This window comes from Psychrobacter sp. CX97, from assembly GCF_057396285.1.
This window is the reverse complement of the sequence record NZ_JBXYJE010000007.1, coordinates 57,672-115,342: the sequence shown is the minus strand read 5'-3', so window position 1 is coordinate 115,342 and position 57,671 is coordinate 57,672. Positions and strand designations below refer to the sequence as shown.

Below are 57,671 nucleotides of genomic sequence, written 5' to 3'. Positions count from 1 at the left end.
ATTTCGTCTTAATACACACACCGTATATAAATCGTTTATAAAAACGAGATATACGGTAATAATAGTTTATACGCGACGCTTTTTAGGCGGACGACAACCATTGTGTGGGATTGGGGTAACATCAGATATGCTGTTAATTTTATAACCTAATGCACCTAAGGCTCTTACCGCAGACTCACGACCCGGTCCTGGTCCTTTGACCAAAACATCGACATTTTTTACACCATATTCTTGAGCTGCTTTACCAGCAACTTCAGCTGCAACCTGAGCGGCAAATGGTGTAGATTTACGTGAACCACGGAAGCCTTGTCCACCAGAAGTGGCCCAAGCCAATGCATTACCTTGACGATCGGTAATCGTTACAATGGTGTTATTAAAAGACGCATGAATGTGGGCTACGCCCTCGGATACCGAACGACGTGCCGTTTTTTTACGACCACGGGTGTCTTTTGCCATCTTTTAGCTTCCTAAGTTAATTATCTTTTAATTGAACGAATCGGACCCTTGCGAGTACGAGCATTATTTTTAGTGTTTTGGCCTCTTACAGGCAAATTACGACGATGGCGAATACCACGGTAACACCCTAAGTCAACCAAACGCTTAATATTCATTGAAACGTCACGACGAAGGTCACCTTCTGTCATGTAGTTCCCAACTTGTGCACGGATAGCATCAAGCTGCGTGTCATCTAATTGACTGATTTTTGTCGTTGGTGCGATACCAACCGCTTCTAAGATCTGCTTAGCGGTTGTGCGACCAATACCAAAAATATAAGTCAACGAAATCACTGCATGCTTGTTATCCGGGATATTTACGCCGGCAATACGAGCCATTGATTTCTCTCCAGTTGTGAAAATGAGCATACAATCAATGTAATGCTTATGTTTCAGATTTTTGTCGTTCAGACATTTATCTAACAAATCGTATTTAAATACCACATAAAACGTCTATTAAATTTGTCGCAAACGACGGCAAGTGGCGGATGATAACTCATCCGCCATAATTATTCAAGTTTATTCTATAAATGTATTCGTAATAGAGCTGAATACATAAATGCAATTAACCTTGACGCTGCTTGTGGCGTGGTTCAGCTTTGCAGATAACGTGTACTTTACCTTTACGGCGAACAACTTTACAGCTACCACAGATCTTTTTTACAGATGCTTGAACTTTCATAATTTTCTCCTAGTGAACAAACACTTAGCATAAAACGATAGTAATGACATTTTACTTAATTAGTGTTTGATCATGATATTGGTGTGTCATTAAGTGAGCCTGTAGCTGAGATATAAAGTCCATCACTACGACTACCATAATTAAAAGCGAGGTACCACCAAGACCGAATGGAACGCCAAATGAAGACTGTATCAACATAGGCATTAAACATATAACAGTCATATAAATCGCCCCAATAAAGGTTAAACGATTTAAAACATGATCAAGATAACGTTGGGTTTGCAACCCTGGTCTTATTCCTGGTATGTATGCGCCACTACGTTTCAAATTTTCTGCAACTTCACGAGGGCTAAAAACTAAAGCCGTATAGAAGTAACAGAAGAAAATAATCATAGCGCCAAATAACATTAAATACAAAGGTTGACCTGGTGCTAATTGCAACGACATAGTTTGTAAGAATTGCTGCCATAAGCTAGGATCAGAAGAATTACCTACCCATTGACCTAAGCTTGCTGGAAACATTAACAAAGCACTTGCAAAAATTGCTGGAATAACACCTGCCATGTTAATTTTTAACGGCAAATGCGATTGCTGATCTGTATATATTTTTCGACCTTGTTGCTGCTTTTGCGCATAGTTAACAGGAATACGGCGTTGTGCCCGTTCAATATATACGATCCCAGCTGTAACTGCGATTCCTAATACAGCAAAAACAAGCAATATAATCAAACTCTGTGAATCATTCTTGACCATATCAAAAGACTGACCAATCATACTTGGCACACTGGCTACAATGCTTGCAAAGATAAGCATCGAGATCCCATTCCCTACCCCTCTTTCCGTAATTTGCTCACCTAGCCACATTAAGAACATGGCCCCAGCTACTAATGAACTTACGGCGGGAATAAAGAATGCAAGACCAGTCGTTAGCGTAAGGTTTTGACTGATAAGGCCTGTACTCATAAAAACGGCTTGAAGAAAAGCTAAACCAAGTGTACCTTGACGGGTATACTTATTTAGTTTTCTTCTACCAGCTTCACCCTCTTTTTTAAGAGCTTCAAGAGAGGGTAGAACAGCTGACATCATCTGCACTATAATTGAGGCTGATATATAGGGCATGATACCTAGAGCCATGATAGACATTCTCTCTAATGCACCACCGGAAAACATATTGAACATGCTTAAGATAGTGCCTTCATTTCGAGAAAATAAATCAGCTAAGCGCTCTGGGTTAATACCAGGAACTGGGATGTGTGAACCTAAACGGTAGACAACCAGAGCCCCTATTAAGAACAATAAGCGATTCCATAGCTCGTCATACTTTTTAATAAACACGAGTGGGTTCATCGGTATTGCAGAGGTCGGCACTGATTGCTTAGCCATTAAGATTACTCCTCAGTGTCCTCAATTGTGCCGCCAGCTGCCTCAATAGCAACACGGGCACCTTTAGTCACTTTAACACCTTTAAATGTATAAGCTTTAGTAACCTCGCCAGATAAAATGATACGCGCACGTCTCATATCATGACGGATAATGTTGGCTTCTTTCAAACTCTCAACACTTACTACATCGCCCTCAATCTTATTGAGTTCAGACAGACGAACTTCAGCAGTTGTAAAGGCCATTTGACTCGTAAAACCAAATTTAGGTACACGGCGGAATAAAGGCATTTGTCCACCTTCAAATCCACGACGAATACCAGATCCTGAACGTGACTTTTGACCTTTCACACCACGTCCACCAGTTTTACCTAGACCTGAACCAATACCACGGCCTTTGCGGTGTGCTGTTTTTTTAGAACCGGGGGCAGGTGCTAGTTCGTTTAATTTAAGTCCCATTACGCTTCCTCCACTTTAACCATGTAATTGATGCGATTCACCATTCCACGGGTTGAAGGCGTGTCTTCAACTTCTACGGTTTGACCGATACGGCGTAAACCTAAACCCATAAGACAAGCTTTGTGGCTCTTAAGGCGATGGGCACCAGATTTAATTTGAGTAACTTTCATTGTTTTCATCGTAACTCACCTATTTATATATATCTAAAAAATGGTTAGCCCAAAATTTCGTCTACAGATTTACCACGTTTCGCTGCCGCCTTTTCAGGTGATGACATGTCACGTAATCCATTAAAGGTTGCACGTACTACGTTAGTTGGGTTTGTTGAACCATAACATTTAGTTAATACGTCTTCTACACCAGCAGATTCAAGTACAGCACGTACAGCACCACCGGCGATAACACCAGTACCTTCGTTAGCTGGTTGCATATATACTTTACTTGCACCATGACGGGCAACAATTGGGTGTTGTAATGTAACGCCATCAAGATCAACTGTGATCATGTTACGTTTGGCAGCTTCAAGAGCTTTTTGGATCGCCGCTGGAACTTCACGAGCTTTACCACGACCAAAACCAACACGACCATTACCATCACCAACAACAGTGAGCGCAGTGAATGAGAAAATACGGCCACCCTTAACTACTTTCGAGACACGATCCACTGATACTAACTTCTCAACAAGACCGTCTGTTTGTTCTACTTTAGACATAATTAAAACTCCAATCCATTTTCACGAGCGGCTTCAGCCAAGGCTTTAACACGACCATGGTATTTGAAACCACTACGGTCAAAGGCGACTTTTGTAATACCTAGAGATTTACCACGCTCAGCGATAAGTTTACCTACAGATGTAGCAGCTTCAACATTACCCGTTGCACCAGAGCGTAACGAATCATCAAGTGTAGATGCTTGAGCAATAACTTCTCCGCCGGTTGGAGAAATGATCTGAGCATAAATATGTCGTGGAGTACGGTTAACAGTTAACCGATGCACACCCAAATGGCGGATGTGAGCACGTGTTTTTTTAGCTCGACGTAAGCGAGCAGCTTTTTTATCCAACATGTCATTTCACCTTATTTTTTCTTAGCTTCTTTACGAACCACATGCTCGTCACTATAACGGATACCTTTACCTTTATAAGGTTCGGGTGGACGATAACTACGGATGTTCGCAGCAGCTTGGCCTAGTTTCTGTTTGTCGCTTGATTTGAGGACAATTTCAGTTTGGCTTGGTGTTTCTGCACTTACACCTTCAGGTAGCATATATTCAACTGGATGAGAATAACCAACATTCAAGGTTAGTTTATTTCCAGCAACTTGAGCTTTATAACCAACACCAATTAGCTGTAAACGTTTTTCAAAACCCTCAGAAACACCTTGTACAAAATTGTTCAAAAGAGAACGTGCCGTACCAGTATGCATCCAAGCTTCTTTCGTTTCAGAAACAGGTAATAAGATGATTTGATCATCTTCTTGTTTAAGCTCGACCAAATCGTGCAGGTGTAAAGACATTGTGCCTTGCTTGCCTTTAACTTCAACCTGCCGACCGTTCAAAGTAACACTAGTGCCTTTAGGCAGTGCTACTGGGGCTTTAGCCACACGAGACATAGGAATATCCTTAATAACAGATAAATAACAAATGACTATGAAAAAATTAACAGGCCTAAAGCCTGTTATTTTTTTATAATCAGCTCTATATCACCCAAACACTTTCTATAAATATATTGCTAAATTTTGTTAAGTGCTTAGTTGAGGGCACATATTATAGCGTAATAATATTTTTTTAGAAGTATTAAATGATATGATTCTTAGTTTAGGCTACAAATGCAATTATTTCGCCGCCAATACCAGCTGCGCGTGCAGCACGATCACTCATGATGCCTTGGCTAGTAGAAACGATTGCAACACCTAAACCTTTTTGAACTGTTGGAATTGCGTCTTTACCACGGTACTGACGCAAACCAGGACGACTATAGCGTTTAATTATTTCAATAACTGGCTTGCCTTCAAAGTATTTTAACTCAATACTTAGAGTTGCTTTGCCGTTACCATGATCTTCTACGGATGCCGAAGCCACATAGCCTTCATTAACTAATAAATCTGCAATAGATTTACGTAGCTTTGAATTTGGCATATCAACAGAAACTTTTTTTGCCATTTGTGCGTTACGAATACGGGTTAGCATATCTGCAACTGTATCTTGCATACTCATATTATTACTCCCTTACCAACTAGCTTTACGTACGCCCGGAACATCACCTTGCATAACGCGTCGGCGCAATACATTACGTGATAAACCAAACTTACGGAAGTAACCATGAGGACGCCCAGTAACGCCACAACGGTTGCGTAATCTAACAGGTGATGAATTACGTGGTAGAGATTGAAGCTCTAAAATCGCCTCCATTCTCTCTTCATCACTTGCATTTGAGTCACTAATAATAGCTTTTAGCTTAGCACGCTTATCAGCATACTTAGCAACCATTTTCTCGCGCTTTAATTCGCGATTAATCATGCTTTTCTTTGCCATAATGCTTAAATCCTATTTAAATGGGAAGCCGAATGCTTTAAGCAGTGCCCGACCCTGCTCATCATCTTGAGCAGTTGTCGTGATAGTGATATCAAGCCCACGAAGGCGATCAATTTTATCATAATCAACTTCTGGGAAAACTATTTGCTCTTTGATGCCTAATGAGTAGTTACCACGACCATCAAAAGCTTTTGGAGAAAAGCCTCGAAAATCACGGATACGTGGTATAGCAATAGCAATGAGACGATCTAAAAACTCATACATTTGCTCGCCACGAAGAGTTACTTTGCAACCAATTGGCCATTCTTCACGGATTTTAAAGGCAGCAACAGATTTGCGAGCTTTAGTAATAACTGGCTTTTGACCTGCAATTGCCGTCATATCAGCTACAGCACCTTCCAAGAGCTTTTTATCTTGTGAAGCACCACCAACCCCCATATTAAGAGTAATTTTGGTAATTTTTGGTACTTGCATGACGTTTTCTAAGCCTAAAGCTTCTTTAATCTGTTGCTTATATTCGTCATTGTATAATGATTTTAATCTTGACATTGCTAATACACCCTTAGTGTTTATGCAGTCGCCACTACTTCACCGTTTGAACGATAAACGCGTTGTTTTTTGCCTTCGTCGTCAAACTGATAAGTAATACGATCAGCTTTTTGGGTTTGCGCATTGAAAATTGCGACGTTTGAAATATGTAAAAAAGCTTCTTGCTTAACAATACCACCTTCAGCACCAGTAGCCTGATTTGGCTTTTGATGCTTGGTTACAATGTTGATGCCTTCAACTTTAATACGGTCATTTTTTACCGCTAGCACAGTGCCTTGTTTGCCTTTATCTTTACCAGCAATAACAATGACATTGTCGCCTTTACGTAATTTAGCCATGGGTTACCTCACAGTACTTCTGGTGCTAGTGATACAATTTTCATAAATTGATCACCACGTAATTCACGAGTTACCGGCCCAAAGATACGAGTGGCAATCGGGGCTTGGTTCTGGTTAAGCAAAACAGCAGCATTGTCATCAAAACGAAGTACTGAACCATCAGGGCGACGTACACCTTTTTTAGTACGTACGACCACAGCGTTCATAACATCGCCTTTTTTGACACGGCCACGTGGGATTGCTTCTTTTACAGATACTTTAATAATGTCACCGACGGATGCATAACGACGATGAGAACCGCCGAGCACCTTAATACACTGAACACGTCGTGCACCGCTATTATCTGCAACTTCCAGAATTGTTTCAGTCTGAATCATCGCGCTACTCCATTGATCAGATGCATAAGGCAATTAAATTATTAAATTACCTAAGCAATCATTGAAAACGATGATCACAGAAGTAATTCAAGTATTCTGGTATGTCACCGCAAGGGGGCGTATTCTACCAGAATTTTATGCCAAATGCAATTTGCTTATATTTTTTCCGCTGTTTCCACAACGTCAAATAATTTCCAAGACTTAGTCTTAGAGATTGGGCGTGTTTCAACGATACGAACCACATCCCCTTCTTTACAGACATTATTCTCGTCGTGGGCTTTAATTTTTGTAGAACGACGGAGTTGTTTACCATACAGTGGATGGCGAACTTTGCGCTCAACCAATACTGTTATGGATTTATCCATCTTGTTACTGACAACCTTACCAGTAACAATACCTACAGATGTGCCCGCATTTTCGGCTTGTTGAATATCGTCACTCATGAGGCGCCTCTTTGTTTCTCATTAATCAAAGTCTTGATCTGAGCGATCGCACGGCGATTAGCTCGGACTTCGTGGGTGCTACCAAGTTGACCGGTGGCTTTTGCCATACGAAGACGAAATGCATCAAGTTGCTTCTCATCTAGTAATCCAGCCAGCTCTTCTACTGATTTGTCTCGTAATTCACTGATCTTCATTACATTATCGTCCGCTTAACAATGGTAGTTTTGAAGGGAAGCTTAGCCGCTGCAAGCGTAAATGCTTCACGTGCTAATTCTTCTGAAACCCCTTCTATTTCATAAAGCATTTTACCGGGTTTAATTTCGCATACCCAGTATTCAACAGGACCTTTACCTTTACCCATACGAACTTCTAATGGTTTTTCAGTAATTGGTTTATCTGGAAAAACACGAATCCAGATTTTCCCACCGCGTTTAACTTTACGAGTAATGGTTCGACGGGCAGCCTCAATTTGACGAGCCGTCATACGGCCCCGACCAACTGATTTAAGGCCAAACTGACCAAAAGCCACGGTATTACCACGATGTGCTAATCCGGTGTTACGCCCTTTGAACATTTTGCGAAATTTGGTACGTTTTGGTTGTAACATAGCTTAACCTCTATCTGTGTTTGCTCTGTCGGAATTGCGACGGTTTCCACGGCCGCGGCGTTTTGGCGCACGAGACTTGTCTTCTTTAGGTGGATTATAAACACTATCCATACCATCAAGAATTTCACCACGGAAAATCCATACCTTCACACCGATGGTTCCGTATGTAGTCTCTGCACGAACTGATGCATAATCTATATCAGCACGGAGTGTGTGTAGAGGTACTCGACCTTCACGATACCATTCAGTACGTGCGATTTCAGCACCACCTAAACGTCCTGATAATTCAACTTTAATACCTTGAGCACCTGAACGCATACTGTTTTGTACTGCGCGCTTCATGGCACGGCGGAACATAACACGGCGCTCAAGCTGACTTGAGATACCTTCAGCAACAAGTCGGGCATCTAAATCTGGAGAGGTAATTTCTTCAATATTAACCTGAGCTGGTACGCCCATCATTTTGGTTAACTCTTTCTGTAACTTCTCAATATCTTCGCCTTTCTTACCAATAACGATACCAGGACGAGCCGTTGATATTGTGATTTTAGCGGCACCAGTAGGGCGCTCAATCATAATGTGGCTTACCATTGCGTTATCGAGTTTTTTACGAAGATAATCGCGAACTTGAATATCATTAAGTAGATATTTAGAGTACTGTTTAGGGTCCGCATACCAGTTGGCATTATGCTTCTTAACGACACCTAGACGAATACCGATTGGATGTACTTTTTGTCCCATGAGTTATTCTCCTACCTTAACAGTGATGTGACAAGTACGCTTACTGATACGATCAGCGCGACCCTTTGCACGTGGTAGGATACGCTTTAGCGTTATGCCTTCATCCACATAGATAGTTGATACTTTTAAGGTATCAATATCTAAACTGTGGTTGTGTTCAGCATTAGCAATGGCAGACTCAAGACATTTCTTGACAAATACCGCGCCTTTTTTGTTACTGAACGCAAGGATATCCAAAGCACGCTCGATAGACTTACCACGAATCTCGTCTGCGACAAGTCGAACTTTCTGTGCCGAAATGGCGGCACCGCGTAATTTAGCAGTTACTTCCATAGTGAGCACCTTATTTTTTCATTTTCTTGTCAATGCCATGACCGCGATACGTGCGAGTCGGGGCAAATTCACCTAGTTTATGGCCAACCATTTGTTCGCTAATGATAACCGGTACGTGAGTACGACCATTATGAACAGAAAGAGTTAGACCAACCATTTGTGGCAGAATCATCGAGCGACGTGACCAAGTTTTGATAGGCTTACGTGAGTTAGACTCAATTGCTTTCTCAACTTTGGCAAACAAATGCGCATCAATGAATGGACCTTTTTTCAATGAACGAGGCATGAAATTATTCCTTATTTCTTCTTGGCGCGACGGCGGATGATCATACTGTCAGTACGCTTGTTACTACGCGTTTTAAGACCTTTAGTCTTCTGACCCCATGGGCTTGTTGGATGTTTACCCATATTTCGACCTTCACCACCACCATGTGGGTGATCGACTGGGTTCATCGCAGTACCACGCACCGTTGGACGAATACCACGCCAGCGTGATGCACCGGCTTTACCGAGTGATTTCAGGTTATTTTCAGAGTTCGAAACTTCACCAATAACTGCTCGACAGTTTACGTGTACACGACGTGTTTCGCCTGAACGCAAACGTAAAATTGCATAGATGCCATCCTTACCCAATAATTGAACTGAAGCACCAGCAGAACGAGCCAACTGCGCACCTTTTCCGATTTTAAGTTCAACATTACTAATAACCGTACCCACTGGAATATTCTTTAGTGGAATACAGTTTCCTGGACGGATTGGCGAGGCTTCACCTGATAATACGGTATCACCAACTTTAAGCTTCTTAGGTGCGATAATGTAACGGCGCTCACCGTCGGCATATTTTAATAATGCAATATGTGCAGTACGGTTAGGATCGTATTCAATACGCTCAACCGTGGATGGAATATTGTCTTTAGTTCGCTTGAAGTCAATAATACGATAGTGCTGTTTATGACCACCACCAATATGGCGTGTTGTTATACGCCCGTTATTATTACGACCACCAGACTTGCTTCTAGCTTCAAGTAATGGCGCATGCGGACGACCTTTGTAAAGATGTGGGTGTACCACTTTTTCAACAAAACGGCGACCTGCTGATGTTGGCTTTGCTTTTACGATAGGCATGAGTTGTATCCTTATTCGTTGTTCGCTGTTTCGCTAGTTGAAGGTGCTTTATCAGCAACATCTTCACCAGCATCAGCCATTTGTACATCTTGACCAGCTTTTAAGGTAACATAGGCTTTTTTAAAGTCATTACGACGGCCGATGCTTTTACCAAAACGCTTTGTCTTACCTTTAACATTTAAGGTGTTGACCTTAGTCACTTCCACACCTTCAAACATTAACTCGACTGCTTTTTTGATTTCACGCTTAGTGGCATTACCATCTACTTTAAATACTTGCACACCTAGCGAGTCACCTAACAGCTGAGATTTCTCTGAGAACACAGGCCCTTTTAAGACCTGATAAAGTCTTGCGTTGTTCATGCTAGTGCTTCCTCAAATTGTTTCGCTGCGTCAACAGACATGATGACTTTATCAAACGCAATCAAGCTAACAGGATCAACTTCGTTAGTACCTAATACATTCACATAAGGAATGTTTCGAGCCGCTAAATATAAGTTTTCGTCAACTTCATTGGTCACGATTAATGCTCTTGGAGCATCAAGTTCTGCTAATTTACTAACCAATTCTTTTGTTTTAGGAGTAGGCATTTTAATATCTTCTACTAAAACCAATCGATCTTGGCGAACAAGTTCAGCTAAAATACATTGCATTGCACCACGGTACATCTTACGATTCACTTTTTGTGACCAATCTTGTGGTTTAGCAGCAAATGCACGACCACCCCCACGCCAGATAGGACCACGAATTGAACCAGCACGAGCACGGCCTGTACCTTTTTGACGCCATGGCTTTTTACCGCCGCCAGAAACTTCAGCACGAGTTTTCTGTGCACGGCTACCCTGGCGTGCGCCTGCTAAATATGCAGTGACGACCTGATGAACGAGGGCTTCGTTGAATTCACGACCAAATGCCGTGTCAGACAGCTCAACCGCTGCGCCTGTAACAGTTTTTAAATTCACGTTAATCCCCTTGCTTAGGCTTTGATTGACGGACGTACGATGACATCGCCACCATTGGCACCTGGAATGGCACCTTTAATGACGAGAAGACCTTTTTCAGCGTCAACTGAAATTACTTCTAGTCCTTGAACCGTCACTCGTTTATTACCCATTTGGCCAGCCATTTTCTTACCCTTAAATACTTTACCAGGGCTTTGGTTCTGACCAGTAGAACCATGGGCACGATGCGATACTGAGTTACCATGAGTAGCGTCTTGCATGCTAAAGTTATGACGCTTTACGCCACCTTGAAAGCCTTTACCTTTGCTTTGACCTGTAACATCAACCAGTTGCCCAGCTTCAAACAAGTCTGCTGCAATTTGGTTTCCAGCTTCACGTCCCTCTAATTCTTCTTCAGTAACACGAAATTCCCATACACCACGACCAGCTTTAACGCCAGCTTTAGCGAAGTGACCTTTTTGCGCCGCAGTTACGCGACTGTCACGACGTTCACCTGTGGTAATTTGAATGGCTTGATAGCCGTCAGTGTCATTCGTTTTTACTTGAGTAATGCGGTTTGCATCGACCTCAACAACTGTCACAGGGATAGAAGCACCTGCTTCAGTGAAGACACGGGTCATGCCGCATTTTTTACCGACTAAACCGATCGCCATGTTAAACCTCTTTATATCTTCAATTAATAATTTGGGTAATTTGAGTCTCTCTATATTAATCAGTACGCATTAAATAGATGACGTACTATTGATTAACCCAATGCGATTTGAACGTCTACACCAGCAGCCAAGTCCAATTTCATCAACGCATCAACTGTTTTATCAGTTGGCTGTACGATGTCAAGCATACGCTTGTGAGTACGGATTTCGTACTGATCACGTGCATCTTTATTGACGTGTGGTGATGTAAGGACGTTGAAACGCTCTATGCGAGTAGGCAACGGTACAGGACCACAAACTTGCGCACCAGTGCGCTTTGCGGTATCGACAATCTCTTGTGCCGACTGATCGATTAATCTATGATCAAAAGATTTCAGTCGGATACGGATTCTCTGGTTAGCCATGCCAGCAAGCTCCTAATAAATGGGTTTATCTCTATTTAACGCCTTAATGGCATTAGTTTGATGATAAATAGCCGTTATATAAATGATTCACTTCCTGATCGTTTAAAGTTGAAATTAATCATCTTAATCTCAAAAAACAAATCAAAAAACAAAATAAATTTATTCCTTGCCCACCATTTCCACATTGGAAGGTAGCAAAGAAATATGAAGTTAGTACCAGAAACGATGCTCCGGCTGTAGGACGCTATTACTCAAGTTCTCCACAATTCTCATAAGATGCTATGATCTAGCAGGTTATTAAGCGATGAAAACCTGAAACGTCTATATAAATTCAGTGGATGGTATTATACAGATTATTTTGTTGTTTGCAAGTAGTGTTGTAGACAAATTTATAGAGTTACCTATAGAACTATCAATGATACATTTTATTTTTTGTTGAGCAATCAAGAGAAAAACATCAATATCCTTCAATCAAATAGTGCTTAGATTGAATGGCATTTAAAGTTAACAATACTCTCAATTAATGGCATTCTCGATTCTGTATGTACAAAAGGCTGTAATAAACCTATTATCTCAAACATCAACTAATCTAAAACAATATCGTACTGCTCCTGTGTGTAAAGGTTTTCCACTTCAAATGTAATTACTTTACCTACTAAATATTCAAGGTCAGCCACTGTGTCAGCTTCTGAGGATAGTAATAAATCAATGACTGCTGCATGGGCAACAACCGTGAACTTTTTAGGCGTGTTATACGTTCGAGCACAGCGCATAAGCTCTCTAAAAATCTCAAAGCAAACAGTCTCTGCTGTTTTGACAAACCCTTTGCCTTGGCAAGTTTTGCAAGGCTCGCAAAGTTGTTGTTCTAAAGACTCTCGAGTTCGTTTACGCGTCATCTCAATTAGGCCAAGTTCGCTTACTTGGGTAATTTTCGTCTTAGCATAATCCTGAGCCAGTTGAGCTTGCAAATTTTCAAGCACATCATCTTTATGCTCTTGCTCAAGCATATCAATAAAATCTAGTATGATGATGCCACCTAAATTACGTAATCTTAATTGATGCGCAATCGCATGCGTGGCTTCTAAATTTGTTTTGTATACGGTATCTTCAAGAGAGCGACCACCAACAAAAGAACCCGTGTTGACATCTATGGTTGTCATGGCCTCTGTTTGATCAATGATCAGATAACCGCCAGATTTTAAATCTACCCGACGTTTTAAGGCGTCTTTAAGATCTTCTTCAACGCGATGAACATCAAATAGCGGTTGATCACCAGTATAGGGGATAATGCGTGTGTGAATAAACGGCACAAACTCTTTAGCAAAACGACGTACTTCATTGTACATCCCTTCATGATCGACAATGACTTTTTCGGTGTCTGGGTGGACTAAGTCCCGTATGGATCTAAGCGGTAAGGATAATTCTTGATAGATAAGGACAGAGGCTTGTCCACTACCAATCGACTCTTCTTTACGTGCTTGAATAGTGCGCCACAGTTGCACCAAATAATAAATATCCTCTTCTAATTTCGGCACTGGTACTCGCTCAGCTGCTGTACGTGCAATAAGCCCCCCTTGCAAATTAACCGCCTGCATTAAATGCGCCAATTCAGTTTTTAATCTATGTCGCTCTTCTTCATTATCTATACGTTGAGAGATGCCAATGTGCTCGCTAGAGGGTAAATATACGAGATAGCGAGAAGGCAAGGAGATATTGGTGGTTAAGCGTGCGCCTTTCGTGCCTAGTTGGTCTTTAGTTACTTGTACTAATACTTTTTGACCTTCCTGTAACCGGTACTGAATTAATTCATGACGAGGTGGCTCACTGACCTGTCTTTCATGTAGCGGATTATTCTCTACTTGTGTAATGGCGTTACCCACTATATCCGGGCGATCATTTTCCAAAATATCAGTATCTAAATTATCAGCCTCATTCGCAAGTGCTGATTGTTTCTCGCGCATACCATTGGTTTCAATATCTGACTTCATGACGTTATTTACAAACGGTTCTAAACTTTTATTATCGCTAATCTGGCTAGCATCGGTAACAGTATCTGTATCCCTTTCAACAAGAAGATTAAAATGAGATGGGCTTGGCTCAGTTTCTAGAGTTTTGGTTTGGCTGTGCAGGTTTGAGCTGGACAAATAATCTGGATTATCCACATTCATACTGGTCAATATGGTCGGTTGCTGAGGTTTTGGCTTACGACGCATTTCTGGAGTACCCGTAAATGTGGGCGCTGCTCTCGGTATGCGGCGCATATCGTTAACATGTAAAAAAGCGGTGCGTGACTGTCCAATCTCGACAAATGCTGCTTGCATACCAGGCAATACACGCACCACAGTTCCCAAATATATATTGCCTACTAAACCTAACTTATTATGCCGCTCAATATATACCTCACTAACAACGCCATTATTTAATACAGCGACACGGGATTCCATTGGACTGACATTGATGAGTAACTCTTCTGACATAGCAAACCTATTTGATATTTTTAGATGATTTATTATAGTGAATTTAGGGACTGTATAGAATTCATATATAGCCGCTTAGCCGCTGCTTATTTATGACTTCGATATAAGGCAATCGAGTTTAGGGGATAAGGGTGTGACTAAAACAGAATGTTTGGACATAGTTTAGCGTATGGATAGCAACGCTGAGTAGTTAGACTTGATCTGAGTATACACCCATTGTGTGCTGATTGGCTTTGTGTTTAATGGAGTCGATTGCCATTAACGTCTGCGCCAGGGGTAAACCCACAACATTTGTGTAACTGCCGTTGATACGGCTAACCCAGGCAGCGCCTTTGCCTTGAATAGCATACCCCCCTGCTTTGTCCTGTGGCTCGCCACTTGACCAATAGGTCTCCATTTGGCGACTTGTTAACCGAACAAATTCCACTGTTGTTCTTTCTAATATTATTTGAGTATGGATTATGTTACCAGAGGCGTTTACTAAGCTAAGCTGCACCGCTGTCCATACTGAGTGACTTTTACCTGACATTTTCGTCCACATTCTAATAGCATCTGCTTTATCTATTGGCTTTACCAAAATAGAAACGCCATCTGGTAATACGCCAATGGTATCAGCAGTAATAACTAACTTTGGGTAACCCGAGGCGACTAATTGATCTTTAATCAGCTGATTGCACGCTGCAATAGCTTTACATTGAACCATTCGCTGAATATAGTCTTGCGGAGACTCATGTTGACCTACGCTCTCATCAATATCCACACTCATCGCTTCAAAATCGACATCAGCAGAGGCTAAAAGTTTCTTTCGCCTTGGCGAAGTAGACGCCAAAATAATGGGTAGAGGTTCGCCATCGAGGCTTTCATCATGCTTGTTTTTTGGATTAATGTCTACAATGTTTGTCATAGTTAATATAATTAATTTGGCAGATTTTAAATTTTAGAAGATTTTTAGGTTTTAAAATATAGTACTTAACAAATAAGTATTTATAAGAAACGTCTTAATAAGGTTTTAAGGAGCTATTTAATAAGGAGCTATTTAATAAGAAGCCATTTGAAATAGTTTCGAAGTAAACGAGAGTGTATAGCTTTATAAAGAAGATTTTAAAGCTGTATAAAAAGAGGTCATTACCATTCACAATAAAATCTCTAGATATATGGCGTCAATACATATGAGCTCTAATTTTCTGCTTTTTTGCTACCTACTTAGATACTCGTATTAGCGCAAAATAGACGATTGGCCAAGTTATAATGCTTATTACCAAACCTAAAATACTATGACTAATAAAAATGTTTTGTGTAATGTACTGAACTACCCATAAAGTTAGTTGGAAAATAACTAAAGCACTGCTTGCAACCAGCCAAGCAATTGGCAAGCTTAAATCACGTAAGTAAATACAAATAAATCGTATTGAAAACGCCATAATTACGGCGGCACAACCCTGTTGACCCAATCGTGTATCTAATAATAAGTCAGCAATGATACCCACAGTAAAGGCCACCCCCACACCAACGTTTCTAGGTTTATGTATCAACCAAAAGACAAGCACCATTATAAGTGCCATTGGACGCAAGCTAGAAGCACCTAAGCTCATGGGATAAATATTAAAAATAGAGGCTATAACAAAGCTTGTTACTACAACGAAAAGACTGGCTGCTGGACTTAACGGGGTATCAATCATACTACCTATAGATCCGGTTGCGAAAAATGGAGAAAATACTGCAAGAGTAATTTGGGAATAAATGACAGGATTATTGACTAGGGGTAGTAGAAATCTTTGGCAATGCCGTAAATTGTAATGACTTAGTGTAGCTGTCATCAGTATATTGTGGCGCATCTTCTTTATCTTGCATTAACAATACATATGAGCTATCAATAAAATTAGCTGCTGGCACTACCTCAATATTCATGAAGTTGTCTTTTTGTACAGGGTTAATGTAGGATACTCGCCCTACTCGATATCCAGCTGGGAAGCGACCACCCAAACCAGACGATATAAGCTCATCGCCAATTCGGATATCGGATGTTTTAAATATATGGTCCAGTCTTAGCGATTTGTTCGAGCCTTGTCCAGATACAATCGCTCGCTGGCCTGTGCGCTTAACAATAACCGAGACTGATTGCAATTCATCAGTAATCAATAATAAACGGCTAGTGTTTGGATATACGTTTATAATTTGACCTAAAATACCATTTTCATCAATGGCGGCCTGCCCTACCTGAACCCCGTCATCCCTACCTTTATTGATAACAACGATTTGTTTTAAAGGGTTGGTATCAGTACCAATAACTTGCGCCAAGTTTAAATCAAACTGGTCAGGCTTGGTGGTTGACAAAATGCCCTGCAAACGAGCATTTTGAGCTAAGATATAGTCTTGTTGCTGTAGCTTGGCTTGAGCGTGTAACAGTTGGGCATGTAGCTGCACATTTTCACGACGCAACGCCTCCTTGCTTACCATCGTACCATCTGACCAATGACTAACAAAGCTTGGTAATATAGAAAACTGGTAAATAGGTTGCATGGCAGCATGACCTGCATCACGAACCGGCATAAACCAGTCTGGATTCTTGCTGTCTAAAAGCATAAGAACCATGGCAACCAGTAATACAGCTACCGTTTTGCGTAGTGATAAACTTTGTTGGGCAAAAATGCTTATAGACATATTAAATACACTGACTTAATCTTAACGCCTAAACAAAAATCATATTTAGGCTTTTATTATTTATAAATGCCAAAGCTGCACCACCACCACGGCTGACACACGTTAAAGGATCTTCTGCCACGGTCACAGGTAATCCCGTCTCTTTTGACAAAAGCTTATCTAAATTACGTAATAATGCGCCACCACCAGTCAACACAATGCCTCGCTCTGCAATGTCCGATGATAACTCTGGAGGCGTTTGTTCAAGTGCTGTCTTAACAGCGCTGACAATGCCACTTAGAGGATCACTTAATGCCTTTTGAACTTCTTCCGAGGTCACGGTTAGGGTTTTGGGCACCCCTTCCGCCATACTACGACCCCGAACTTCAACTTCAAGCTTGGCATCTTCATCAATAGCAGAACCGACATGCTGTTTAATACGCTCAGCGGTAGTCTCACCAATCACGCATCCATGATTGCGGCGTACATGAGTAATAATTGCCTCATCAAAGATATCACCGCCGATACGGATAGAGTCTGCATAGACACATCCAGACAGTGAGATTACGGCAATTTCAGTGGTGCCACCCCCTATATCAACGACCATTGAGCCACTCGCTTCGTGTACAGGCAAGCCCGCACCAATCGCTGCTGCCATCGGCTCTTCTAATAAATAAACTTTATTAGCGCCAGCCGAGGATACTGCTTCACGGATAGCTCTGCGTTCAACAAGCGTAGATTTACAGGGTACGCCAACCACAATATTAGGCTGCGCTAAAAAACGCTTGGCGTTCACTTTAGCAATAAAGTGCTTAAGCATCTTTTGAGTCACTTCAAAATCTGCGATGACGCCATCTTTTAAGGGACGAATAGCAGTAATGTTGTCAGGCGTGCGCCCAAGCATTTGCTTGGCATCAATACCAACAGCCGCAACAGTAGGGTTCTGGGTGCGGTTACTACGTAATGCCACCACAGTAGGTTCATCAAGCACGACACCTTTTCCAGGGGCATAAATTAATGTATTAGCGGTGCCAAGATCTATGGCGATGTTATTAGATAAAAATCCGAACGGGTTCATGTATCGTATTTCCAGCGTATTGCGAATTGAGGAGTGCCGTAAATGTTTATGTATTAGGCTAAGGTGTTTGGTCGGCAAATAAAGACTCAAATTCAAATCTAGTCAATAATCAAATTATAAGCCACTTAGCCTTTCTGCTAAGATCTGCTAAGAAATCGAACAATATTGCCGAGTCAAAATAAACAAACACTTTAACCAAAGTTAAGTATGACGACAAGGGAAAATAGAAGTTTTTTTATAGAAAACTTAGAATGTTGCAAATTATAGCCTTTAATAACTGATAAATCATGTGAATATATGGTTTTTAACCAACTAAACGTCACTAATTTGCAACATCTCATGTCAGAAACCTTACTAAAGCGTGTTTAGATACTCAAAACTGACTCTATTTACTAAAAATTAATAGATATTTTTATTTTCAGCTGTATCTAACTGAAGTTGCTATCAAGAAGTTATTATCTAAAAGCTACGCTTAAGAAGTTGCTATCCAAAAATTACTATACATCTGACATAGATGACACTGAAAATAACCCTTAGTTGCTTTATAATGTACAAACTTAAGATCTAATTAGGGCATTTTTAACATTCGCAAATTAGTACTGCTTTGCCGTCCTCAAGGAGAGCACTGTACACGAATACTCAACCCACCCTTAGGTTAATTTTATAAAAGGATCACAACATTTATGACAACTATCAGCTCACAGTCCCCTTTAAATGATATTCGTGAAGATAAAATTAGTACCGATGATATTTTAGAGGTTGCTAAATTATCTCGTCTTGCGGTAGATGAACAAGCCGCTCAGGGCTATGCTGAAGATATTGATAAAATTTTACAAATGATGAAAACCATCGCAAGCGTTGACACGGAAAGTTTGACCCCCTTATCCAATATTCATGAAGCCGCTCAAGAGCTACGTGCAGATGTGCCAAACCCGGATATTGACCGTGAGCTTAACCAATCTATTGCGCCTGCCGTTGAACAGGGGCTGTATCTGGTACCTCAAGTTATGGACTAGACTAGGCCTGGCCTTTATTGCCCGGTACTTGTTGACAGTAACTTGCGCATTATTAATGAATCAATATCAATAAAATCAATCTTAAACCGACTACATGGACGCCACTATGTCTGACCTACATCATTTATCCATTGCCCAGCTTGCTGATGGCTTACAAAGTCAACAATTCAGTAGTATTGAGTTAACTGAACATTTTTTAAATCGTATTGAAAATTTTGATAAGAAGATTAATAGCTTTATTACAGTTGATGTTGAGGGAGCTAAAAAGGCTGCTAAAGCTGCAGATGAGAAACGTCGTTCAAATAGCGATGGTGCAACTAGTGCGCCCTTACTCGGCATACCCATGGCCCATAAAGATTTATTCTGTACCAAGGGCTTATTGACTACCAGTGGTTCAAAGATGCTTCATAACTTTGTCTCGCCTTATGACGCGACCATTGTTGCTAATATCCGTGAAGCAGGGGCAGTATGTCTGGGTAAATTGAACATGGATGAGTTCGCGATGGGCTCAGATAATGAAAGCTCATATTATGGCGCCGTCCATAACCCGTGGAATACTGATCATGTCCCTGGTGGCTCCTCAGGGGGTTCAGCAGCAGCAGTTGCAGCAGGGTTTGTGCCCTTTGCGACAGGTAGTGATACAGGCGGTTCTATCCGCCAGCCTGCTTCGTTCTGTGGTCTAACGGGCATAAAACCTACTTATGGACGTGTGTCTCGCTTCGGAATGATTGCTTATGCGTCGAGTTTAGATCAAGCGGGTACCTTTGGGCGTAGTGCTGAGGACTGTGCCTATCTATTACAGCCTATGGCAGGACATGATAAGCGTGATGCCACGTCAATTAAACGCCCTGTGCCAAATTATGTTCAAGAGATGCATGCCGCAGCTCAACAAGCCGATGCTGACAAGCCTTTTGCAGGATTACGCATCGGTGTGGCTAAAGAATACTTCGGTGAAGGATTGGATGCTGAGGTCGAATCTAAAGTTCGGGCAGCACTGAAACACTATGAAGACTTAGGGGCGACTATCGTAGAAGTACATATTACAGACCCCAAAATTACCCTAGCAACCTACTATATGTTAGCGCCTGCTGAAGCGTCATCAAACCTCTCTCGCTTTGATGGGGTACGCTTTGGCTATCGCTGTGAGAATCCAAAAGACTTAGCGGACTTGTATACTCGCTCTCGCTCTGAAGGCTTTGGAGATGAAGTACAACGCCGTATTTTAATGGGGACTTACGCCCTATCTGCCGGTTATTTTGATGCATACTATACCAAAGCGCAAAAGGTACGCCGTGTAATACTGGATGACTTCGACAAAGCATTTGCCAGTTGTGACTTCATTGCTAGTCCGACAGCACCGACTGCAGCTTATAAGCTGGGTGAAGCTCTTGACCCTGTCGCGATGTATCTAGGTGACGTCTATACCATTGGTGTTAACTTAGCGGGTCTGCCTGCGATTAGTATGCCTGCTGGGTTTACGAAAGCAGGCTTACCTGTCGGTTTGCAGTTGATTGGTAACCATTGGGACGATAGTAAATTGTTATCAACGGCGCATATGTTCCAACAACATACAGACTATCATACGAAGTTGTCGGGTGTGGCTCAAACTAAGGTTTAGTTTAAAACTATAAATTAAGGAACTATCATGCGCTACTCTCCATTAGTAGTATTATCTTTGCTAGCACTGAGCGGCTGCGCTAGCTTAACTGAAAAACCACAGCCGAATTATGCGGCTACAAATAAGATCAATAAGTGGGGCATACCAGCTCACTATGACCCATCTGATCCACATAACCTTGATAATACGAACACCCCACCTCGCCCTAGAGCACGCAATCCTCAGGACTGGAGTAGTAAAGAGTATCAACAACGCCAACAACAATGGAAAGATAACACGGGTAGAGATTTTTAAAATTTGTATTTATTGACTTAAATTAGATCGTTTTTAAAATAAAACCCCTAAATCCCCCTTTGGGAAAGGGGGACTTTGATCTAAATTAGATTAGATATGAAAATATCGTACATACGTATGTGGCTCGGGATACGGTTTAGAGAGTAGCGTGGGTGATAACCCACGACTTATTCTGTTAATACGTGGGTTTCACTGCGTTGCACCCACGCTACGCAACTCTCCTACCCTTGTATAATTTTGTGAGTATGTAGGTTGGTGTCGAGGAACGAGACCCAACACAGTGATGGGATGGGTTAAGAACCGCGAATGTGAATTGCAAGAGCGTTTTAGCCCTGATTGAAGCGGATATACTGTGCGGTTGCATGAGCTGCGATGGCTTGGTTTGGGAAGGCTACGCGAAGCAAGAGACTTACCAAACCTTAGCCATCGCCTCATGCAAACGTACAGATAGTAGCGAAAAGCAGGATTGGCTCCAGTTATAGGTTTTAATAAACACAGTTTTGATAGAGATACAGTTATAAATAGAGAGACAGATTTTAATAATAAGTTTTAATGTTTAATATTCTATGTGATGGGAAAAGGTATGAACGAATTTCGAGAGATAGAAACGCGTAAAGAGTTGTTGGTCGATGGCTATGAAGTGGTCATCGGTATTGAGATTCATTGCCAGTTGAACACGGACAGTAAAATCTTTTCCAGCTCGCCAACGAAGTTTGGTAATGAGCCAAATACGCAAGCGAATATTGTTGATTTGGGCTTGCCTGGTGTGTTGCCAGTATTGAATGAAGGGCTTATTGAGCGTGCTTTGAAATTCGGTATTGGGGTGAATGCAGAGCTTGGGTTACTCAATACGTTTGACCGTAAAAATTACTTTTATCCTGATCTGCCAAAAGGCTATCAAATCACCCAAATGGCAAACCCAATCGTGGGTAAAGGCTACATTGATGTGATCGTTAATGAGGGCGAAAAAGACGAATATAAAAAACGTATTGGCATCACACGTGGACATTTAGAAGAAGATGCGGGCAAATCAGTGCATGATGCGGTTGCGGGTATGACTGGTGTGGATTTGAACCGTGCGGGGACGCCACTTATTGAGATTGTGTCTGAGCCTGATATGCGCTCTTCAAAAGAAGCGGTGGCTTATATTAAGGCGATTCATCAACTGGTCACGTGGCTAGATATCTCTGATGCGATTATGGCGGAAGGCTCGTTCCGCTGTGATTGTAATGTGTCTGTACGCAAGCCGGGGGATGAGTTTGGTACACGTACTGAGTTGAAAAACTTAAATTCGTTCCGTAATATTGAAAATGCGATAAATCGTGAGATTGACCGTCAAATTGATATTCTTGAAGACGGTGGTTCAATCATTCAGGCGACGATGTTGTACGATCCAGAAATGGACGAAACCCGTATTATGCGGACTAAGGAAGATGCGGACGATTATCGCTATTTCCCTGATCCTGATCTGTTGCCTGTACGTATTGAGCAAGCAACAGTCGATGCAATACGTGCAAAAATGCCTGAGTTGCCTGTGGTACGTCGTGAGCGCTTTGAGAAAGCGCTTGGCTTGTCAGAATATGATGCCCGTGTGTTAACCGATAGCCGAGAGCTTGCGGATTATTTTGAAACGGTGCTTGAGTCTGTCGGTACTGAGCATGCCAAACTAACTGCTAACTGGATGATGGGTGAGCTGTTAGGGGCATTGAATAAAGATGATAAAACCATCATTGACTCCCCTATTAGTGAGGGTCAGTTGGCGGGATTGTTGAAACGTCTAAATGACAATACCTTATCTGGTAAGTTGGCTAAGAAGGTGTTTACTGCCATGTATGAGGGCGAAGGTGGTGACGGTGATGATGCGGCCGATAAAATTATTGAAGCTAAAGGCCTGAAGCAAGAGACCGATACTGGCGCAATAAAAGCGATGGTTGAGGAAGTGATTGCCAATAATCAGGCGATGGTCGATGAGTATAAAGGCGGTAAGGAGAAGGCCTTTAATGGTCTGGTCGGTCAGGTGATGAAGGCAAGCCGTGGTAAGGCAAATCCTAAACAGGTCAATGAGATTTTGAAAGAATTGTTGGGGTAGTTTTTAGATGCGATATTGGCATTAGGACTTGCAATATTCCCAATAATCCGTAAAATAGTCAATCCATCGGGGCGTAGCGCAGTCTGGTAGCGCACTACACTGGGGGTGTAGTGGTCGCAGGTTCAAATCCTGCCGTTCCGACCAAATATTTTAAGAAGTCAGTCATCCTAGTTTAGGATTGCTGGCTTTTTTTATGCGTTGCTTTTTTTTATGCGTTGCACAGACGGATTTCATTCACTTGACTAAGATGTTTTTACTGTCTCGATCTCATTTTTAATATAAAATGAGCGACTAATATTATAAAAACAACCTGTTATAGTCAAAGAAGTCTAAAAATGGTTACAAGGCAACCGAGTGAAAGTAGCAAGTAATACGGGAGTAGGCTCAACGAGGTTAACACTGTAACCGTTTAGTAGTTCGCTGACTATATAAAGTTTATTAGAAACTAAGGTCGATATGTCAAACAAGTCACAATCAATCCAAACAGCGACAAATACAACCTCAAATCCTGAGAATGCTATTAAAACGGATACCGCTACCCTACTCATTAAATGCCGAGATAAAGCGGGTATCGTGCAAGCTGTGTCAGAATTTATACATCGTTATGGCGCAAATATCATTACTCTAGATCAATACTCTACGGCACATGAAGGCGGTCAATACTTTATGCGTCTAGAGTTTGCATTAGCAGGGCTGAGTGAAATCATTGATAACTTTGAAGCCAGCTTTGCCCATACGGTTGCTAAGCGTTATGATATGGACTGGCGACTACATGACAATGCCATCAAAACCAAAGTCGGTATTTTGGTGTCTAAGTTTGATCATGCATTGCTGGATCTATTGTGGCGTCATCAACGTGGATTATTAGACTGTGATATTACATGCGTGGTGAGTAACCATAATGACTTACGTCAGGCAGTTGAAAACTTTGGCATCCCGTTTCATCATGTGGCCGTTAATAAAGACAATAAAGCAGACGCTGAGGCAGAAATTCATCACATTATGGCAGGTAATGATTTGTTGGTGCTAGCCCGCTACATGCAGATTTTGTCCGAAGACTTTGTTAATCGCTGGCCGATGAAGATCATCAATATTCATCACTCTTTCTTACCAGCGTTCGTTGGTGCTGATCCCTATCGACAGGCCTTTGATAAAGGGGTAAAACTGATTGGAGCCACGGCTCATTATGTGACCGCTGATTTAGACCAAGGCCCTATAATCGAGCAAGATGTACACCGAGTCACCCACCGTCAAGGGGTCACTGAACTGCGTGCAATTGGCCGAGATGTCGAGCGTAATGTATTGGCACGCGCGGTTAATTGGCATGTACAAAACCGAGTGATTGTGTCCGGTAATAAGACGGTAGTGTTTAGTTAAAAAATACCAAGTAAAATTTGATAGGTACCACTGGTTTATCTATTAACGCCATCCATCTTTTACACTTCGCTTTTCCAATACGATATTGTTACTAATATATCCTACCAACTCTATTGTCTTCCTTAAGCTTTTCATCCTGCCTGATTATAGCTGAAGTAGTCAAAATGGTTACAAGGCAACCGAGTAAAGAGAGTACGGTTGTAAAGCTAGCAAGACTAACAAAGTAACCTTTTAGCATTACTTTAACTATATATTCTTAAACCATAACGTGACGCCTATTATGAGAGGTAAGTATGAGAGGTGGCTGTGCAACATAGAATTGATATCCAAATAATGCGAGGAATCGCAGTTTTAGTGGTGGTTTTATATCATCTCGAATTCAGCTTGTTCCGCAATGGTTTTTTAGGTGTTGATATCTTTTTTGTGATCAGCGGCTTTTTAATGGCTATTCTATATCAAAAAGGTCAAGTCGCTCATTTTTATAAGCGCCGTGCAAGCCGACTACTTCCAGCATATTTTGCAACCATCGTTTTTACTCTTGTCGCATCAGCCCTAATAACGCTTGCTGCGGATCACTCGCAGGTAGTCACACAGAGCTTATGGGCTTCAGTATTTTCCTCTAATATCGGTTTTTGGACTCAAAGCTCCTACTTTAGCCCCAAATTTTTTAATCCTTTGCTTCACTTATGGAGTTTAGGCGTTGAAATACAGTTTTATATCATTGTCCCGTTTCTTTTTTGGCTCTACTCTAAAAGTAAGTGGTCTATTCCATTGATACTTATTGGCTCTTTATTAAGTGCCGTTGCTATTTCTCTAGTGATGAATACCAAAACGTCTTTTTTTCTAACCCCTTTTAGAGTATGGCAATTCTTAGCAGGGGCTTTTGTTGCTTATATATTCACTAACAAAGGCACTATTTTAAATAAAAAACCGTTAATAGGTCTCATATCATTAGTTGTTTTAACGTTTTTAGTTCTCTTTTACCCGATTAATATTAAAAACTATAGTGTCATACTAGGACATCCAGGCCTTGTCACACTGTTAACTACCATTATGACAGTGTTGATATTAGCGTATGGATTACCAAGCTCAATGATGAACAGTCCTGTGGGGCGATTGCTTGCTAAGTTAGGAGATTGGTCTTATTCAATTTATCTGGCTCACTTTCCAGTTATTGTTCTTTTTCTATACGAACCTTTAAGTGGGACTACTCTCAAACCTAACGGTATGAGTGACACATTTTTCATTATTGTATTAATCGCTATCTTCTCGTCCCTTTTATATATCATATTTGACAAAAATCGCTGGAACGTGCAATTCAAAACTATAGCAATTACTGTGACAGGTACTATCCTATTAGTCATGCTTTCGACTCCCTTAGCAAAAATAAAGCACTCTGATATGGAGTTAAACATTATGGCATCATACGAAGATAAAGACCCTTTTAGATGTGGGCGCATTGCAAGAGAGTTAGATAAACTTAATGTCGAGGGCAAGTTTGCTTGTGAGATTACGTCTGGCCTTGACGGCTCTGCTGAACCCATCCTATTACTTGGCGACAGCACGGCTGATTCACTTAAATTCAGATTAGCTGAAGTTGCAGAAAAGCATAATTTTAGAATATATACTACCGCGTCAAATGAGGCAGGGACAGGGGGTTTAAGTATTGATAAGATCATTAATGAGACGAAGAAGCTAAATATAAAAACGATTATCTTACACTTTTGGAGCCCTAATGTTGACGGGGTTTTTGAACGTCAATTAAATGAAAAATTAATCGACGCAGGTTTCAATGTTGTTTGGATTTCTTCTACTCCATATTTCGAAGAGCCTGTACCTAAACTTGTCTATCAAAACAAAGAGAACTATAGCCTCAATTTCACACCTGAAAACTATGACCAAGCTCGCTCTCAAAAGAATCAGCTCATTGCAAATGGGATTAAAGTTTTTGATCCATGGCCTTTATTATGTGATGAAAATCAATGTGAGCTTAGGGATAAGCAAGGTCATGCTTACTATCACGACAAGCTACATTTATCATTAACTGGTTCAGATAAATTAAAACCACTATTTAATGAGGTTTTAGAGTATATAAAAGATTAAGTCTACTCTCTGAATACCAAACCTGCTCCTTATATAAATATACATGCTCATGAATAAAAGAAGCCCGTAAGGTTATCTTACTGGCTTCTTAAATAGGTTTCGGCTTATTAAATAACTAAATTAAATGGCTGGCTTACTGGCATATTTTTAAGTTAGGGATAAGATATTTAACCTCTAACCGCATTGCCCCAAGTTGGCACAACCATCTTCATTAATGGCTTTAACAGTTTAACGTTACACGCGAAGATCGAGCCTGTTTCCATAGCATTATGCGCACCTTTGTGATCCACCACAACACCGCGTGCTTCCGTCACTAATAACTCGCCAGCTGCTATGTCCCAAGGCTTTAATTTCATCTCAAAATAACCATCAAAGCGCCCCGCTGCTACATAGGCTAAGTCTAACGCCGCTGAACCGAGACGACGAACTTGCCCCCCTTCTTCAGCTATTTTTTGTAGGCTAGAAAAATGTTCTTTCGCATAAGACACAATTTTGTCGCCTTCTTGACGTTCTATTGGATGACCTGTGGTAAACAGACCGCCTTCAATAGTTTTACGTTGGCTAACTTGCATACGGTGATTGTTAAGCCTTGCACCTTTACCCCGGCTCGCTGAGAACATCTCGTCACGGATGGGATCATAAATCACACCATGTTCGGTAACGCCGTTATGCTGTACTGCAATTGAGATACAAAAATGTGGCACACCATGCACAAAGTTATGTGTACCATCCAGTGGGTCAATTACCCAGCACCACTCGGCATCACTACCCTGACCTTCATGCAGACCAAACTCCTCACCCAAGAATGAGTGATTAGGATAGTTAAATTTTAAAGTCTCAATCGTCAGCTCTTCACTAAAGCGATCAATCTTGGTTACTAACCCTTCTAGCCCTTTGGATTCGACATCTAACTCAATCTTATGACGATTTTGATGTGCTTTAAGGAGCTCTGCGCCTACTTTTTCAGCAGCACGTGCTGCGATAACAACCATTGGTTCCATAATTTGCCTATAAAGTCTTTGGTATATATTACGTATTGAATAAAACGAAAATTCACGAGGTATTCAAACTATAAAAACGCCCAGATTAATGTTAAATATGATTCAAAAATAACTTTTGTACCTGCTTAAATAAACTATTAGCTACAAAATAAATAATTATTGAGCAGCGATGAATGTCTTTAATTGAGTAATAACGCCCTCTTTATCTAAACTACACTCCGCCAGTTGTTCATCATGACTGCCGTGAGCGATAAATTTATCGGGTATGCCAATATTTTTAATGCGTATATTAGTCTTGTTATGTAAGCTATTTAGTACATATTCATTGACTGCACTGCCTGCACCGCCCATAACAACATGCTCCTCAAATGTGACAATCTGTGTATAACCTTGATGGATTAACTCATCAATCATGCTGGTATCAAGGGGTTTTACCCAGCGCATGTTAACAATGCTGAACTGAAAGTCAGGTAAGTTATTAGATTTTTGAGATTGAATTTGAATCAGCTCATTTGCAGCGGTTTTTACTGTATTGACTATGGGACCAAAAGCCAGTAAGGCTATTTTGCTAACGTTAAGACTCTCTCCAGTCTTACAAACAGACTCGACTACAGCCTTGCCAATATCTAAGATTTGTGCCGGCTTAATAATTGGTGCACCAACCCCTGTACCGCGCGGATAACGAACAGCAGTAACCCCTTTATATTCATAACAAGTATTCAATAAATGATAGCATTCATTTTCATCTTTAGGCGTAGCGATGACTAGGTTTGGCACACAGCGCATATAAGCTAAATCAAATACCCCAGCATGGGTAGCACCATCTTCGCCGACTAGACCAGCTCGGTCTATCGCAAACATAACATCTAAATCCTGCAACGCCACATCATGGATAAGCTGATCATAGCCACGCTGTAAAAAAGTTGAGTAAATAGCAACCACTGGCTTGACACCTAGGGTCGCCATTCCGCCAGCAAGGGTTACCGCATGTTGCTCTGCAATTGCCACATCATAAAACTGGTTAGGATATTGCCTAGCAAACTCAGTCATACCTGAGCCTTCTTCCATCGCTGGGGTAATGGCCATTAAATTACTATCGCTCTCAGCCTTATCACAAATAAATTCGCCAAAAACTTGCGAATATTTTAGCTTAACAGGCGCTGAGGCATCAGCTATCGGGGTACTATCAGAGTCAACAGGCAACTTGCCAATGGCATGATAACCAACGGGGTCGCCCTCCGCAGGCACATAACCTTTACCTTTAGTGGTATAAACATGAACCAATACTGGTCCAGAGACTTGTTTTGCCCGCTCAATTACACGCAATAGCTCAGGCAGATCATGGCCATCAAATGGGCCAAAGTAGGTAAAGCCAATGGCTTTAAAAAGATTGTCTGCAACTTGCGGAATGTCACGCGTTTCACTGTGTCGTGATCGACGATTGGCTAATGGTATATCAGGACGATGGGTTAACTTTGGTTTGCCATTAGGCGTTATATCCACCTGATATCCAGACTCCCATAACATGGCAAGATGCCTTGAAAATCCGCCAATAGAGCAAGAAATTGACATGTCGTTGTCATTTAGAACCACCAAGAGATCAGCATTTTGCTGCACAGCGTCATTCATGGCTTCGAAGGCCATACCTCCCGTCATAGCCCCATCGCCAACCACACAAGCAACCTTGGCATCTGAACCTAAATGGCGAATTGCTAAACTCATACCAAGCCCAGCAGATATGGCTGTCGATGAATGTCCCACACCAAAGGTATCGTATTTAGACTCTGCACGTTCAGGGAATGCTGTTAAACCACTGCGGGAACGAATGGTGGGTAAACTGTCTCTTCGACCCGTAAGCACTTTATGCGCATATGCTTGATGACCGACATCCCACACTAGCTTATCGATAGGGGTGTCTAATAAGTAATGTAAAGCAATGGTCAATTCAACCACGCCCAAGTTAGCGCCAAAATGTCCGCCGCTTTGACCAGCAGAGTATAGTAAAAACTCGCGTAGCTCATCCGCTAATACGCAAAGCTCGTCTTGACTAAGTGATTTTAAATCAGTTGGAGAATCAATTTTATCTAATAGCGGAGTAGTTGGTCGCACAGACGGTATGTTAGTAAACATACGCATTGTTGACTTATCAACTACGGGCTCATTAGGTAACGAGCCGGTGCTGCGGGTTTTAGACGCAGAATGATGCTGTTGCGAGATTGCAGACTCGGGCTTAGTTGGGATGGATGACTGATGCATAAACCTTACAGAACCTACCAATCTTAAAATAGCGACACCCAGTAGTAAATGCTAAAAAGGTGGAGCATAAGTGAATGAATATTTATTGCTAATAAAATAAGTACGCTTACTACAAATGGGACACAGATTAAGTTTCTAAATAAACGAAGTGCTCATGCATCGTCTGCACGAGTAGCATACCACTTAGCGGATAGAACTTATCAAATAAATCAATAAGATAATATCAACCTTTTCGCATCAAACTTTAGAGTAAGCCTTTGTATTTGAACTTCTTAACCCTGACAATGTGTCATATTAAAAAATGCAGTTATGCAGTGTTTTGGTTGTAATCGACTCTGGCAAACACTGTATCAAGACTAAGAGTATGGCATAATAGCATTTTTTTTCATTTAACGCTTTATTCATCAATACACATCTGTGAATTTTATGTGTTTTACGCTCAAGTCGTGGTAAAAACGCTACCTCGTCCCTATATAGACGTTAATACAAATACAAATATCACACTTATTCACGACTATGTTTATTTAGGTTTTTCATGTCACATCAATCTATACCTCCATCAGAACAGTCGCCCTACCGCTTTATCAGTAAAGCCAAACTACCTACGGTACATGGTATATTTGATATATATGTTTTCGAAAATGAAGAAGGTCAAGAACATACCATGCTGACATGCGGCTTACCTTTGGCTACAGATGATAATAGCAAAGTGCCCTTAGTACGAATTCATTCTGAATGTTTAACAGGTGATGCTTTCTCTTCTTTACGATGTGACTGTGGACCACAGCTAAATGCCACCATGCAGTTAATACAGGCTGAGGGCTATGGCGCAATTTTATATCTGCGTCAAGAAGGGCGTGGTATTGGGCTCGCTAATAAAATTCGAGCTTATGCCTTACAAGACCAAGGGCATGACACCTTAGATGCTAATCTTATGCTGGGCTTACCTGCCGATGGGCGCACATACGAGATGTGCAAGCCAATGTTGGATTACGTGGGTATTGCAAAACTTCGCTTGTTAACGAATAACCCTAATAAGATTAGCTATATAGAAGGCTTAGGATTTGAAGTGGTTGAACGAATCCCATTGATTGTTGGGCTAAACCCATTAAATGCCAAATATCTAAATACTAAACGCGACCGTATGGGGCATTATTTCTCTGAAGAAGCGACTAATATGGCTTTTAAGCCCGCTGAGGATTAATCATTACTGTCTTAAGTAATAACACTATTTAGATATAGAAAATTAGATATCGAAAACTATTTTAAAGCGAGAAGACTATGACGTTACCATCTGAAAATGATGACCTTACCGCATCAATACCAATCGCTGATAACCTTCAAAAAGTGCGAGACTTTTTGATCTCACTACAAGCCAATATATGTTCCGCTTTAGAAGCTCAAGAAGCTGACGGTGGTGGTTCAACTACTTTTATAGCAGATGACTGGGAACGACCTGAAGGCGGTGGTGGTCGTTCTTGTGTGCTTGCAGATGGTCAAGTGATTGAAAAAGCAGGCGTCATGTTCAGTCATATTCAAGTAAAGGATTTACCCGCTTCTGCTACATCACGCCATCCTGATATAGCAGGTCGCTCTGCTCAGGCTATGGGCGTCTCTTTAGTCGTACACCCTTGTAATCCTCATGTCCCAACTAGCCATGCTAATGTGCGCTTGTTTGTCGCTGAAAAAGAAGGGGAAGAGCCCATCTGGTGGTTTGGTGGTGGTTTTGACTTGACTCCATTTTACCCTGTTCTAGAAGACTGTGTTCATTGGCATCAAGTATGTCATGATTTATGTGCGCCATTTGGTGATACCGTTTATGATAACTTTAAGCAATGGTGTGATGAATACTTCTATCTACGCCACCGTGACGAACAACGAGGCATTGGCGGCTTGTTCTACGATGATGTTAACTTTGATAGCCGTGGCTGGGATTTTGAAACCTGCTTTGAGTTTATGCAAGCGGTCGGTAAAGGCTATCTTGAAGGCATTATTCCGATATTTGAAAAACGTAAAAAACACCCCTTTACCGAAGCGCAAAGACAATTTCAACTCTATCGCCGTGGGCGCTATGTGGAATACAATCTAGTCTATGACCGAGGCACCTTATTTGGTCTACAGAGTAATGGACGGATCGAATCAATATTAGTCAGTATGCCACCATTAGCAGGCTGGCAATATCGCTATGAGCCAAATAAAGGCACACCTGAATATGAATTGACTGACTTTTACTTAAAGCCTAGAAATTGGCTAGATATGCGATGATAGGCTTTGTAAGCTACTAACTCCTAGACCCTAATTTATCAGTCGCCCTCCTTTTATGTTGTGGCGCAATGCATATTGGCGCTTTGAAAATAATAATAATGAAAATTATATCCTATAGTTTATTCTAGTGTAAAAAGATAACACGACAAATACACTAAACCTTAATCTTTATTCTTAACCTTTGTTATTATACAGTAAGGTATATCATTTATTTATATCTAATACTTAGAACTATCAACCTATTAAGGAAATAGCCATGCAATTAAAATCATTATTGCTAGCCACATTATTACCGATTGGTATGACGTTAACCGCTTGCAGCGGCGGTATGGGTTCTGAAAGTGAAGCCGTTAAAGCACGCCAAGATATTATGAAAAATTGGAAGGACGCTATGGGACTGATGGGTGGCATGGTCAAAGCGCCTGACACATTTGATTTGGCTGTATTTCAAGAAAATGCTAAATTCTTAGCGGAGGATGCAGCAAGCCCATGGGTACATTATAGCGATCCAAATGACAAAGGTGAGGCAACCGAAGCGGTTTGGTCTAATGCTGAAGGCTTTAAAGCAAAGGCTGAAGAGTTCCAACAGCTCTCTGCTGAACTTAACACGGCAGCACAATCTGCAACATCACTAGAAGATATTATGCCTGCATTTGGCCCAGTGGGTGATGCGTGCAAGTCCTGTCATGAAGAGTTTAAAGTTCCCGAAGAGAAGTAAAAGATAGAGTAAGTAAAAAAGTAAATAGCGATCTAAGTAAAAAGTTTTTAGACTATATTTAGTTGTTATCACATTAATTTGATAACATTATAAGAAAAGCCCTGATTCATTTGACTCAGGGCTTTTTGACATAGGTTTAATCATTCAAGCCAAATTAATACTCACTCGATTTCAGGTTTAGAAAAACCAGATAATATATAAAGCCGCTATCACTATATAGAATAGAATTTAGATTAGCCCGCAAGCGCCTATATTTAATAGCGTAACATTATAGAACTACCGCTTACCTAAAGCCTACCATGCCAATAAGTGCCTAAAAATGACTTATATTACGTATTTTACGTATTATGGCTATATCCATTTTTTAACACCTTTTCAGCCAATATTTGTGCTGAACCATTACTAAAATCTAGCGTACGAATAGGGAACGGAATGTTTATATTAGCATTATCGAGATGGTCTTTAATTTCTACAATGGCCTCATGAATAGACTCTACTTTATTTGCTTGTGTGCCGTTATCTATAAACCATCTTACTTTTAAATCGATACTTGACTCTCCAAACCCACTGGCAATGACAGAGGGTTCAGCAAGTTTTGATACTGACTTAGTGTTCTCTAACGCTTCCAATATAACCTGCTTTGCTGTGCGTATATCATCGTCATAACCAATGCCTACAGTGATTTCCAAGCGTCGACGTTTATATGCTGTATTTACTGTCAAAGCACTGGTATATAGCTGAGAGTTGGGAATAACAACTTGTCTACCATCATACGTACGAACTGTAGTAGCTCTCACCTTAATATCTTCAACAGTACCCTCATATTCGCCCGAAATAATTTGATCACCAATTCGAAAAGGCTCGGATAATAATAATAAAATTCCTGATAATAGGTTTTGAAATATATCTTTAAATGCAAAACCAATAGCCACTGAGCCAATACCTAATGCCCCGACTAATTTGGCTGGTGTAAATCCTGGTATAGCAATAACCATGGCGATCATGAAGCCCACAAACAAGATAATCACACCGCCCATACGCTGAAATACTTTTACCAAGTTTCGATGCGAGCGATTTTTAGAGAGTATTTTAGTCACGATTTTTTTAAAAGCTATAGACAATAACCAAAACATAATCAAAACAATCGTCGCAACTACTAAATAAGGCACTCTATCTAAGAAATCAGATAGCATGCCATTAGCGGCGGAGGCAATACCCTGATATTGCTCTATTTTATCACTAACTTGCTCTGATACTACTGGCATATCACTCCTTATCAGTTATTATGCGAACATACTTTTGGCATACTCTTCATAATAAACATTTACTGAATCAAATTCTTATAACTTAATAGTTTTAAAGGGTATACCCATTTTATGTCTTAGGATGATTTTGATAGGTTAATGTTTTCAATCAAATATAAACGAGGTCAGCCCTAGCCCATTAAATTTGCTTGTACAATTTCAATCCAGTAACCATCCACATCTTTAATGAAGGCAATGTTTTTCATACTACCTTCTTCAGGACGCTTCTTAAACTCAACGTTATTTTGATCAAACCATTCTATAGCTTGTGGTAAATCTTGCACGCTAAAGCATATATGACCAAACCCTTGTGGGTCACTATTGCCATCATGATAGCTAAAATCAGCTTTTTCTTCCGTGCCATAATTATGGGTAAGCTCGAGAATACCGCGCTGACGAAATACATACATCGCTAACTCTTCATCAGCAGGTAAATTATTGCGCTCATCCTCCGTTAGTTTAGCTAAGAAATATAGGTCAAAGCTCATTTCAGGAAACTTTTTGACGTTCAATAGCGTCATACCTAATATGCCAGTATAAAAAGCAAGCGAAGCTTTAGGGTCTTTTACCCGTAACATCGTATGATTAAATACAAAGCCTTGAGTGCTTGCAGCAATAGGCATCACACCATCGAGATTGATGGAGTTTTCAGGTTGATTAGTGTATTCAGCTGTCATAATATAATCCTTATTAACACTCGTCATTTAAAAAATATTAGGTGCTTAGAAACTCAACTTTACCTGTTTCCAAATCGTACTCTGCACCGACAATTAACAGGTCACCTGATTTACTCATATCCTCTAATAAGCGAGAGCCATGCTTTAACTGACTGACTGACATACGCGTATTAGCTTGAATTGAGCGTTTGATGAGCTCATCTGCATCTATATCCAAACCAGTTGCTGTCGCAAGTTCGTGTAGGTTATAGACACTAGGACGGATACGATCGACAATCGACTGTAGATTTGGCGAGTAATTTTGCTCAGGATTAATAAGGGCTTCAACACAAGCAGTGACCGCTCCGCAATGTGAATGACCAAGAACCACCACCAAACGGGTGCCAAACTTCTCAACCGCAAATTCAACTGAGCCAATTTGAGACGGTGCGACAATATTACCCGCTACTCGAATAACAAACAAATCTCCTAAACCTTGATCAAATACAATCTCAACAGGCACCCTAGCATCAGAACATCCTAATATAATAGCAAATGGATTTTGCTCCTTAACCAGCTCTGGACGATTTTGTACTTTTTGTTCCGTTTGTGTCAGGCTCTCGACGTATCTTGTGTTGCCACGAACAAGCCACTGTAAGGCCTCCTTTCCTGTTTTCGGTCGTTCTAACTTGTTGTTTAATGACATAATAAGGTCTCTTATATATTGATTTTGTGTTTCTTACCAAATTGGGCTTCATATAACTGCAAATTCAACAGTATTTATCCCTGTTTAAATGGTTAAATAGTTAAATGGTTAAATACTATAAATTTTAAACTAAAATTATTGAGTCAAACCAAACTTATGAACTTATCACTAAAAAAAACTTCGAATACAAAATAATTCATTTCATACTAATTCAAAGGTAATACCATTATCTAGTGTTGCACATTCATAATACTCTCGTTCAATTAGCTTTTGATTTGAGAGCATTTTTTTTGTGCATTGTATACTTCTCATAATACGCTTGGCGCACTCTTTCTACTTCACATTCATTGAGCATACTTTCAAGGTTTCGCCATATAACATGGTAACCAAAGTTTCCCTGAATCATTTCTTCCTTAGCATGACTAATCGACCAACCTTGCAGTACTATCCGATACATAGCGATAATAATGCCAGTACGATCAGCACCATGCAAACAGTGAACTAAAATAGATTTACCACGATTTTGAAGCTGACGAATGTGATATAAAATTTCAGCAATACTCTGATAAGAGACATACCAAGGCATCAGCGGATAATTATAAAACTCTACTGCTTGCAACTCAGGTAATGAAGCAAAGCGTTTTTCATTATGATTACGAATAAAAAAACGCAAATTTATAACGGCATCTATTTGGTATTTGGTCAGTAATACCGCTTCATGAGCTTCTAACTGTTCACTACGATACAGTTTGTTATCAACATGATATAAGTTTGCTAGAGTGTAAAGAGCCTTAGCCCAATCAGGTAGATTAGAGTTATCATTGTCAGTACTGCTCGTCATCATACCACTCGACTTATTCAATTTAGACGTTTGTTTAAAGGTATTAATCTCTATAACTCATTTAATTTAGGCGTGTCAGCCCCGCCCATTAACGTTTAAGATATTTATATGCGAGATGCGGGGGTTGCAATGACTACAAATTATTATCATTAATGATTAGGATTGGTTGAACATTCAAAAATTAGGACTGCTGATAGTCACTATTGATTAAATCAGGTACACCAAAAAAGTTAAAAGATACTGGAGTAACTGTTGAGAATTATTTTGACCATACTTTAGCATACCTAGACTCTAGCATAGTTTGTGCAAGAAGATATTAGCATTAAAAAAATAGACAGTAATAGTTAGAAGATAAAAAACCCTCAATAACGAGGGTTTTTTATCAAAAAAGTCACAAATTAGCAAACTGGTAAGGGCTATATATAACTCACATATAGACCTATTAAGTTTTATACAGACTTTAGATAAAAACAGATGCTGACTTTAATCAATCGCTTGCATATCAAACCTCAAGATAATCCAAGATACCTTTTGCAGCTTCACGTCCTTCCCAAATAGCAGTAACCACCAAGTCAGAACCGCGCACCATGTCGCCTCCTGCAAAAATCTTAGGGTTTTGTGTCTGAAATTTGAACTCTTGATGTTCTTTAGCCAATACTCTACCTGAATCATCCATAGCAATATCGATGGTTTCAAACCATTGCGCCGGGCTAGGGCGGAATCCGAATGCCATAATGACCGCATCACACTCAATAACTTGCTCTGAATTAGGAATAGGCTCAGGTCGACGACGACCACGGTTATCCGGCTGACCAAGCTGTGTTGTCACAACTTTAACACCAATAACCTTACCATTTAAGCCAATAATCTCTGTTGGCTGACGATTGAATAGAAACTCAACCCCTTCTTCTTTGGCGTTTTGCACCTCTTTCACAGAGCCTGGCATGTTCTCTTCATCACGGCGATAAGCGCAAATTACTTTTTCACTTCCTTGGCGAATAGCAGTACGGTTACAGTCCATAGCGGTATCACCACCCCCAAGTACTACTACTCTCTTATCTTTTAAATCGATGTACTCTTCAGGATTTTCTTCCCAGTTATTACAACGGTTTACATTTGCAATCAAGTAGTCCAGTGCATCATAAACACCTTCTAGCTCTTCACCTGCAAAACCACCACGCATATAGGTATAAGTACCCATGCCCATAAAAACAGCATCATACTCTTCCATCAACTCTTCAATGGAAACATCATTACCAATTTCGGTATTAAGCCGAAACTCTATACCCATACCTTCAAACACCTCACGACGATTGCGCATTACGTCCTTTTCCATTTTGAATTCTGGAATGCCGAAGGTTAGCAGTCCACCAATCTCTGGGCGCTTATCAAACACTACAGGCTTGACACCGCTACGAACCAGAATATCGGCACAACCAAGACCCGCTGGACCTGCCCCAATAACCGCTACTTTTTTATCTGTCCACTCAACGCCACTCATGTCAGGACGCCAACCTAGTGCAAAGGCTGTGTCGTTGATGTACTTTTCCACATTACCAATAGTCACTGCCCCAAATCCATCATTTAAGGTACAGGCACCTTCACAAAGTCTATCTTGCGGACAAACTCGTCCACAAACTTCAGGGAGTGTGTTCGTACGATGACAAAGCTCAGCAGCTTGGAAAATTTGTCCCTCAGTCGCTAACTTCAACCAGTTAGGGATATAATTATGAACTGGACATTTCCATTCACAATATGGATTACCACATTCTAAGCATCGGTGTGCTTGCTCGGAGGCTTCTTTCGGTTCAAAGGGTGTATAAATCTCCACAAACTCAGTGGAGCGAGTGACCATGTCTTTTTTATCTGGATCACTACGTGGTACGTCCAAAAATTGAAAATCATTATGAATGCGCTTCATTACGTATCTTTCTCCTAAAGTGGGTATTACGTAAAAACAAACCGAGAGCTTATCTGCATTTAGCACTTGTCTATTATTCGTAATACCTGCCGCAAGGTTGAAAATCTTGGGACAAAATATGCTTGGGCTGATTTGACAATGTCAATATAACTACCCAAATAAACAGTTAGATACTTAGCCAATTTGTATAGTTATCACTTATGGGCATCAAGTAACTATCCTCATTTATGCTAATGTCTTAAATTGGCAAATTAAAAACCTTCTATAAATCTGGGGTTTGTATTATTGTAGATCTATTACTGCGGGTCTGCCGTCGTACTTCTTAACAAAGAGGCGACATTAGCGGCTTTTGGCTTCACCAAGAATACTTTGCGAATATAGTGTTCAAAATCCGCTAAAATATGCTGAGCCCAAACACTGCCCGTTTTTTCAACATATGTTTCAATAATATGCTTCAAGTAAATACGATGCTCTTCTGTTTGTTCGCTTGAAATGCGATGCAAATCAATCAACTCATGATTACAGCGATCAAAGAAAGTATTGTCTAAGTCTAGAACAAATGCAAACCCACCCGTCATGCCTGCACCGAAGTTGAGTCCTGTTTTGCCTAGCACTGTAACAACTCCACCAGTCATGTATTCACAGCAATGGTCGCCAACACCTTCAACAACGGCATGAGCGCCAGAATTACGTACTGCAAAACGCTCACCTGCGGTACCCGCTGCATATAATTTACCACCAGTTGCACCATATAGGCAGGTGTTACCTATGATGGCTGTTTCTTGCGTGGCAAATGTAGATCCTTTTGGAGGGTAAATAACAATCTCGCCTCCAGCCATACCTTTACCAACATAATCATTAGCATCGCCTTCAAGTTCGATATTAAGTCCACCAGCGTTCCACACCCCTAAGCTTTGTCCCGCTGTACCAGATAAATGCAAATTAATCGGTTTATCGGACATGCCTAGGTTACCCCAAACTTGAGCAATTTCACCTGAAATTCGAGCACCAATTGAACGGTCACAGTTGCCCACCTGATAACTAAAGCTACCGCCTTTGCCTTGGCGAATTGCAACAATCATGTCATCAACCATCCTCTCAGCAAGCAAGCCTTTATCAAAAGGCTCATTACGCGCTACTTGACAGGTTTGCGGCATCCCTTCTGCCGCTGGATGGCTGCGCAACAATGGCGATAGGTCAAGATTTTTTTGCTTATCCGTAGTGCCTTCTAACAACTCTAATAAATCTGTACGACCCACCAACTCTTCCATGCTTCGTACGCCGAGCGCCGCGAGCCACTCTCGAGTCTCTGTGGCAATAAACTTAAAAAAGTTTATCAACATTTCAGCTTCGCCAATAAAATGTTCATCACGTAAATGTGCTTTTTGGGTTGCAACACCTGTTGGGCAGTTGTTCAAATGACAAATACGTAAATACTTACAGCCTACCGCAATCATAGGTGTTGTACCAAAACCAAAGCTTTCAGCGCCTAATATCGCTGCCTTAACGACATCTAAACCTGTTTTAAGACCACCATCAGTCTGTACACGCACTTTATCGCGTAGACCATTCACACGTAGCGACTGCTGAGCTTCTGCCAGACCTAACTCCCATGGCGAGCCAGCATGATGAATAGACGATAATGGCGACGCTGCTGTCCCCCCATCATAACCAGAAATAGTAATTAAATCAGCATATGCTTTTGCAACACCTGTTGCAATCGTTCCCACACCTGGGCGAGATACCAGCTTAACCGATACCAATGCTTCTGGATTAACCTGCTTTAAATCAAAAATAAGCTGCGCTAAATCCTCAATAGAATAAATATCGTGGTGTGGTGGCGGCGAAATTAAGGTAACGCCCGGTACAGAATAGCGCAAACGAGCAATCAAAGAGTTAACCTTACCACCTGGTAGCTGACCACCTTCTCCCGGCTTAGCACCCTGTGCAACTTTAATCTGCATAACTTCCGCCGAGCGTAGATAGGCAGGAGTGACACCAAAACGTCCAGAAGCAACTTGTTTAATTTTTGAGTTGCGCATGGTGCCATAACGTGCGGGATCTTCGCCACCTTCCCCTGAGTTAGACCGACCTCCAATGGCATTCATTGCCATAGCAATTGATTCATGGGCTTCTGGAGATAGTGCACCCAATGACATACCGGCAGAATCAAAGCGTGGTAAAATATCATCAATGCTTTCAACGTCTTCAATATCTATACTGTTGTTTGTTTTTAGACGCAATAAATCACGAAGTGTGGCAACTGGACGCTTATTAATCAGTTCCGCATAAGCACGATAATTTTCGAAATTACCAGTGCGCACTGCTTTATGTAATGTATTAATGACATCAGGATTAAACGCATGATATTCTTTATTAAAAACAAACTTTAGCATGCCACCTTGATCAATTGGTGTGCGACGACTAAACGCATTCTTAGCTAACAGCGCTTGATCTTTGGCTAAATCAGTAAACGTCGCCCCTTTAATACGACTCTGCACACCTTTAAAGCAAAGGTCTACTACCTCCTCAGACAAGCCAATCGCTTCAAATAACTGCGCTCCGCGATAAGAGACAATGGTCGAGATACCCATTTTTGATAAGATTTTAAGCAAGCCTTTATCGATACCCTTGCGAAAGTTAGCACGCGCTTGTAGGGGATCACCCAGTAGCTCACCTGACGCCACTAAATCAGAGATAACATCATAGGCCAGATACGGATAGACACACGTTGCACCAAAACCAATCAACACAGCCACTTGATGAGAATCACGTGCAATACCCGTCTCAATGATTAAGTTAGCATCTGCACGCAGACCTTTTTCAATTAGATAATGGTGTACAGCACCAGTAACCATAATGGCATTCGCAGGCATTTTACCTTTTTCGATGGCTTTATCTGACAAGATAATAATCGTCTTGTTATCCAGTACTGCTTTTTCTACTTGCTCACATATTTGTTTAATCGCCGTATCAAGCGTTAACGACTCATCATAGTTAATATCAATGCGCTCACTTAAAAAAGCAGGATCTTCAAGCCCTTCTATTTGTTGCATCTTACTGGGTGATAATACCGGTGACGATAAAATAATACGATGTGCATCACGCGGCGTTGGTTTGAAGATATTTGTCTCAGCACCCAAACAGGTTTGCAATGACATCACAATTGATTCGCGTAACGGGTCGATGGGTGGGTTGGTTACCTGAGCAAACTGCTGACGGAAGAAGTCGGCCACATTACGTACCTGTTTAGACAACACCGCTACAGGCGTGTCATCACCCATAGAGCCTACGGGCTCTTGACCATTTTCAGCATTCGGACGAATGATTTCTGTACGCTCTTCACTGGTAATATTAAACATCTTTTGCAAGGCTTTTAGTGGCTCACCACGAATGCCTTGTTCAAGCAGCTTTTCTTCAACTTGTTCACTATCCCGCACACGTGTGGCTTCTTCACGTAACCATTTGCGATATGGATGCGCCTTTTTCAGTCGATTACCGATCACCTTATCATCCAGAACTTCACCATTTAAGGTATCAATAACAAGCATTTGGCCTGGCCCGACACGGCCTTTCGCTATCACATCATTTGGCTCATAATCCCATACGCCAACCTCTGAGGCAACTGTAATATAACCATTTTTGGTAGTTACCCAACGTGACGGACGCAAACCGTTGCGGTCAAGCATACACACAGCATATCGACCATCCTGAATGACCAGACCTGCTGGACCATCCCACGGCTCCATATGCTGTGAGTAAAACTCATAAAAAGCACGTAAGTCCATGTCCATACTATCGACATTCTGCCAAGCTGGTGGGACTAAAATTGACATGGCGTGGAATAAACTCATACCCCCTGAAATTAATACTTCTAGCATATTATCTAAGCTTGAAGAGTCAGAACCGGTACGGTTAACTAAAGGGTGCAGCTTTGTAATTTCTGGTAACTTCTCTGTCTCTAATTTTGGGGTTCGTGCTACTGACCAATTGCGGTTACCCGTGATCGTATTTAGTTCGCCATTATGTGCTAAATAACGAAAGGGCTGAGCGAGCGGCCAACGCGGCAAGGTATTGGTTGAGAAGCGCTGATGGAATACCACAATATGTGAATGCAAACGCGTATCTTGTAAATCGCTATAAAAAGCTGGCAAGTCTGACGGCATTACCAAACCTTTATAAATTACAGTTTGGCAATTTAGGGAAGTGACGTAGAAAAGAGGATCTTCAGTTAACGCCAACTCTGCTTTTTTCCGTGCTACGTATAGCTTACGATTAAAGTCTTCAGCAGATAAATCGCTGTCAGCATTAACAAATACATGTTTAAACTGAGGCAATGACTCGCGAGCAATTTGACCAACTATAGACAAATCAACAGGCACGTCTCGCCAGCCAGCAACTGTCAGACCTTGAGCAGCAATTTCTTGATTTAAAACCTCTTGACTATGTGTCGCTAGCTCATTATCAAGATTTAAGAATACCATCCCTACGGCAAAGTTTTCAGTGAGCTCAATATTTAACTCATTTGCTACAGCGTTAAAAAAATCTACTGGTTTAGCGAGTAGTAAACCACAGCCATCACCTGTTTTGCCATCAGCAGCAACACCCCCACGGTGAGTCATGCAACTCAAACTATGAATCGCTGTTTTAACCAAATGATGACTTGGCGTGCCCTCTATATGAGCCACAAGACCGAAACCACAGTTGTCTTTAAATTCGTTCGGTGAAGCAAGATAGGTTTGCTGCTCTAAAATAGATGGTTGAGTGCGGATAGGCGTATCGTTGCTTGCAGAAGGGTTGGCATTTAAATTCACAGTCATGGCTTGTCCTTTACTTGTACTTGCGTATTGCTATTAAAGCACTACAAAATGAATATGCTGGATGGTAATAGCAGACCTGAATGCAGTACTGACTATATCGTGGAGCTGGCAAAAATATATTAAACCCTATTGGTAAAATTGAGTGGATTTCAGCTCTGGCCTATACTTTACTTTTCATCAAAATATGCAATCATACATAAATATTTAGCTATTTAGCTTTACCATATCAAACAATGCTGCACAACAAGTTTGGCTTCTTAACTCAGTGTTAAAAACGACTTATTGTAAGTGACTTATTTTGTAAGTGACTTACTTAATGAGATCTAAGCCAAGCAACATCTTAAGTGAGATTAAGTAAAAATATAGTAGAGGCTTTACTATTTAGTTGACGCCTACTTACCCAATATTAGCATTTGCAATAGTAGCGCAATCGATGGTAAGTATTAGAGACTCAACAATAATCTGGTTGAATAGATAAAACGAGAACCACTATCAATTCATTAAATACCTGCGATAACACCACGAAACATCACACAAACATATTAGAGAAACACGCATCTAAAATCCAGTGAAATTTGAGTTTTATGAGTATTTTTTAACTCATAATCTTTTTATTATCAAGCGTTAACAATTAGCTATATGAATAAAAAGAGGGCGAATAAGGGAGGAAGTTAGACGAAAAAAAGAGGGTATTAATAGCGTACTACAATAGCGGATAAGGCATAAAACTGTGGGAAAGCATAAAAAATACTGAGCTTAACCTTACGTTTTATGACTTATCTACTACACACTTCTCGTCACTCGGACACGGCTACTGTGTTTTTTGGTCAATGAGCTGCTTAATTTTATCAACATCTTTTGCCTGTGAAGCTGAACTTGAACCTGAACTATCAGTTTCTTTGGTCATTTTTTTCTCACTAGGTTTGGCTGGCTCAGCGACTTTTGGTTTGGTTTCTTTATTAATAATGGGATTTTTGGAAGATTGGTTGTTATCTGTTGGAGTAAGACCTTTATTGGTAGCATTATTATTGCTATTACCTGAATCTACCACTTGTTGATCTATTTTTCTTTGCTCTTGAACAGAGAGGACGTCGCTCGTATCTTTAGAATCTCTGATTGGCTTCTGTTCTACATGTTGACTAGCGGTCCCATTATTAGAAGAGTTTGAACTTTGAGCACTCATATTACTTTGTTCTTGAGACTCAAGTTTTGGCTCATTATTACGGGTCGATTGAGTTCTTACTTCAAGCTCACGCTTGGTAGGCTGCAGTTTAATCTTCCTCGCACGATTTGTTGATAAGTCTTTAATTGGTGGCGATAATTCGTAATTTTCAATTAAATCTAAATATACATCAACTTCTTCAGGCAATACGGTAACGTTTGCTGGCAAATCAAAATTAATTGTTTTTGCTGTTCCCATTGCCAGTTGCGGCGACCTCATCATGCCGTAGGTCAATAAATAGCGTGCTTGATTATCATCATCTCGATAACGAAAATAAGCAAATTTTTCTCTGTCATCACGTGTATTAAGGTAGTCCGTAATAATCTCATGCTCTGAGACATCCATTACTTGAACCGTCCACTCGCCTTTGTGCTTTTTAAAAAACTTAGCATCTTTAAATTCTGGAGGATAGTCACGCAAATCTCTCACTAGCGCATCAAATGAGATGGGCTGAACGGCGTTATCCAACTCATTAAGCCCATCAATACTCTTAATCCTGCCAATATTAGACGAGGTTACCTCATCGATTTTTTCTTCCTCTTTTGTCACTTTGGCTTCGTTAAAAGCAGGCGCTGAGCTAAACATCCAAAGTGCCAAAGCAGTAACGCCCGACAATAGTGCCATAATAAGCCAGATACTTGTGATAACACGCTTTTTAGTTGCATTAGATTGGTTAGGCGTAGTGCTTTGTGTGTTTGCCATAGAGCAAATCCATTAATTTTCAATAAATAATTAGATGTTTGGAGCTGATATTGTCACTAAATAATACTTGTAACCCGTGTTTACAATCTACAATTGGCTATTTTCGTCTATAATAGCAGTGCTGTCACTCGACTGCCTAGTATTGATTTTAAAGCTCTTTAACTATTTTAAAGCTCTTTAACTATAGTAACTAAAGTTATCATAAATAACGGCTACTCACTTAAAACTTCTTCTAGACATTTTTGATCAAAATCTGCAGTAACAATAGCTTCTCCAAGAGATTTTAACAAAATCAGCCTGAGTTGTCCTGACTTAACTTTTTTATCATGCTGCATTAATTGTAGCGCTGTTCTACATTCGATATTTGGTGGTAATATGGGTAACCCTGCTGCAAGCAATACATCGCATATACGCTGAACATCGTCTTCACTGATCCAACCCATCTTTTGAGACAATTTGGCGGCTTGCACCATACCCGCAGCGACTGCCTCTCCATGTAACCATCTACCATAACCCTCATGAGTCTCAATCACGTGACCGAATGTGTGACCAAAGTTAAGCAGGGCACGTTTACCAGATTCACGTTCATCCTGAGCAACAATATCTGCTTTATACTGGCAACATCGCGCGACTGCTTCAGCCAATGTGGCTTCATCCCGTGCCATAAGCGAGGCTATACTCGCCTCTAACCAAGTTAAAAAACTCACATCCATAATCAGGGCATACTTAATGACTTCCGCAATACCGGCAGATAGCTCACGGTTAGGCAAAGTCGTTAAAGTGTGCATATCAGCAAGCACCATACGAGGTTGCCAAAATGCCCCAATCATATTTTTACCTTTAGGATGATTGATGCCTGTTTTACCACCAACGCTTGAATCAACTTGTGATAATAAAGTTGTCGGTATCTGAATAAAGTTAACCCCCCGCATAAACGAAGCAGCAGCAAAACCTGTCATATCACCAATAACCCCACCTCCAAGCGCTACAAGCGTAACATCACGGCTACAATGGTTATCCATCAAAGCATCATAAATCAGATTAATATGATGCTGGTTTTTATATTGTTCACCGTCTGGCAAAATGATATGCATCACGTTATGCGTTTTTTTAAGTTCCGATAACAGCGCATGTAAATACAGTGGAGCAACGGTCTCATTAGTTACTATCATGACTTGATTGCCTTTAATATAAGGCTCAATCTGTAATGCCATTTGCGACTGACTGGTAATTTGAATCGGGTAATCGTGACTTTGAGTATGTACCGTTAGGTTAGTGGTCATAGTTTTCTCGGATATAGATATATAGTTATCTTGGATAGAGTGACGCAGTTTTTAGCTGGGTTTATTTTTGCATTCAATCCTCTTGTTATTATAGGATGGTTAACCCATGAATACGGTAAGAAAAGCGTGGAGTCATTTGCTTGAGCAATTAGGTTTCAGTTGAGTACTGCCATAAAGCACTGTTAAATGGCTTAATCTTGATTAAAAATATCTGGGTATTTATGGCATAACTCTTGAACCACTTTGTTCATCATATATTTAGGATAACCATCACCTGTAGCAACCACAATATCGGCTACTTCTCGATACAGTGGGTCTCTTATATCATACAAGGATTGCAAAACTTCACGAGGATTTGGGGTGTTTAATAAGGGTCTAGATTTATCTTTTGCCGTTCTTTTCATTTGGACATCAACACTTGCTTGCAGATAAATTGTGATACCATTTTGCTTAAGACATTCGCGATTTTGTGGGTGCATGACCACACCACCACCCGTTGCTAATACTATATTAGGCAAGGCTGTCAGCTCTTTAATGGCCCGAGCTTCTCTAGCTCGAAACCCAGCTTCACCTTCTTTTTCAAAGATCCAAGCAATATCTGCGCCTGTTTGCTCAATGATATAATGGTCGCTGTCAATAAAGTTACACCCAAAATATCTACCCAATAGTCTCCCTACAGTGGTTTTCCCAGCTCCCATGGGCCCTACAATAAATAATGATGGTAAAGCTGCTTGCATTAGGCCTCTCTCAAATAAATTTTTAAATTATACAGGCATTTAGCTACTATAATTGCATTAAGTTAAAGCCTGCTTTTATCATTAATACATTCTTTATCAGTGCTAAATATCAATACATTATAAATACATATAGTGGAACAAAAATAAAATTGATACAAGTGAGGCGAGTAAAAACGGGTTACGGCGTACATTAATCAAGCATACCAGCGTAGCCAGTCTGTCATTGACTCACTATCCGTTTAATAATTTAACTCTATCAGTATTGCGTAAGCTACGCTGACCTAAATTACCATAAAAAAGGACAGCTCCTTAAGAACTGCCCTTGAATTTTATAAATTCAATCAAAATACTACTAGACCAATCATAATTTTGTCCAAGAAGTCAAGGCATTCTAATTGAGTCGAGTGACACCATCTGTAAGCAGTTTTGGCGTCACAAAAATAAGCAACTCTTGTTTTTCATTACTACGCTTATCATTTCTAAATAAGCGACCGACATAAGGAAGGTCGCCCAAGAAAGGAACTTTTTCAACACCATTACTGGTCTGATTACGGAAAATACCGCCTAATACAATAGTTTGTCCATCTTCAACAATCACGTTGGTAGTTAATGAATCTTTAGAGATTGCCACAGCCCCATTTACCGCTAAGCTTGTTGGTGTCGCATTTTGAATATTCAACTCTAACGCAATTTTACCATCGGGCGTGATGTTAGGGGTTGCCTCTAAGCTCAATGCTGCCTCTACAAAACTTGTGGAAGTTGCGCCACTAGCGGAGGCTTCCTGATACGGAATTTGTGTACCTGAAGCTACTTTTGCAGTTTGCTTATCCATGGTTAAAATTCTTGGGGAAGAGATAACTTCCCCTCGACCATCTGCTTGCATAGCCGATAGTTCAAGGTCGATCATTAGATCAGACATACTTAGCAAACCAAAGGCAATACGACCAGCTGGATTTGCTACCCCTAAGTCGACATTTAAGTTTTCCGGACGATTAATAGTATAGGTGGGATAACTTACCTGTTGTCCATTTATAGTTGTGGTTTCCATAGTAAAGTCTTTAAGATCAGCGAGTGTTTGATCGCTGCCACCCACTAATAAATCACTGTTGTTTGCCACGCCATTAGACAATATCCCCCATTTAACTCCTAATTCTTTACTAAAGTTATCTGTTGCACTGACAATTCGGGCTTCGATCATGACTTGGCGGACAGGAATATCAATTTTAGAGATAAGGGCGCGTACATTTTCAATACTATCTGAAGTATCTTGAACAATAAGTGTGTTTGTACGCGCATCAACTGTTACCGTACCACGTTCAGACAATAAACTTCCTCTTTCATTATCAATATTACTATCCGAGTTTCTGCCATCGGCAATCAAGTTAAGCACATCCTCTCCCTTAGCATAGCTTAAACGAATGTACTCGGTGCGCAGTGGCAAGAAGTCCTTGACTTTTTGTTGTTGTTCTAACTCCTTATGCTCCTGTTCAGCAAGCTCTAATGCTGGCGCTACATAGATAACATTACCATTAGTACGCATGGCCAAGTTCTTGCTTTTTAAAATAATATCTAAAGCCTGATCCCAAGGCACATTGATAAGATTTAGGGTAATATCGCCAGTAACACTGTCAGTTGCCACGATATTCAGCTCGGTAAACTGAGACAATAGATGCAACACATTACGTATTGCAACATTCTGGAAGTCTACGGAAAGTGTCTCGCCCGTATATTGTTTTTCCTCCAAGGTGGGCTCACGTAATAACTTCGGCGGCTTAACTGTAATATTAACTTGAGTGCCAGACTGAAATGCTTGATATTCAAAGTCACTACCCATAGCAATAGTAATAATGCCGTTTTTACCATTATTTCTAGCATTAACCGAAGAGACGAGGCCGCCACTCACATTATGTTGGCGCACAAGATTTGGTGGCACCGTCGCACCTGTCACTCGCACCACAATTTTATTACCTTGACGTTGAATATCTACCGGAATACTTTCATTAGCAATACCAATATTAATTGAACCGCCGCCCTCTGAACTTCCAGTATAAGAAACATTAGTCACGCCATTATAATTATACTTTTGACTAACATACGTGGCACTGGCAGGGTTTAAAAGCGGATTAACTCTAACCACCATCGTTTTATCGGTACTACTCTGACTTTTCTGATCTTGATTTGCTTGAGCTTTTGGTTGATTCACTGCATTTATGTTTTGCTGAATAAAACCAGGCGTTGATGCAGGTGACAATGTCGATTCTACATACGCTGGTGTCTCAGCAGTATCGATACTATAAGCAATGCGGGAGTCTTGAGGCGACTCCACATTATTTGTCTGCGCTGGAGAAACGTTTTGTACAGACTGCTGTCCTGCTAGTGGCGATAGCGATGTATTGGTACTGGTCTGGGCACCTGCATTGTTATTTAGTGCATTGTTATTAAAATTGTTATTTGCATCAGTATTTGCAATATTAACTAAAAGGGAGTTGCCCTCTGCTAGCGTGGTAAACTCTTTATTTTTAAGACTGGTCAATCCAACAATCAACCTTGTAGTTTCCTCATTATTTAAGGTTGTAATATCTGTCACTACCCCTTGATTTATCTCATTATATCGTGAAGGCAAATCATTACTTACCTGATTAAAATCAAGAACAAGACGATCTGGGTTCTCAAGTTGATAGGCTTCTGGAATGACTGGAGGCGCATCAAAATCCAAACGTAATTGAGTGGTCTGTTTAGAGGGCTGCACCACACTCAACGATGTCAATGTTTGATTAGCATAGGCATTAACACTTACCATCGTTATACTCGTGGCAGCAATGCTCATCATCAGATAAGAAGGTGTCAAACTGCTGTGGCTAATACCTTTGTTTAATACTGTCATTATTATTTGTCCTTAAAAACACTGTTAGATAGGTGACACCACAGAAGCAGGTTTCTCTACATATCCTGCACGGTTATCAGGCACAATTTCGATAAGATTTATTTGGGTCGCTGTAATCTCAACGATACGGCCATGGTTCATACCCATGTAATCCCCCACTTTAACACTGTCTACTACACCATCTGGTCGTTGAATAAGCCCAAACTCTACCCCTTCTGGAGAGATCACACTACCTCGGTAAACCAATTGTGATAGCTCAAATGCCTCAAGCGCTTCTTTCTCACGCGTAGGGTCTGGTGTGACACCACTATTACTATCTATTACCTGTTGTTTGCTTAATAAGCTTGGTGGCATGAAAGGGCTACGCAGTTCTGACGCATCATACACATAATCATCAACCAAGATAGGTTTTGGTACTGGCTCAACAGGCTGAGACTTAGAATTACGAATCTCAGCCATCTTATCACTAGCCAACATGACTCTATCTGTACAGCCAGAGAGCCCTACAATACCTATCAAAAGAGAAAGCGCAAGCCATTTTTTAAACGCCTTATCAAAGTGTTTAATGTGATGGATGCAAAATTTTTGCATAACTCGAATGCCCAATGCCAAAGTTACGGCTGATTTATTAGTCTCTGCGTTAGTTACATTATATTTGACGGCGGAAGTTGATTTCCTAGTATGCCTATTGGTTAGCTCTTGAGGCACAGAATAGTGTTGAATTATCATTAGTTATTCTCCCTGCGCCGTATCTTCTTGAGAAGCATTTGAGATAGGATCAGCCAATGCTTTAGAACGATATGTTTTTGTATTTAGAATCAGGATTAGCTCAGGCAAAGTATCCAGAGAAGGTTGAGGGTTATTTACTTCGAAATCATGCAAAGTAATAATACGAGGTAGTGCCGCAAGCCCGCTAAGAAAAGCGCCAAATTGATGATATTCCCCAACCGCTTCAATGCGAATAGGCTGCTCGATAAATAACTCTTGATCTATTTCTGGTTCAATAGAAATATCTTTAAAACGGATATTACTGCCAATACCGGTCATGTTAATACCAGTCACAAGCTCAGACACTCGTGTTTCTTTAGGCAGTTGATTTAACAGCTCTTTAAATTCAATATCCATTTGTGCAACTTGCTGTTTATATTCATCAAGATGACGGGCTTTAGATTCTTTTTCACGGTACACTTGAAGTAAGGTCTGTTGCCGAGCTTCTGCGGCTTTAATTTCGTCAATTTTACTCTTAATAGGAAAGGCAAAAGCGAGAGAAGCTATCAAAACAAGCAACAAGAGAATCACAAAAACTTTAATCGCAATAGGCCAACTGCCATAGTTCTCAGTATCAAGATTTTGTATGCTATGCAAAAAATCTTGAAAGCTTTTAGTCTGGCGTCCATTAGAAGGGGTAGCGTAGGTAGACTGTTTGTACGGGCGTCTTATCATCAGTTGCCTCCTATTTCTTTTTGAGGCTCAGGTGCTATATTAGAATCATCAGCCTCTAGCGCTTTTCTGCCTTCAGCAGCAGTCACAACCTGCGACGTTACTACAAACTCTATATAGCTGTCTTCTGGATAAATGGGTCTACCTTCAGTTTCTTCATCCCCTTTAATCTCTTTAGTCTCAACGCTTTCATAAGCATTCACATTTTGTTTTATAAACTTAACTTTAGAATCTGCTAGCCAATGGCTTGCATCTAAATTTCTTACCAGTTTAGACACGATATTAGGGTTATCGGCTCGCCCTGTAAAAGTTAACATATCACCTTCACGTTGAAAGGAGATTAAATACATAACCTCAGGAACTGCTTTAGCAACATCGTCCCACACTCTTACAGGAAGAGGGCGTTTGCCTTGCAAATCTTGAATGACCCGCATACGCGAGATAATCTCCTCACGGCGTTGCTCTAAGATAGCTATTTCTGCCAGCTTGTCGTCTAGTTTCTTATTTTCTGCACTAATGTGATCATTGGCTAGATTTTGATCTGCCAATGCCTTATTAAAATAAGTCCATACTCCGAAGGCAACGGCAATGGTTAAACATAAGCTCGCAATAACTAGGGTTATAAATTCTTTGTTTCTACGTTCACGTAATTGTTCACGCCAAGGCAATAGATTAATGCGTGCCATTAGTCAAAACTCCTTAACGCTAGCCCGCAAGCCACCATTAATCCAGGCGCATCAATAGCCAGCTGTTCGCTGTTTATGCTCGGATCAATCGTCATATTAGTAAAGGGATTAGCAAGGGTAGCCTCTGTCCCAATTTTTTGCTCTACCATAGTTACTAAGCCTGGTAGGGAGGCACTGCCCCCACACAATACAATATGATCCACATTTGTATATTGGCTGGATGAAAAATAGAACTGTAGCGAACGAGTAATTTGTTGAATTAAGCTTTCCATAAACGGCACTAGCACTTCACTTCGATAATTATCAGGCAGATTCATCTCACGCTTGTTAAATGTAGCCTCTTCAAATGTCATGCCATATTTAGTTTGAATTGAGTCGGTCAATTGAGCGCCACCAAAAAGCTGTTCACGGCTGTAAACGAACTCTCCATCCTTAACAACATATAAGGTGGTGTGAGTATGACCAATATCGACTAAACCAATAACATTTGGCGCGTTTGGAAGCGTATTTTCAATCAACTGGAATGCCCGTTCTATAGCATGTGACTCAATATCCATAATTTTGGTGTCAAAACCACCAAAAGCTAAGGCGTCTACTCGCTGCTCCACATTCTCTGACCTTGATGCCGCTAATAAAACCTGTACCAATGCACTATTAACAGGCGATGGGCCAATTACCTCAAAGTCTAAATTAACTTCAGATAACGGGTAAGGAATATATTGATCAGCATCTAGACGAATTTGAGCTTCTCTTTCAGAGTCTGTCAGGTTGGCTTCCATATCAATCAGCTTAGTAATGACAGCAGAACCTGAAACAGCAGTTGCTGCACTTTTCGCTCTCACTTTTACACGCCAAGCGAGTTCTGCTATCAACTGACCAATTGCTTCGATATCGACAATAGTACTATCTACAACCTGACCTTGTTCTAAATTCTCAATGCCATATGTCTTAAGATGATAGACACCTTGTTGATACTGCACTTCAACCATTTTTATTGAAGTCGCACTTAAATCCACACCCACTAACTGGTGCGATTTTGGGGTGAATAGCTTCACAGTATGAATTCCTTCTTAGACCATATTCGTCTAGTTTATATGCCATTTTAATATAGAGATACAATACGTTACTTAAAAGATAGATTCAATGTTACCCAACATTTTTTTTAACCTTTTGTTCTATCTTTTTTAAATACCGCTACGTTCAGACATGTAAATTTATGTAATTACACTTATCACATTCTTAAAACAATCTTTTTTGATTGGTATAAGGAATATTATTCTATAAGCTTAATTACAATCTTTTTGTTATTTAAAAATTAACATACTTATCAATTCACATTGGTAATCGTTCAATTGGAAGATTAGAATGAGCAGATGGACACCAATATACCCTAACATACTTATTTCTATCGCTAAACTATATATAAATATGATAGATACTAAATAGGATAGATACTTTAAAAGATGAAACTGATACGCCTAACACTAATTTATATTTAATTAGAACCTTCCTGTACTTCACTTTCATATCTAACATCTCTTTTATTTCTTAAATATAAAAGTGCTATTTATTGAATAATGCGACTCATATACTGAACGAAGCTTGGCGCTGTAATGATTAAAAAATACTAAACGTCTATACACAAGTCTATTCATGCACTTTTTTTACACATTAATGCAACGTTCTTTTCAGCAAACAGCTTGTCAGCTTTTGTATGATATACAAGATAATAAATCACTATCTTTAAACTTAATCCTATTAATGCTTTGAATTACATATAATAGGTTTTAAATGGCACCTATGTCATTTTTTAGATTTAAACCTATAAGATATAGTCAGTTTACTTTATAATTTGGTTTATCATTACATAATATATTCTAATCAACTATCTATCTATTAAATTGACCTTAGATTTGTGTAAAAATATTTGTTATTTTACATATCTCAAATCGTTTCATGAGTATGTTTATCTCACACTGTTCATCTCACACTACTGTACTTAAAATATAGAGCCACTATGTCTCAAAAATCTTCCTCAGTTCATTTAATACACTACTTTCTATCTATAATATTTGCCGTCATCGCACTTATTATTATCCTTGTTCTGGCTATTCCTATTGGTTTTTACGGTATGGCAATGTATTTGTCTCCAAGTTTACCAAGTATCTCTGAAATAAAAACGGCTAATCTTGAAATGCCTCTACAAATCTATAGTAAAGATGGGAAGTTGATTGGCCAATACGGTAATCGTATGTCATTGCCGGTAACCTATGAGCAAATTCCTGAAGATTTCATCAAAGCTTTTTTAGCAGCAGAAGACTCCTCGTTCTATGAACATAGTGGTATCAGCATCAAAGGTTTAGGAAGAGCCGTCTCCGAGATTATAACGGATGATGAGGGACAAACGGGGGGTTCAACCATTACCATGCAGGTCGCTAAGAATTACTTCTTGAGTCCTGAACGTACTTTTAACCGTAAACTGACCGAGCTTTACCTCGCTCGTCGTATTGAGGAAAAACTATCTAAAGATGAAATTTTAACACTATACGTGAATAAGATTTACATGGGTGAGGGCGCGTATGGTATTAAAGCTGCTGCCAGAAAGTACTTTAGTAAGTCACTTAATAAGCTAACCATAGCCGAAATGGCAACACTTGCGGGTCTACCCAAAGCACCATCGCAAAATAATCCAGTATCCAACCCTGATGAGGCATTAGAACGACGTAACTGGATTCTAGGGCGTATGCAAAGTTTAGGATATATAACCCAAGCTGAATATAAAGAGGCCATCAATTCTCCCCTTAATGTAAAGGTATATAAAGAAAGACTCGATACAAACATGCCCTATTTAGCCGAAATGGCACGTCATGCCTTGGTTGCCCGTTATGGTGAAGAGGTGGTTAATTCAGGTTGGAGAGTTAAGCTGACGGTAGATACAAAAGATCAAAACGAAGGCGATATTGCTATTAAGAAAGGGCTCATTGGATATGACCGTCGCCATGGTTGGCGAGGTGCTGAGGCACATGGTCAGCCGCTATCAGAATTTGTAACTTACTCAAATATGGAGCCTGCGAAGGTTACTGAGGTTAATCAAAACAGTTTTAAAGCTGAGCTGAAAGATGACACTGAAGTGACGGTATATTGGTCTGGTATGCGCTGGGCTAAAAAATACTTAGACGCCAATCGTATCCGAAGCTACCCAAATCGAGCATCTGATATTGTGGCAAAAGATGATATTGTGCGTGTTATCGCGAATAAAGACAGGACCGCTTGGCGTCTAACCCAAATTCCCAAGGTTCAAGGCAGTTTAGTTGCCCTAGATCCCGAGACGGGCGCTATTAAATCTCTTGTTGGCGGCTTTGACTATAGATATAGCAAGTTTAATCGAGCATTGCAAGGGTGGCGTCAGCCTGGTTCGACGATAAAACCACTTGTATATACGGCTGCTTTAGAAAAAGGCTACCGCCCTGATAGTATGATATCGGATGACCCTTTGAGAATTGGAGATTGGAAGCCTAAAAATTCTGATGGGCGCCATTATGGAAATATGACCTTGCGTCAAGGCCTATACTTATCTCGCAACTTAGTGTCAATCCGGCTTCTTAGGGCTATAGGCACCCCCGATGCACTGCATTTACTCGATCAATTTGGTCTAGATAAAGAAAAACTACCCACAACATTGTCACTTGCTCTTGGGGCTGGACAAGCGACTCCTTTACAAATGGCAACAGCCTATGCCACTTTTGCAAACGGCGGACATCGCATTCAGCCTTACTTCATTGACCAAATCTATAATTTTAATAATGAGCTACTGTATTTATCAAACCCTCAGCGTGCTTGTGCCGTTTGTTTTAATAATAAACTTGAAAAACTAAATCTCCAGCTACAAAAAGATCATGAAAGTCTATTAGAGGCTCAATTAGAACAACGTGCAGAGAGCTTGAAAGCCCTCAAAGAAAACCCAGACTTACTTAAAAATTTAGACGATCAAACCAGCATCAATGCAGAACAAAAAGTTAATCCCCCCCTTAATAACGATCTTCTCGAAATTTATTACGATGCCACACCACAAAGTGACCGTTTAAAGCCGGCCTTGATTCAATATAGCATTGCCAACCAAGCACCCCGTATTGTAAAACCGGCAGTAGCTTATGAGATGGCGGGCATATTACGTGATGTGATACAGCGAGGAACTGCTACTAAAGCAAGGGCTCTGGGTCGCAGTGATATTGGGGGTAAAACAGGAACTACAAATGATAATAAGGACGCTTGGTTTGCAGGGTTCCACCCCTCACTTGTTTCTGTCGTTTGGGTAGGATTTGACCAGCCTTCTACTTTAGGCAGACGAGAATACGGCGGAGTAGCAGCACTACCAATTTGGATGGACTTTATGCGTAATCAGTTACGTTCTGTACCCTATCAGTGGGTTAAGACCAGCAATGTCTCTAAATCTGAACTACAACAGCAAGATGTTATTAATATAACGAATAATGGCGGAAGCAAGCCTGTACGTTCGGTTAAGAAAGCACCTAGTAAGCCCGACTCCAATTCAGATGATACAGCAATTAATCCACCTAAGGCGCCAGTGGCTAAACGTCAAGTGACTGTTGATGAATTATCTTCCGACCCCGAAGCTAAGTCTGATCTTTCTGAGCAAAAAACCCAAAAGTCTGAATCATCTAAAAACAACACTACTCAAAACAGGACATCTCAAAATACGCTGGATAAATCAAATAGGGCGAACAAACCCGCCGCACAGCAGACATTAAAGCCACTTGAGGTCAACGAAGTAGATGCATTACCACCTATGTAACTTATCATACTGATGCATTAGTATCATGTACTAATAATACAGAGCATATTAGGGTGTATTGAACATTCAAATGGGGAGTTGGCGGTGTCTATTATTTAGGCAGTATACAGTGAGACTTTGTATCCTCAGTCATTCTAAGTAATACAATTTTGCAATATATTGGCAAAATTAGACACTTGTCCATTTTAGGAAGATTAAAGCGGCGATCATACAAGTCATCAATTATCAGATTGTAAGGGCACCGGCTACCAAACTACTCTTCTACCCACTCGCCGTTACGCCAATAAACACCCCAACGTGTTGCCTTATTGGTTTTGAGGCTTTCCGAGCCTATATATTGCTCTTTCTTCTTTCGTGACCAACGCAATATGGTTGGATTACCATCCGGATCTTCATCTGGCCCTTCAAATAAATACTGGAATTTATCTTCCATTTTGTCTTTTATGGCTCGTAGCTCAGACAGTTTAGGTGGGCGTGTTTCTCGCACCTTAGGGAACTTAGACGCTGCTAAGAATAAGCCTGCCGCACCTTCACGTAAAATAAAGTGATCATCATGCTTTTGCGATTTTAGCTCAGGCATCGGTATCGGATCCATTCTTGGCGGTGCAGGTTCACCATTTTTTAACACTTTACGTGTATTATCACAC

57 protein-coding genes, 1 tRNA gene and 1 pseudogene (1 of these 59 only partly in view) are annotated in these 57,671 nt (G+C 40.6%); 12 read left to right on the top strand and 47 right to left on the bottom strand.

Annotation, left to right across the window (positions count from 1 at the left end; all coding sequences use genetic code 11):
* Nucleotides 1-66 precede the first annotated feature (66 nt).
* The 30 genes and pseudogenes from rpsK to AC2SLL_RS07260 all read right to left on the bottom strand — a co-directional run bounded on the left by rpsK (nt 67) and on the right by AC2SLL_RS07260 (nt 18,272).
* Nucleotides 67-456, bottom strand: a complete 390-nt coding sequence (gene rpsK / locus AC2SLL_RS07405; protein ID WP_486531045.1) for a 30S ribosomal protein S11 — start codon at nt 454-456, stop codon at nt 67-69.
* Nucleotides 457-476: 20 nt separating this feature from the next.
* Nucleotides 477-833, bottom strand: coding sequence for a 30S ribosomal protein S13 (gene rpsM, locus AC2SLL_RS07400; protein WP_486531106.1), 357 nt, complete (start codon nt 831-833; stop codon nt 477-479).
* A 226-nt stretch (nt 834-1,059) separates the two neighbouring features.
* A complete protein-coding gene (rpmJ, locus tag AC2SLL_RS07395) occupies nt 1,060-1,176 on the bottom strand; it encodes a 50S ribosomal protein L36 (RefSeq protein ID WP_007394227.1) in 117 nt (38 codons plus the stop codon).
* A gap of 51 nt (nt 1,177-1,227) precedes the next feature.
* On the bottom strand, nt 1,228-2,559 hold the full coding sequence (gene secY, locus AC2SLL_RS07390) for a preprotein translocase subunit SecY (protein WP_486531044.1): 1,332 nt from the start codon (nt 2,557-2,559) through the stop codon (nt 1,228-1,230).
* A gap of 5 nt (nt 2,560-2,564) precedes the next feature.
* Entirely contained in the window at nt 2,565-3,014 is a 450-nt protein-coding gene (gene rplO / locus AC2SLL_RS07385) for a 50S ribosomal protein L15 (protein WP_486531043.1), read from the bottom strand.
* The gene (gene rpmD, locus AC2SLL_RS07380) at nt 3,014-3,193 is read right to left on the bottom strand and encodes a 50S ribosomal protein L30 (protein WP_486531042.1); all 180 of its coding nucleotides are present in this window, start codon (nt 3,191-3,193) and stop codon (nt 3,014-3,016) included. The genes rplO and rpmD overlap by 1 nt, the downstream gene beginning before the upstream one ends.
* Nucleotides 3,194-3,228: 35 nt before the next feature.
* A complete protein-coding gene (gene rpsE / locus AC2SLL_RS07375) occupies nt 3,229-3,726 on the bottom strand; it encodes a 30S ribosomal protein S5 (RefSeq protein ID WP_486531041.1) in 498 nt (165 codons plus the stop codon).
* 2 nt (nt 3,727-3,728) lie between these two features.
* Nucleotides 3,729-4,079 carry a 50S ribosomal protein L18 gene (rplR, locus tag AC2SLL_RS07370; RefSeq protein ID WP_486531040.1) on the bottom strand — a complete coding sequence of 117 codons (351 nt, stop codon included), beginning with the start codon at nt 4,077-4,079 and terminating at the stop codon, nt 3,729-3,731.
* Between the two features lie 11 nt (nt 4,080-4,090).
* Complete coding sequence (gene rplF / locus AC2SLL_RS07365) at nt 4,091-4,624, bottom strand: 50S ribosomal protein L6 (RefSeq protein ID WP_486531039.1); 534 nt, start codon at nt 4,622-4,624, stop codon at nt 4,091-4,093.
* A gap of 205 nt (nt 4,625-4,829) precedes the next feature.
* Nucleotides 4,830-5,228, bottom strand: a complete 399-nt coding sequence (gene rpsH / locus AC2SLL_RS07360) for a 30S ribosomal protein S8 (protein WP_486531038.1) — start codon at nt 5,226-5,228, stop codon at nt 4,830-4,832.
* A 12-nt stretch (nt 5,229-5,240) separates the two neighbouring features.
* Complete coding sequence (rpsN, locus tag AC2SLL_RS07355) at nt 5,241-5,546, bottom strand: 30S ribosomal protein S14 (protein WP_486531037.1); 306 nt, start codon at nt 5,544-5,546, stop codon at nt 5,241-5,243.
* Between the two features lie 12 nt (nt 5,547-5,558).
* Nucleotides 5,559-6,095, bottom strand: a complete 537-nt coding sequence (gene rplE, locus AC2SLL_RS07350) for a 50S ribosomal protein L5 (RefSeq protein ID WP_486531036.1) — start codon at nt 6,093-6,095, stop codon at nt 5,559-5,561.
* A gap of 20 nt (nt 6,096-6,115) precedes the next feature.
* Nucleotides 6,116-6,433, bottom strand: coding sequence for a 50S ribosomal protein L24 (rplX, locus tag AC2SLL_RS07345; RefSeq protein ID WP_486531035.1), 318 nt, complete (start codon nt 6,431-6,433; stop codon nt 6,116-6,118).
* An 8-nt stretch (nt 6,434-6,441) separates the two neighbouring features.
* On the bottom strand, nt 6,442-6,810 hold the full coding sequence (gene rplN / locus AC2SLL_RS07340) for a 50S ribosomal protein L14 (protein ID WP_486531034.1): 369 nt from the start codon (nt 6,808-6,810) through the stop codon (nt 6,442-6,444).
* A gap of 155 nt (nt 6,811-6,965) precedes the next feature.
* A complete protein-coding gene (gene rpsQ, locus AC2SLL_RS07335; RefSeq protein WP_486531033.1) occupies nt 6,966-7,253 on the bottom strand; it encodes a 30S ribosomal protein S17 in 288 nt (95 codons plus the stop codon).
* On the bottom strand, nt 7,250-7,447 hold the full coding sequence (rpmC, locus tag AC2SLL_RS07330) for a 50S ribosomal protein L29 (RefSeq protein ID WP_486531032.1): 198 nt from the start codon (nt 7,445-7,447) through the stop codon (nt 7,250-7,252). The genes rpsQ and rpmC overlap by 4 nt, the downstream gene beginning before the upstream one ends.
* On the bottom strand, nt 7,447-7,860 hold the full coding sequence (gene rplP / locus AC2SLL_RS07325) for a 50S ribosomal protein L16 (RefSeq protein ID WP_486531031.1): 414 nt from the start codon (nt 7,858-7,860) through the stop codon (nt 7,447-7,449). Before rplP ends, rpmC begins: the two co-directional genes overlap by 1 nt.
* Nucleotides 7,800-8,601: pseudogene (gene rpsC / locus AC2SLL_RS07320) on the bottom strand (30S ribosomal protein S3). The gene rplP and the pseudogene rpsC overlap by 61 nt, the downstream one beginning before the upstream one ends.
* A gap of 3 nt (nt 8,602-8,604) precedes the next feature.
* Nucleotides 8,605-8,934 carry a 50S ribosomal protein L22 gene (rplV, locus tag AC2SLL_RS07315; protein WP_486531030.1) on the bottom strand — a complete coding sequence of 110 codons (330 nt, stop codon included), beginning with the start codon at nt 8,932-8,934 and terminating at the stop codon, nt 8,605-8,607.
* A gap of 10 nt (nt 8,935-8,944) precedes the next feature.
* Nucleotides 8,945-9,220: a 30S ribosomal protein S19 gene (gene rpsS / locus AC2SLL_RS07310; protein ID WP_486531029.1), complete on the bottom strand. Its 276-nt coding sequence runs from the start codon at nt 9,218-9,220 to the stop codon at nt 8,945-8,947.
* An 11-nt stretch (nt 9,221-9,231) separates the two neighbouring features.
* Complete coding sequence (gene rplB / locus AC2SLL_RS07305) at nt 9,232-10,059, bottom strand: 50S ribosomal protein L2 (RefSeq protein WP_486531028.1); 828 nt, start codon at nt 10,057-10,059, stop codon at nt 9,232-9,234.
* An 11-nt stretch (nt 10,060-10,070) separates the two neighbouring features.
* The gene (gene rplW, locus AC2SLL_RS07300) at nt 10,071-10,421 is read right to left on the bottom strand and encodes a 50S ribosomal protein L23 (RefSeq protein ID WP_486531027.1); all 351 of its coding nucleotides are present in this window, start codon (nt 10,419-10,421) and stop codon (nt 10,071-10,073) included.
* A complete protein-coding gene (rplD, locus tag AC2SLL_RS07295; RefSeq protein WP_486531026.1) occupies nt 10,418-11,020 on the bottom strand; it encodes a 50S ribosomal protein L4 in 603 nt (200 codons plus the stop codon). Before rplD ends, rplW begins: the two co-directional genes overlap by 4 nt.
* Nucleotides 11,021-11,034: 14 nt before the next feature.
* Nucleotides 11,035-11,673: a 50S ribosomal protein L3 gene (gene rplC, locus AC2SLL_RS07290; RefSeq protein ID WP_486531025.1), complete on the bottom strand. Its 639-nt coding sequence runs from the start codon at nt 11,671-11,673 to the stop codon at nt 11,035-11,037.
* 92 nt (nt 11,674-11,765) lie between these two features.
* Entirely contained in the window at nt 11,766-12,077 is a 312-nt protein-coding gene (gene rpsJ, locus AC2SLL_RS07285) for a 30S ribosomal protein S10 (RefSeq protein WP_007394248.1), read from the bottom strand.
* A gap of 584 nt (nt 12,078-12,661) precedes the next feature.
* The gene (locus AC2SLL_RS07280) at nt 12,662-14,554 is read right to left on the bottom strand and encodes an Rne/Rng family ribonuclease (protein ID WP_486531024.1); all 1,893 of its coding nucleotides are present in this window, start codon (nt 14,552-14,554) and stop codon (nt 12,662-12,664) included.
* A 190-nt stretch (nt 14,555-14,744) separates the two neighbouring features.
* Nucleotides 14,745-15,458, bottom strand: a complete 714-nt coding sequence (locus AC2SLL_RS07275) for a Maf family protein (protein ID WP_486531023.1) — start codon at nt 15,456-15,458, stop codon at nt 14,745-14,747.
* A 295-nt stretch (nt 15,459-15,753) separates the two neighbouring features.
* Nucleotides 15,754-16,233 (bottom strand): rod shape-determining protein MreD, encoded by a 480-nt coding sequence (gene mreD, locus AC2SLL_RS07270; RefSeq protein WP_486531022.1) that lies wholly within the window; start codon nt 16,231-16,233, stop codon nt 15,754-15,756.
* Nucleotides 16,234-16,303: 70 nt separating this feature from the next.
* Nucleotides 16,304-17,215 carry a rod shape-determining protein MreC gene (mreC, locus tag AC2SLL_RS07265; RefSeq protein ID WP_486531021.1) on the bottom strand — a complete coding sequence of 304 codons (912 nt, stop codon included), beginning with the start codon at nt 17,213-17,215 and terminating at the stop codon, nt 16,304-16,306.
* A 28-nt stretch (nt 17,216-17,243) separates the two neighbouring features.
* Nucleotides 17,244-18,272, bottom strand: a complete 1,029-nt coding sequence (locus AC2SLL_RS07260; RefSeq protein ID WP_486531020.1) for a rod shape-determining protein — start codon at nt 18,270-18,272, stop codon at nt 17,244-17,246.
* Between the two features lie 683 nt (nt 18,273-18,955).
* Here AC2SLL_RS07260 and gatC point away from each other — a divergent pair.
* From gatC to AC2SLL_RS07220, 8 genes are all read left to right on the top strand, one after another.
* Nucleotides 18,956-19,288, top strand: a complete 333-nt coding sequence (gene gatC / locus AC2SLL_RS07255; protein ID WP_486531018.1) for an Asp-tRNA(Asn)/Glu-tRNA(Gln) amidotransferase subunit GatC — start codon at nt 18,956-18,958, stop codon at nt 19,286-19,288.
* Nucleotides 19,289-19,394: 106 nt separating this feature from the next.
* On the top strand, nt 19,395-20,906 hold the full coding sequence (gene gatA, locus AC2SLL_RS07250) for an Asp-tRNA(Asn)/Glu-tRNA(Gln) amidotransferase subunit GatA (RefSeq protein ID WP_486531017.1): 1,512 nt from the start codon (nt 19,395-19,397) through the stop codon (nt 20,904-20,906).
* 27 nt (nt 20,907-20,933) lie between these two features.
* Nucleotides 20,934-21,200 carry a hypothetical protein gene (locus tag AC2SLL_RS07245; protein ID WP_486531016.1) on the top strand — a complete coding sequence of 89 codons (267 nt, stop codon included), beginning with the start codon at nt 20,934-20,936 and terminating at the stop codon, nt 21,198-21,200.
* A 308-nt stretch (nt 21,201-21,508) separates the two neighbouring features.
* Nucleotides 21,509-21,682 carry a hypothetical protein gene (locus AC2SLL_RS07240; RefSeq protein ID WP_486531015.1) on the top strand — a complete coding sequence of 58 codons (174 nt, stop codon included), beginning with the start codon at nt 21,509-21,511 and terminating at the stop codon, nt 21,680-21,682.
* A gap of 101 nt (nt 21,683-21,783) precedes the next feature.
* On the top strand, nt 21,784-23,289 hold the full coding sequence (gene gatB / locus AC2SLL_RS07235; protein WP_486531014.1) for an Asp-tRNA(Asn)/Glu-tRNA(Gln) amidotransferase subunit GatB: 1,506 nt from the start codon (nt 21,784-21,786) through the stop codon (nt 23,287-23,289).
* Nucleotides 23,290-23,356: 67 nt separating this feature from the next.
* Nucleotides 23,357-23,433 (top strand) — tRNA-Pro (locus AC2SLL_RS07230).
* 312 nt (nt 23,434-23,745) lie between these two features.
* A complete protein-coding gene (gene purU / locus AC2SLL_RS07225) occupies nt 23,746-24,666 on the top strand; it encodes a formyltetrahydrofolate deformylase (RefSeq protein ID WP_486531013.1) in 921 nt (306 codons plus the stop codon).
* Nucleotides 24,667-24,972: 306 nt separating this feature from the next.
* Nucleotides 24,973-26,769 carry an acyltransferase family protein gene (locus AC2SLL_RS07220; RefSeq protein WP_486531012.1) on the top strand — a complete coding sequence of 599 codons (1,797 nt, stop codon included), beginning with the start codon at nt 24,973-24,975 and terminating at the stop codon, nt 26,767-26,769.
* A 167-nt stretch (nt 26,770-26,936) separates the two neighbouring features.
* On the opposite strand, the gene AC2SLL_RS07215 is transcribed toward AC2SLL_RS07220, so the two are convergent.
* Both AC2SLL_RS07215 and dxs read right to left on the bottom strand, forming a co-directional pair.
* Nucleotides 26,937-27,770: an inositol monophosphatase family protein gene (locus tag AC2SLL_RS07215; protein ID WP_486531011.1), complete on the bottom strand. Its 834-nt coding sequence runs from the start codon at nt 27,768-27,770 to the stop codon at nt 26,937-26,939.
* 156 nt (nt 27,771-27,926) lie between these two features.
* Nucleotides 27,927-30,026: a 1-deoxy-D-xylulose-5-phosphate synthase gene (dxs, locus tag AC2SLL_RS07210; protein WP_486531010.1), complete on the bottom strand. Its 2,100-nt coding sequence runs from the start codon at nt 30,024-30,026 to the stop codon at nt 27,927-27,929.
* A 535-nt stretch (nt 30,027-30,561) separates the two neighbouring features.
* On the opposite strand from dxs, the gene ribA reads away from it, so the two are divergent.
* From ribA to AC2SLL_RS07195, 3 genes are all read left to right on the top strand, one after another.
* Entirely contained in the window at nt 30,562-31,230 is a 669-nt protein-coding gene (gene ribA, locus AC2SLL_RS07205) for a GTP cyclohydrolase II (protein WP_486531009.1), read from the top strand.
* A 77-nt stretch (nt 31,231-31,307) separates the two neighbouring features.
* Complete coding sequence (gene hemF / locus AC2SLL_RS07200) at nt 31,308-32,291, top strand: oxygen-dependent coproporphyrinogen oxidase (RefSeq protein WP_486531008.1); 984 nt, start codon at nt 31,308-31,310, stop codon at nt 32,289-32,291.
* A 256-nt stretch (nt 32,292-32,547) separates the two neighbouring features.
* On the top strand, nt 32,548-33,009 hold the full coding sequence (locus AC2SLL_RS07195; RefSeq protein WP_486531007.1) for a c-type cytochrome: 462 nt from the start codon (nt 32,548-32,550) through the stop codon (nt 33,007-33,009).
* A gap of 338 nt (nt 33,010-33,347) precedes the next feature.
* On the opposite strand, the gene AC2SLL_RS07190 is transcribed toward AC2SLL_RS07195, so the two are convergent.
* The 14 genes from AC2SLL_RS07190 to AC2SLL_RS07125 all read right to left on the bottom strand — a co-directional run bounded on the left by AC2SLL_RS07190 (nt 33,348) and on the right by AC2SLL_RS07125 (nt 53,266).
* Nucleotides 33,348-34,274: a mechanosensitive ion channel family protein gene (locus AC2SLL_RS07190; RefSeq protein WP_486531006.1), complete on the bottom strand. Its 927-nt coding sequence runs from the start codon at nt 34,272-34,274 to the stop codon at nt 33,348-33,350.
* 170 nt (nt 34,275-34,444) lie between these two features.
* On the bottom strand, nt 34,445-34,990 hold the full coding sequence (gene gloA, locus AC2SLL_RS07185; RefSeq protein WP_486531005.1) for a lactoylglutathione lyase: 546 nt from the start codon (nt 34,988-34,990) through the stop codon (nt 34,445-34,447).
* A 37-nt stretch (nt 34,991-35,027) separates the two neighbouring features.
* Entirely contained in the window at nt 35,028-35,675 is a 648-nt protein-coding gene (locus AC2SLL_RS07180) for a carbonic anhydrase (protein WP_486531004.1), read from the bottom strand.
* 259 nt (nt 35,676-35,934) lie between these two features.
* Nucleotides 35,935-36,537 (bottom strand): dual specificity protein phosphatase family protein, encoded by a 603-nt coding sequence (locus tag AC2SLL_RS07175; RefSeq protein ID WP_486531003.1) that lies wholly within the window; start codon nt 36,535-36,537, stop codon nt 35,935-35,937.
* 481 nt (nt 36,538-37,018) lie between these two features.
* Nucleotides 37,019-38,437 (bottom strand): FAD-dependent oxidoreductase, encoded by a 1,419-nt coding sequence (locus tag AC2SLL_RS07170; RefSeq protein WP_486531002.1) that lies wholly within the window; start codon nt 38,435-38,437, stop codon nt 37,019-37,021.
* Nucleotides 38,438-38,733: 296 nt separating this feature from the next.
* The gene (gltB, locus tag AC2SLL_RS07165) at nt 38,734-43,257 is read right to left on the bottom strand and encodes a glutamate synthase large subunit (RefSeq protein ID WP_486531001.1); all 4,524 of its coding nucleotides are present in this window, start codon (nt 43,255-43,257) and stop codon (nt 38,734-38,736) included.
* A gap of 811 nt (nt 43,258-44,068) precedes the next feature.
* Nucleotides 44,069-45,181 carry a hypothetical protein gene (locus AC2SLL_RS07160; protein WP_486531000.1) on the bottom strand — a complete coding sequence of 371 codons (1,113 nt, stop codon included), beginning with the start codon at nt 45,179-45,181 and terminating at the stop codon, nt 44,069-44,071.
* Nucleotides 45,182-45,393: 212 nt separating this feature from the next.
* Nucleotides 45,394-46,464 (bottom strand): 3-dehydroquinate synthase, encoded by a 1,071-nt coding sequence (gene aroB / locus AC2SLL_RS07155; protein ID WP_486530999.1) that lies wholly within the window; start codon nt 46,462-46,464, stop codon nt 45,394-45,396.
* Between the two features lie 191 nt (nt 46,465-46,655).
* Complete coding sequence (locus AC2SLL_RS07150; RefSeq protein ID WP_486530998.1) at nt 46,656-47,201, bottom strand: shikimate kinase; 546 nt, start codon at nt 47,199-47,201, stop codon at nt 46,656-46,658.
* Nucleotides 47,202-47,592: 391 nt separating this feature from the next.
* Nucleotides 47,593-50,085 carry a type IV pilus secretin PilQ gene (locus AC2SLL_RS07145; protein ID WP_486530997.1) on the bottom strand — a complete coding sequence of 831 codons (2,493 nt, stop codon included), beginning with the start codon at nt 50,083-50,085 and terminating at the stop codon, nt 47,593-47,595.
* 24 nt (nt 50,086-50,109) lie between these two features.
* Complete coding sequence (locus AC2SLL_RS07140; protein ID WP_486530996.1) at nt 50,110-50,814, bottom strand: pilus assembly protein PilP; 705 nt, start codon at nt 50,812-50,814, stop codon at nt 50,110-50,112.
* A 3-nt stretch (nt 50,815-50,817) separates the two neighbouring features.
* Nucleotides 50,818-51,528, bottom strand: coding sequence for a type IV pilus inner membrane component PilO (locus tag AC2SLL_RS07135; protein WP_486530995.1), 711 nt, complete (start codon nt 51,526-51,528; stop codon nt 50,818-50,820).
* Nucleotides 51,528-52,211, bottom strand: a complete 684-nt coding sequence (locus AC2SLL_RS07130) for a PilN domain-containing protein (RefSeq protein WP_486530994.1) — start codon at nt 52,209-52,211, stop codon at nt 51,528-51,530. The genes AC2SLL_RS07135 and AC2SLL_RS07130 overlap by 1 nt, the downstream gene beginning before the upstream one ends.
* Nucleotides 52,211-53,266 (bottom strand): pilus assembly protein PilM, encoded by a 1,056-nt coding sequence (locus AC2SLL_RS07125; RefSeq protein ID WP_486530993.1) that lies wholly within the window; start codon nt 53,264-53,266, stop codon nt 52,211-52,213. Before AC2SLL_RS07125 ends, AC2SLL_RS07130 begins: the two co-directional genes overlap by 1 nt.
* 962 nt (nt 53,267-54,228) lie before the next feature.
* Here AC2SLL_RS07125 and AC2SLL_RS07120 point away from each other — a divergent pair.
* Entirely contained in the window at nt 54,229-57,024 is a 2,796-nt protein-coding gene (locus AC2SLL_RS07120; protein ID WP_486530992.1) for a penicillin-binding protein 1A, read from the top strand.
* Nucleotides 57,025-57,277: 253 nt separating this feature from the next.
* Here the strand turns inward: AC2SLL_RS07120 and topA are convergent, their stop codons facing one another.
* Nucleotides 57,278-57,671 carry the 3' end of a type I DNA topoisomerase gene (topA, locus tag AC2SLL_RS07115; protein ID WP_486530991.1) on the bottom strand. The gene runs 2,258 nt beyond the window's last position, so the window shows 394 of its 2,652 coding nt (coding positions 2,259-2,652); its start codon lies beyond the right edge, outside the window; the stop codon is at nt 57,278-57,280.

Coding starts and splice junctions, on each gene's coding strand:
- AC2SLL_RS07260 (WP_486531020.1), bottom strand. CDS start 18,272: ATGAACCCGTTCGGATTTTTATCTAATAACATCGCCATAGATCTTGGC.
- secY (WP_486531044.1), bottom strand. CDS start 2,559: ATGGCTAAGCAATCAGTGCCGACCTCTGCAATACCGATGAACCCACTC.
- gatB (WP_486531014.1), top strand. CDS start 21,784: ATGAACGAATTTCGAGAGATAGAAACGCGTAAAGAGTTGTTGGTCGAT.
- AC2SLL_RS07170 (WP_486531002.1), bottom strand. CDS start 38,437: ATGAAGCGCATTCATAATGATTTTCAATTTTTGGACGTACCACGTAGT.
- gltB (WP_486531001.1), bottom strand. CDS start 43,257: ATGACTGTGAATTTAAATGCCAACCCTTCTGCAAGCAACGATACGCCT.
- aroB (WP_486530999.1), bottom strand. CDS start 46,464: ATGACCACTAACCTAACGGTACATACTCAAAGTCACGATTACCCGATT.
- AC2SLL_RS07280 (WP_486531024.1), bottom strand. CDS start 14,554: ATGTCAGAAGAGTTACTCATCAATGTCAGTCCAATGGAATCCCGTGTC.
- AC2SLL_RS07150 (WP_486530998.1), bottom strand. CDS start 47,201: ATGCAAGCAGCTTTACCATCATTATTTATTGTAGGGCCCATGGGAGCT.
- gatA (WP_486531017.1), top strand. CDS start 19,395: ATGTCTGACCTACATCATTTATCCATTGCCCAGCTTGCTGATGGCTTA.
- rpmJ (WP_007394227.1), bottom strand. CDS start 1,176: ATGAAAGTTCAAGCATCTGTAAAAAAGATCTGTGGTAGCTGTAAAGTT.
- rpmD (WP_486531042.1), bottom strand. CDS start 3,193: ATGAAAACAATGAAAGTTACTCAAATTAAATCTGGTGCCCATCGCCTT.
- mreC (WP_486531021.1), bottom strand. CDS start 17,215: ATGTCTATAAGCATTTTTGCCCAACAAAGTTTATCACTACGCAAAACG.
- rplW (WP_486531027.1), bottom strand. CDS start 10,421: ATGAACAACGCAAGACTTTATCAGGTCTTAAAAGGGCCTGTGTTCTCA.
- gatC (WP_486531018.1), top strand. CDS start 18,956: ATGACAACTATCAGCTCACAGTCCCCTTTAAATGATATTCGTGAAGAT.
- AC2SLL_RS07135 (WP_486530995.1), bottom strand. CDS start 51,528: ATGATAAGACGCCCGTACAAACAGTCTACCTACGCTACCCCTTCTAAT.
- rplN (WP_486531034.1), bottom strand. CDS start 6,810: ATGATTCAGACTGAAACAATTCTGGAAGTTGCAGATAATAGCGGTGCA.
- rplX (WP_486531035.1), bottom strand. CDS start 6,433: ATGGCTAAATTACGTAAAGGCGACAATGTCATTGTTATTGCTGGTAAA.
- rplV (WP_486531030.1), bottom strand. CDS start 8,934: ATGGAAGTAACTGCTAAATTACGCGGTGCCGCCATTTCGGCACAGAAA.
- rpsN (WP_486531037.1), bottom strand. CDS start 5,546: ATGGCAAAGAAAAGCATGATTAATCGCGAATTAAAGCGCGAGAAAATG.
- AC2SLL_RS07215 (WP_486531011.1), bottom strand. CDS start 27,770: ATGGAACCAATGGTTGTTATCGCAGCACGTGCTGCTGAAAAAGTAGGC.
- rpsM (WP_486531106.1), bottom strand. CDS start 833: ATGGCTCGTATTGCCGGCGTAAATATCCCGGATAACAAGCATGCAGTG.
- purU (WP_486531013.1), top strand. CDS start 23,746: ATGTCAAACAAGTCACAATCAATCCAAACAGCGACAAATACAACCTCA.
- rpsH (WP_486531038.1), bottom strand. CDS start 5,228: ATGAGTATGCAAGATACAGTTGCAGATATGCTAACCCGTATTCGTAAC.
- AC2SLL_RS07245 (WP_486531016.1), top strand. CDS start 20,934: ATGCGCTACTCTCCATTAGTAGTATTATCTTTGCTAGCACTGAGCGGC.
- AC2SLL_RS07195 (WP_486531007.1), top strand. CDS start 32,548: ATGCAATTAAAATCATTATTGCTAGCCACATTATTACCGATTGGTATG.
- rpsE (WP_486531041.1), bottom strand. CDS start 3,726: ATGTCTAAAGTAGAACAAACAGACGGTCTTGTTGAGAAGTTAGTATCA.
- AC2SLL_RS07160 (WP_486531000.1), bottom strand. CDS start 45,181: ATGGCAAACACACAAAGCACTACGCCTAACCAATCTAATGCAACTAAA.
- AC2SLL_RS07130 (WP_486530994.1), bottom strand. CDS start 52,211: ATGGCACGCATTAATCTATTGCCTTGGCGTGAACAATTACGTGAACGT.
- gloA (WP_486531005.1), bottom strand. CDS start 34,990: ATGACAGCTGAATACACTAATCAACCTGAAAACTCCATCAATCTCGAT.
- rplP (WP_486531031.1), bottom strand. CDS start 7,860: ATGTTACAACCAAAACGTACCAAATTTCGCAAAATGTTCAAAGGGCGT.
- hemF (WP_486531008.1), top strand. CDS start 31,308: ATGACGTTACCATCTGAAAATGATGACCTTACCGCATCAATACCAATC.
- rplF (WP_486531039.1), bottom strand. CDS start 4,624: ATGTCTCGTGTGGCTAAAGCCCCAGTAGCACTGCCTAAAGGCACTAGT.
- AC2SLL_RS07145 (WP_486530997.1), bottom strand. CDS start 50,085: ATGACAGTATTAAACAAAGGTATTAGCCACAGCAGTTTGACACCTTCT.
- mreD (WP_486531022.1), bottom strand. CDS start 16,233: ATGATTGATACCCCGTTAAGTCCAGCAGCCAGTCTTTTCGTTGTAGTA.
- ribA (WP_486531009.1), top strand. CDS start 30,562: ATGTCACATCAATCTATACCTCCATCAGAACAGTCGCCCTACCGCTTT.
- AC2SLL_RS07275 (WP_486531023.1), bottom strand. CDS start 15,458: ATGACAAACATTGTAGACATTAATCCAAAAAACAAGCATGATGAAAGC.
- AC2SLL_RS07180 (WP_486531004.1), bottom strand. CDS start 35,675: ATGTCATTAAACAACAAGTTAGAACGACCGAAAACAGGAAAGGAGGCC.
- AC2SLL_RS07140 (WP_486530996.1), bottom strand. CDS start 50,814: ATGATAATTCAACACTATTCTGTGCCTCAAGAGCTAACCAATAGGCAT.
- rplE (WP_486531036.1), bottom strand. CDS start 6,095: ATGTCAAGATTAAAATCATTATACAATGACGAATATAAGCAACAGATT.
- rpsS (WP_486531029.1), bottom strand. CDS start 9,220: ATGCCTCGTTCATTGAAAAAAGGTCCATTCATTGATGCGCATTTGTTT.
- rplR (WP_486531040.1), bottom strand. CDS start 4,079: ATGTTGGATAAAAAAGCTGCTCGCTTACGTCGAGCTAAAAAAACACGT.
- rpsK (WP_486531045.1), bottom strand. CDS start 456: ATGGCAAAAGACACCCGTGGTCGTAAAAAAACGGCACGTCGTTCGGTA.
- dxs (WP_486531010.1), bottom strand. CDS start 30,026: ATGCATCAGTCATCCATCCCAACTAAGCCCGAGTCTGCAATCTCGCAA.
- rpsQ (WP_486531033.1), bottom strand. CDS start 7,253: ATGAGTGACGATATTCAACAAGCCGAAAATGCGGGCACATCTGTAGGT.
- AC2SLL_RS07120 (WP_486530992.1), top strand. CDS start 54,229: ATGTCTCAAAAATCTTCCTCAGTTCATTTAATACACTACTTTCTATCT.
- rpsJ (WP_007394248.1), bottom strand. CDS start 12,077: ATGGCTAACCAGAGAATCCGTATCCGACTGAAATCTTTTGATCATAGA.
- AC2SLL_RS07190 (WP_486531006.1), bottom strand. CDS start 34,274: ATGCCAGTAGTATCAGAGCAAGTTAGTGATAAAATAGAGCAATATCAG.
- rplO (WP_486531043.1), bottom strand. CDS start 3,014: ATGGGACTTAAATTAAACGAACTAGCACCTGCCCCCGGTTCTAAAAAA.
- rplC (WP_486531025.1), bottom strand. CDS start 11,673: ATGGCGATCGGTTTAGTCGGTAAAAAATGCGGCATGACCCGTGTCTTC.
- rplB (WP_486531028.1), bottom strand. CDS start 10,059: ATGCCTATCGTAAAAGCAAAGCCAACATCAGCAGGTCGCCGTTTTGTT.
- rpmC (WP_486531032.1), bottom strand. CDS start 7,447: ATGAAGATCAGTGAATTACGAGACAAATCAGTAGAAGAGCTGGCTGGA.